Origin of the sequence: Roseibium sp. MMSF_3544, from assembly GCF_030732845.1 — a bacterium.
Classification (GTDB): Bacteria; Pseudomonadota; Alphaproteobacteria; order Rhizobiales; family Stappiaceae; genus Roseibium.
In genome coordinates, this window is sequence record NZ_JASHKA010000027.1 from 1 (window position 1) to 55446 (window position 55446).

General features: G+C 58.5%; 57 protein-coding genes (1 of these 57 only partly in view). 24 read left to right on the forward strand and 33 right to left on the reverse strand.

Annotated elements, in window-relative coordinates; all coding sequences use genetic code 11:
- Positions 1 to 175: 175 nt before the first annotated feature.
- On the reverse strand, positions 176 to 685 hold the full coding sequence (locus RBB47_RS26415) for a hypothetical protein (RefSeq protein ID WP_305988912.1): 510 nt from the start codon (positions 683 to 685) through the stop codon (positions 176 to 178).
- A gap of 266 nt (positions 686 to 951) precedes the next feature.
- Here RBB47_RS26415 and RBB47_RS26420 point away from each other — a divergent pair, with 266 nt between their 5' ends.
- Complete coding sequence (locus RBB47_RS26420; protein WP_305988913.1) at positions 952 to 1230, forward strand: hypothetical protein; 279 nt, start codon at positions 952 to 954, stop codon at positions 1228 to 1230.
- Between the two features lie 73 nt (positions 1231 to 1303).
- On the opposite strand, the gene RBB47_RS26425 is transcribed toward RBB47_RS26420, so the two are convergent.
- Entirely contained in the window at positions 1304 to 1948 is a 645-nt protein-coding gene (locus RBB47_RS26425; protein ID WP_305988914.1) for a class I SAM-dependent methyltransferase, read from the reverse strand.
- 462 nt (positions 1949 to 2410) lie between these two features.
- On the opposite strand from RBB47_RS26425, the gene RBB47_RS26430 reads away from it, so the two are divergent.
- Positions 2411 to 2779 carry a hypothetical protein gene (locus RBB47_RS26430; RefSeq protein ID WP_305988915.1) on the forward strand — a complete coding sequence of 123 codons (369 nt, stop codon included), beginning with the start codon at positions 2411 to 2413 and terminating at the stop codon, positions 2777 to 2779.
- Between the two features lie 88 nt (positions 2780 to 2867).
- Here RBB47_RS26430 and RBB47_RS26435 read toward each other — a convergent pair whose 3' ends face one another.
- Together RBB47_RS26435 and RBB47_RS26440 are read right to left on the reverse strand one after the other, a co-directional pair.
- Positions 2868 to 3347 carry a hypothetical protein gene (locus RBB47_RS26435; protein ID WP_305988916.1) on the reverse strand — a complete coding sequence of 160 codons (480 nt, stop codon included), beginning with the start codon at positions 3345 to 3347 and terminating at the stop codon, positions 2868 to 2870.
- A gap of 581 nt (positions 3348 to 3928) precedes the next feature.
- Positions 3929 to 4765: a metallophosphoesterase gene (locus RBB47_RS26440; RefSeq protein WP_305988917.1), complete on the reverse strand. Its 837-nt coding sequence runs from the start codon at positions 4763 to 4765 to the stop codon at positions 3929 to 3931.
- Positions 4766 to 4951: 186 nt separating this feature from the next.
- On the opposite strand from RBB47_RS26440, the gene RBB47_RS26445 reads away from it, so the two are divergent.
- The 11 genes from RBB47_RS26445 to RBB47_RS26495 all read left to right on the forward strand — a co-directional run bounded on the left by RBB47_RS26445 (position 4952) and on the right by RBB47_RS26495 (position 14854).
- Entirely contained in the window at positions 4952 to 5830 is an 879-nt protein-coding gene (locus RBB47_RS26445; RefSeq protein ID WP_305988918.1) for a PaaX family transcriptional regulator C-terminal domain-containing protein, read from the forward strand.
- Positions 5831 to 5973: 143 nt separating this feature from the next.
- Positions 5974 to 7179, forward strand: a complete 1206-nt coding sequence (gene pcaF, locus RBB47_RS26450; RefSeq protein WP_305988919.1) for a 3-oxoadipyl-CoA thiolase — start codon at positions 5974 to 5976, stop codon at positions 7177 to 7179.
- 17 nt (positions 7180 to 7196) lie between these two features.
- The gene (locus RBB47_RS26455) at positions 7197 to 7763 is read left to right on the forward strand and encodes a hypothetical protein (RefSeq protein ID WP_305988920.1); all 567 of its coding nucleotides are present in this window, start codon (positions 7197 to 7199) and stop codon (positions 7761 to 7763) included.
- 23 nt (positions 7764 to 7786) lie between these two features.
- A complete protein-coding gene (gene paaA, locus RBB47_RS26460) occupies positions 7787 to 8785 on the forward strand; it encodes a 1,2-phenylacetyl-CoA epoxidase subunit PaaA (RefSeq protein WP_305988921.1) in 999 nt (332 codons plus the stop codon).
- A 33-nt stretch (positions 8786 to 8818) separates the two neighbouring features.
- Positions 8819 to 9106 carry a 1,2-phenylacetyl-CoA epoxidase subunit PaaB gene (gene paaB / locus RBB47_RS26465; protein ID WP_305988922.1) on the forward strand — a complete coding sequence of 96 codons (288 nt, stop codon included), beginning with the start codon at positions 8819 to 8821 and terminating at the stop codon, positions 9104 to 9106.
- Complete coding sequence (paaC, locus tag RBB47_RS26470) at positions 9106 to 9927, forward strand: 1,2-phenylacetyl-CoA epoxidase subunit PaaC (protein ID WP_305988923.1); 822 nt, start codon at positions 9106 to 9108, stop codon at positions 9925 to 9927. The genes paaB and paaC overlap by 1 nt, the downstream gene beginning before the upstream one ends.
- Positions 9928 to 9936: 9 nt before the next feature.
- On the forward strand, positions 9937 to 10458 hold the full coding sequence (gene paaD, locus RBB47_RS26475; RefSeq protein WP_305988924.1) for a 1,2-phenylacetyl-CoA epoxidase subunit PaaD: 522 nt from the start codon (positions 9937 to 9939) through the stop codon (positions 10456 to 10458).
- A gap of 23 nt (positions 10459 to 10481) precedes the next feature.
- Positions 10482 to 11558, forward strand: coding sequence for a 1,2-phenylacetyl-CoA epoxidase subunit PaaE (gene paaE / locus RBB47_RS26480; protein ID WP_305988925.1), 1077 nt, complete (start codon positions 10482 to 10484; stop codon positions 11556 to 11558).
- The gene (locus tag RBB47_RS26485; protein ID WP_305988926.1) at positions 11548 to 12327 is read left to right on the forward strand and encodes a Phenylacetic acid catabolic protein; all 780 of its coding nucleotides are present in this window, start codon (positions 11548 to 11550) and stop codon (positions 12325 to 12327) included. Before paaE ends, RBB47_RS26485 begins: the two co-directional genes overlap by 11 nt.
- Positions 12328 to 12348: 21 nt before the next feature.
- Positions 12349 to 14418: a phenylacetic acid degradation bifunctional protein PaaZ gene (gene paaZ / locus RBB47_RS26490; RefSeq protein ID WP_305988927.1), complete on the forward strand. Its 2070-nt coding sequence runs from the start codon at positions 12349 to 12351 to the stop codon at positions 14416 to 14418.
- A 67-nt stretch (positions 14419 to 14485) separates the two neighbouring features.
- Positions 14486 to 14854, forward strand: a complete 369-nt coding sequence (locus tag RBB47_RS26495; RefSeq protein WP_305988928.1) for a VOC family protein — start codon at positions 14486 to 14488, stop codon at positions 14852 to 14854.
- Between the two features lie 42 nt (positions 14855 to 14896).
- Here the strand turns inward: RBB47_RS26495 and RBB47_RS26500 are convergent, their stop codons facing one another.
- The 9 genes from RBB47_RS26500 to RBB47_RS26540 all read right to left on the reverse strand — a co-directional run bounded on the left by RBB47_RS26500 (position 14897) and on the right by RBB47_RS26540 (position 24773).
- Positions 14897 to 15475 carry an acyloxyacyl hydrolase gene (locus RBB47_RS26500; RefSeq protein ID WP_305988929.1) on the reverse strand — a complete coding sequence of 193 codons (579 nt, stop codon included), beginning with the start codon at positions 15473 to 15475 and terminating at the stop codon, positions 14897 to 14899.
- A 711-nt stretch (positions 15476 to 16186) separates the two neighbouring features.
- Positions 16187 to 18085, reverse strand: coding sequence for a PhoX family phosphatase (locus tag RBB47_RS26505; RefSeq protein ID WP_305988930.1), 1899 nt, complete (start codon positions 18083 to 18085; stop codon positions 16187 to 16189).
- A 373-nt stretch (positions 18086 to 18458) separates the two neighbouring features.
- Positions 18459 to 19175, reverse strand: a complete 717-nt coding sequence (locus tag RBB47_RS26510) for a DUF3750 domain-containing protein (protein WP_305988931.1) — start codon at positions 19173 to 19175, stop codon at positions 18459 to 18461.
- A 230-nt stretch (positions 19176 to 19405) separates the two neighbouring features.
- Positions 19406 to 20041 (reverse strand): AAA family ATPase, encoded by a 636-nt coding sequence (locus RBB47_RS26515; RefSeq protein WP_305988932.1) that lies wholly within the window; start codon positions 20039 to 20041, stop codon positions 19406 to 19408.
- On the reverse strand, positions 20038 to 20892 hold the full coding sequence (locus tag RBB47_RS26520) for a sugar phosphate isomerase/epimerase (protein ID WP_305988933.1): 855 nt from the start codon (positions 20890 to 20892) through the stop codon (positions 20038 to 20040). The genes RBB47_RS26515 and RBB47_RS26520 overlap by 4 nt, the downstream gene beginning before the upstream one ends.
- Positions 20893 to 20901: 9 nt before the next feature.
- Entirely contained in the window at positions 20902 to 21645 is a 744-nt protein-coding gene (locus RBB47_RS26525) for an ATP-binding cassette domain-containing protein (protein WP_305988934.1), read from the reverse strand.
- On the reverse strand, positions 21642 to 22613 hold the full coding sequence (locus RBB47_RS26530; RefSeq protein ID WP_305988935.1) for an ABC transporter permease: 972 nt from the start codon (positions 22611 to 22613) through the stop codon (positions 21642 to 21644). Before RBB47_RS26530 ends, RBB47_RS26525 begins: the two co-directional genes overlap by 4 nt.
- Positions 22614 to 22689: 76 nt before the next feature.
- Positions 22690 to 23637 (reverse strand): substrate-binding domain-containing protein, encoded by a 948-nt coding sequence (locus tag RBB47_RS26535; protein ID WP_305988936.1) that lies wholly within the window; start codon positions 23635 to 23637, stop codon positions 22690 to 22692.
- A 92-nt stretch (positions 23638 to 23729) separates the two neighbouring features.
- Complete coding sequence (locus RBB47_RS26540) at positions 23730 to 24773, reverse strand: LacI family DNA-binding transcriptional regulator (protein ID WP_305988937.1); 1044 nt, start codon at positions 24771 to 24773, stop codon at positions 23730 to 23732.
- 73 nt (positions 24774 to 24846) lie between these two features.
- On the opposite strand from RBB47_RS26540, the gene RBB47_RS26545 reads away from it, so the two are divergent.
- From RBB47_RS26545 to RBB47_RS26555, 3 genes are all read left to right on the forward strand, one after another.
- Positions 24847 to 25860 (forward strand): hydroxyacid dehydrogenase, encoded by a 1014-nt coding sequence (locus RBB47_RS26545; protein WP_305988938.1) that lies wholly within the window; start codon positions 24847 to 24849, stop codon positions 25858 to 25860.
- Between the two features lie 678 nt (positions 25861 to 26538).
- Positions 26539 to 27675, forward strand: a complete 1137-nt coding sequence (locus RBB47_RS26550; protein ID WP_305988939.1) for an NADH:flavin oxidoreductase/NADH oxidase — start codon at positions 26539 to 26541, stop codon at positions 27673 to 27675.
- Between the two features lie 77 nt (positions 27676 to 27752).
- Positions 27753 to 28511 carry a helix-turn-helix domain-containing protein gene (locus RBB47_RS26555; RefSeq protein ID WP_305988940.1) on the forward strand — a complete coding sequence of 253 codons (759 nt, stop codon included), beginning with the start codon at positions 27753 to 27755 and terminating at the stop codon, positions 28509 to 28511.
- Positions 28512 to 28595: 84 nt separating this feature from the next.
- Here the strand turns inward: RBB47_RS26555 and RBB47_RS26560 are convergent, their stop codons facing one another.
- The 3 genes from RBB47_RS26560 to RBB47_RS26570 are packed head-to-tail and all read right to left on the reverse strand — an operon-like array spanning position 28596 to position 31040.
- Complete coding sequence (locus tag RBB47_RS26560; RefSeq protein ID WP_305988941.1) at positions 28596 to 29099, reverse strand: nuclear transport factor 2 family protein; 504 nt, start codon at positions 29097 to 29099, stop codon at positions 28596 to 28598.
- 44 nt (positions 29100 to 29143) lie between these two features.
- Positions 29144 to 30028 (reverse strand): SDR family NAD(P)-dependent oxidoreductase, encoded by an 885-nt coding sequence (locus RBB47_RS26565; protein ID WP_305988942.1) that lies wholly within the window; start codon positions 30026 to 30028, stop codon positions 29144 to 29146.
- Between the two features lie 55 nt (positions 30029 to 30083).
- Positions 30084 to 31040 carry an alpha/beta hydrolase gene (locus RBB47_RS26570; protein WP_305988943.1) on the reverse strand — a complete coding sequence of 319 codons (957 nt, stop codon included), beginning with the start codon at positions 31038 to 31040 and terminating at the stop codon, positions 30084 to 30086.
- Between the two features lie 216 nt (positions 31041 to 31256).
- On the opposite strand from RBB47_RS26570, the gene RBB47_RS26575 reads away from it, so the two are divergent.
- On the forward strand, positions 31257 to 31814 hold the full coding sequence (locus RBB47_RS26575; RefSeq protein ID WP_305988944.1) for a hypothetical protein: 558 nt from the start codon (positions 31257 to 31259) through the stop codon (positions 31812 to 31814).
- A gap of 65 nt (positions 31815 to 31879) precedes the next feature.
- Here the strand turns inward: RBB47_RS26575 and RBB47_RS26580 are convergent, their stop codons facing one another.
- The 4 genes from RBB47_RS26580 to RBB47_RS26595 form a co-directional block, all read right to left on the reverse strand.
- Positions 31880 to 33379 (reverse strand): TIGR01777 family oxidoreductase, encoded by a 1500-nt coding sequence (locus RBB47_RS26580; protein WP_305988945.1) that lies wholly within the window; start codon positions 33377 to 33379, stop codon positions 31880 to 31882.
- Complete coding sequence (locus RBB47_RS26585) at positions 33376 to 34023, reverse strand: DUF4166 domain-containing protein (RefSeq protein ID WP_305988946.1); 648 nt, start codon at positions 34021 to 34023, stop codon at positions 33376 to 33378. Before RBB47_RS26585 ends, RBB47_RS26580 begins: the two co-directional genes overlap by 4 nt.
- A 79-nt stretch (positions 34024 to 34102) precedes the next feature.
- Positions 34103 to 34663 carry a GbsR/MarR family transcriptional regulator gene (locus RBB47_RS26590; RefSeq protein ID WP_305988947.1) on the reverse strand — a complete coding sequence of 187 codons (561 nt, stop codon included), beginning with the start codon at positions 34661 to 34663 and terminating at the stop codon, positions 34103 to 34105.
- Between the two features lie 63 nt (positions 34664 to 34726).
- A complete protein-coding gene (locus RBB47_RS26595; RefSeq protein WP_305988948.1) occupies positions 34727 to 35878 on the reverse strand; it encodes an adenylate/guanylate cyclase domain-containing protein in 1152 nt (383 codons plus the stop codon).
- A gap of 190 nt (positions 35879 to 36068) precedes the next feature.
- On the opposite strand from RBB47_RS26595, the gene RBB47_RS26600 reads away from it, so the two are divergent.
- Both RBB47_RS26600 and RBB47_RS26605 read left to right on the forward strand, forming a co-directional pair.
- The gene (locus tag RBB47_RS26600) at positions 36069 to 36527 is read left to right on the forward strand and encodes a hypothetical protein (protein WP_305988949.1); all 459 of its coding nucleotides are present in this window, start codon (positions 36069 to 36071) and stop codon (positions 36525 to 36527) included.
- A 122-nt stretch (positions 36528 to 36649) separates the two neighbouring features.
- Positions 36650 to 37288: a VOC family protein gene (locus RBB47_RS26605; RefSeq protein WP_305988950.1), complete on the forward strand. Its 639-nt coding sequence runs from the start codon at positions 36650 to 36652 to the stop codon at positions 37286 to 37288.
- A 51-nt stretch (positions 37289 to 37339) separates the two neighbouring features.
- Here RBB47_RS26605 and RBB47_RS26610 read toward each other — a convergent pair whose 3' ends face one another.
- The 5 genes from RBB47_RS26610 to RBB47_RS26630 all read right to left on the reverse strand — a co-directional run bounded on the left by RBB47_RS26610 (position 37340) and on the right by RBB47_RS26630 (position 42129).
- Positions 37340 to 38170: a class I SAM-dependent methyltransferase gene (locus tag RBB47_RS26610; RefSeq protein ID WP_305988951.1), complete on the reverse strand. Its 831-nt coding sequence runs from the start codon at positions 38168 to 38170 to the stop codon at positions 37340 to 37342.
- 92 nt (positions 38171 to 38262) lie between these two features.
- On the reverse strand, positions 38263 to 39186 hold the full coding sequence (locus RBB47_RS26615; RefSeq protein WP_305988952.1) for an alpha/beta fold hydrolase: 924 nt from the start codon (positions 39184 to 39186) through the stop codon (positions 38263 to 38265).
- An 86-nt stretch (positions 39187 to 39272) separates the two neighbouring features.
- Entirely contained in the window at positions 39273 to 40292 is a 1020-nt protein-coding gene (locus tag RBB47_RS26620; RefSeq protein WP_305988953.1) for a TRAP transporter substrate-binding protein, read from the reverse strand.
- A 17-nt stretch (positions 40293 to 40309) separates the two neighbouring features.
- Positions 40310 to 41617 (reverse strand): TRAP transporter large permease subunit, encoded by a 1308-nt coding sequence (locus RBB47_RS26625; protein ID WP_305988954.1) that lies wholly within the window; start codon positions 41615 to 41617, stop codon positions 40310 to 40312.
- The gene (locus tag RBB47_RS26630; RefSeq protein ID WP_305988955.1) at positions 41614 to 42129 is read right to left on the reverse strand and encodes a TRAP transporter small permease subunit; all 516 of its coding nucleotides are present in this window, start codon (positions 42127 to 42129) and stop codon (positions 41614 to 41616) included. The genes RBB47_RS26625 and RBB47_RS26630 overlap by 4 nt, the downstream gene beginning before the upstream one ends.
- Positions 42130 to 42151: 22 nt before the next feature.
- Between RBB47_RS26630 and RBB47_RS26635 the strand changes: the two genes are divergently transcribed.
- Together RBB47_RS26635 and RBB47_RS26640 are read left to right on the forward strand one after the other, a co-directional pair.
- Complete coding sequence (locus tag RBB47_RS26635; RefSeq protein WP_305988956.1) at positions 42152 to 42667, forward strand: MarR family winged helix-turn-helix transcriptional regulator; 516 nt, start codon at positions 42152 to 42154, stop codon at positions 42665 to 42667.
- A gap of 423 nt (positions 42668 to 43090) precedes the next feature.
- Positions 43091 to 43408 (forward strand): cytochrome c, encoded by a 318-nt coding sequence (locus RBB47_RS26640; protein ID WP_305988957.1) that lies wholly within the window; start codon positions 43091 to 43093, stop codon positions 43406 to 43408.
- Positions 43409 to 43454: 46 nt separating this feature from the next.
- Here RBB47_RS26640 and RBB47_RS26645 read toward each other — a convergent pair whose 3' ends face one another.
- The 3 genes from RBB47_RS26645 to RBB47_RS26655 are packed head-to-tail and all read right to left on the reverse strand — an operon-like array spanning position 43455 to position 46456.
- A complete protein-coding gene (locus RBB47_RS26645) occupies positions 43455 to 44762 on the reverse strand; it encodes a TRAP transporter large permease (protein ID WP_305988958.1) in 1308 nt (435 codons plus the stop codon).
- Positions 44759 to 45355, reverse strand: coding sequence for a TRAP transporter small permease (locus RBB47_RS26650; RefSeq protein WP_305988959.1), 597 nt, complete (start codon positions 45353 to 45355; stop codon positions 44759 to 44761). The genes RBB47_RS26645 and RBB47_RS26650 overlap by 4 nt, the downstream gene beginning before the upstream one ends.
- A gap of 21 nt (positions 45356 to 45376) precedes the next feature.
- Positions 45377 to 46456: a C4-dicarboxylate TRAP transporter substrate-binding protein gene (locus RBB47_RS26655; RefSeq protein ID WP_305988960.1), complete on the reverse strand. Its 1080-nt coding sequence runs from the start codon at positions 46454 to 46456 to the stop codon at positions 45377 to 45379.
- A 652-nt stretch (positions 46457 to 47108) separates the two neighbouring features.
- Between RBB47_RS26655 and RBB47_RS26660 the strand changes: the two genes are divergently transcribed.
- Positions 47109 to 48494, forward strand: a complete 1386-nt coding sequence (locus RBB47_RS26660; RefSeq protein WP_305988961.1) for a DUF3179 domain-containing (seleno)protein — start codon at positions 47109 to 47111, stop codon at positions 48492 to 48494.
- 73 nt (positions 48495 to 48567) lie between these two features.
- On the opposite strand, the gene RBB47_RS26665 is transcribed toward RBB47_RS26660, so the two are convergent.
- Complete coding sequence (locus RBB47_RS26665) at positions 48568 to 49422, reverse strand: LysR family transcriptional regulator (protein ID WP_305988962.1); 855 nt, start codon at positions 49420 to 49422, stop codon at positions 48568 to 48570.
- A gap of 92 nt (positions 49423 to 49514) precedes the next feature.
- On the opposite strand from RBB47_RS26665, the gene RBB47_RS26670 reads away from it, so the two are divergent.
- On the forward strand, positions 49515 to 50147 hold the full coding sequence (locus RBB47_RS26670; RefSeq protein WP_305988963.1) for a GNAT family N-acetyltransferase: 633 nt from the start codon (positions 49515 to 49517) through the stop codon (positions 50145 to 50147).
- A 48-nt stretch (positions 50148 to 50195) separates the two neighbouring features.
- Here RBB47_RS26670 and RBB47_RS26675 read toward each other — a convergent pair whose 3' ends face one another.
- From RBB47_RS26675 to paaG, 4 genes are all read right to left on the reverse strand, one after another.
- Positions 50196 to 50795 (reverse strand): TetR/AcrR family transcriptional regulator, encoded by a 600-nt coding sequence (locus RBB47_RS26675; RefSeq protein ID WP_305988964.1) that lies wholly within the window; start codon positions 50793 to 50795, stop codon positions 50196 to 50198.
- A 307-nt stretch (positions 50796 to 51102) separates the two neighbouring features.
- Positions 51103 to 52413, reverse strand: coding sequence for a phenylacetate--CoA ligase PaaK (paaK, locus tag RBB47_RS26680; RefSeq protein ID WP_305988965.1), 1311 nt, complete (start codon positions 52411 to 52413; stop codon positions 51103 to 51105).
- Positions 52414 to 52451: 38 nt separating this feature from the next.
- The gene (paaI, locus tag RBB47_RS26685; RefSeq protein ID WP_305988966.1) at positions 52452 to 52895 is read right to left on the reverse strand and encodes a hydroxyphenylacetyl-CoA thioesterase PaaI; all 444 of its coding nucleotides are present in this window, start codon (positions 52893 to 52895) and stop codon (positions 52452 to 52454) included.
- A gap of 1 nt (position 52896) precedes the next feature.
- Positions 52897 to 53691, reverse strand: a complete 795-nt coding sequence (gene paaG, locus RBB47_RS26690; RefSeq protein WP_305988967.1) for a 2-(1,2-epoxy-1,2-dihydrophenyl)acetyl-CoA isomerase PaaG — start codon at positions 53689 to 53691, stop codon at positions 52897 to 52899.
- A gap of 122 nt (positions 53692 to 53813) precedes the next feature.
- Between paaG and paaN the strand changes: the two genes are divergently transcribed.
- A protein-coding gene (gene paaN / locus RBB47_RS26695; protein WP_305988968.1) for a phenylacetic acid degradation protein PaaN crosses the window boundary here: on the forward strand, positions 53814 to 55446 show its 5' portion. Its footprint extends 17 nt past the window's final position; the window shows 1633 of its 1650 coding nt (coding positions 1-1633); its start codon is at positions 53814 to 53816; the stop codon falls past the right edge of the window.

Genomic DNA, 55446 nt, shown 5'->3' on the forward strand with positions numbered 1-55446 from the left:
TCCTGCGCTTTCGCTCCTTGCCGCTGGTCAAAACGATCCAAACCAAATTGACTTCATTTATGAGTCCGTACCCTAGGGTACGGCTTCATTTGTGAGTCCGAACTCCAGGGAAAAGGGCCATGTGGCGGCCTTTTGCGGTCGTGGAACCTGTTGCACCCGCCTGTTCAGACAGACTTCAGCGTGCGGCCATGACCTGGGCCCAAATCCACATAATCGCCTGAAAGAACACGGCAACGGCATAGATCACGCCCGATGCGACCTCGAGGTAAAAATCATAATCGTCGAAAATCGGAAACAAAAACCGGAAGACCACGCCGACAAACATGAAATACTCCACGTTTTCACCCGTGAAGTGGGCCCTCAGGAACACAAGACATGCGAACACGAATTGCGTCGTTCCGAAAACAACAGACAAACCTGTCGAGGCACCCCAAACAAAGACCGCTGCGCATATCAGCAGAAAATATACGAAAGCATAAACCAAGGTGCCGGACCCTATGATCAGCACCGGTCCCGTGAAGATCATGATAACGGCAAAAATGAGAAAGCCCGGTATTATTACAGAGTTGGTCGCGATTATGCCCTTGGTGGTCCATTCAACTGAATTTTGAAGCCGCCATAAGTCGAAACCCATCGCCGCGATGAGGCAGACATAAAAATAGGTCGGAAGCTCGAAGATACTCATAACACCTGGAATAGTAGGGCGCCTGAGCGGCAACCGTAGGGTTCGCGTCTTTTTTATAAAAGGGGCGGGGATACGGAACGCGTGCCGCACGGTGGCGGATGATTTCGTTTGCCGCGTTCTCCAAGTTGCAGGTGCTCTTTTTGGTTGGCTTCCCCTGGGTTCGATCTAAATGAATTTACGTGATTGAAGTCACAGAAGACTTTCAATCGCGCAACTAAAGTCCAAATCAACAGGTCGAGACCTGATTTTAAAGAAGGACTTTATAAATGCCACATTTTACACAGATTTCAGTTCGTCAGTTCAAAGATAAAACCACTCCTGAGTTCGATGATAACTTCGATTTTGTTGAAAACCTTGAAGATAAGGTCGAAAAAGACGATGGGTCATACTTTGGCGAGTTCGATTTTGACAACGGACAGAACTCTTCAGCTGATGAAGTTCCGATGGAGGATTTTTCACTGAACTTTGAGGAGATCAAGGTCACCTATTCGGAAGATGCGGTTCTTGATTTCGCTCTGACCGGAAATGAAGATTTTATTCTCTGATTAAGAACAAGAGACGGTTCGGTCCCGAGATGATCGGGGCCGACCGGCTCATTCAATTTATGCCACCTGTGCCTCAAACCTTCCGGTAACACACCGCAATCGCCACATCGCCTGAGTGGTCGTGACCCTCCTTGTCATACATTCGGATTTCGCGAAGGTCGGGCTTGGAGATCTTGCCGTCTTCCGCCAGAGCGCCAAGCGTTTTTTTGAAACCGAGATTGGAAAAATGCTCCCGGTTGACGCCGATGACGAAGAGGGCGCCGCTTCGGCCGATCTGAAGCAAGCTTGCGAGCACTTCCGGACCGAGATGGCCGTGGGTGAATGTGCCGGACGAGAGAACCGCACCGTAGTCGTTGGTGATGGCCGAGAGATCGCCCGTGAGATCGATTTCGAAGGTGCGCTGGTAGAGTGATTTTCCCGCTGCGCGCAAGAGCATCTCGGCGGAAATGTCCATGCCGTCGATGTCGTTTCGCGGAAGTTCCAACGCCTCGGCGACCAGGCCGGTGCCGCAGCCGATATCGGCAACGGGCGTGTCTTCGGCCTGCGCGATCTCCTTGTAGATCCCTGCAATCGCGGCGGGGTAGACAAATCCGAGCGCCTCGGCGAAGTCGCCGTCATAGGTCTTTGCAAACTCCCGGTAATAGGCCCTGTTGTCCTCCGGCGTTGAAAGCTCGTAGGCATTTTCCAAAATGGCTTTTCCCTTGTCGTCATCGGCCATTTGGCGGTCTCCTGTACTAGCGCGGCCACTGGCTTCGTGTCCGGCTGTGGGGTCCATCTTTGTCCGGTTTACCATGAAATGCGCACGCCGGGATGAACCGCGCCCGGGAAGACGTTTGGGGTCACTCAGTACTTTGCACGTGTATTCTTGCTTTGGTGGATCGAGAGCCCTTTTGCGAACACCTTCTTAATCCTGAGGACGACCGTCCGGTCCGTCTCGAAGGATGAGCCGCGCGCCCCAGAATATGCCGCCCATCCTTCGAGACAGCGCTCTGCGCTTCCTCAGGATGAGGAAGGTGTTGAGCATTCCTCAGGCGGGATATCCAACCTAGGCTGCCTTCGGCTTGTTGAGTTGACGACGCGTCATGAGCGGAGCAGAGAGGGATGAACGGTCTTGGGCGCTGACCCTTTCCTCAAGCAGACTTGATTCAATCAGGCGAACCAGCACTGTTAAGGGTGTCCAATGCGTTTTCTGGTTCTGATCATCCTTCTGGCCGCGCCCGCACAGGCCGCCGACTACGAAAAATTCCTGGGAACCTGGGGGACCGTGGCGGAGTGCGCTCGTGCGCCGCTGAAGCCAGGCGGGACGCGCCTGGCCGAGCCGGTGGAGATCAGCAAGCTCTGGCTGAAACAGGGTCAGCACTGGTGCGCACTCAATTGGGGGCCGATTGAGCCACGCGAGGGGGGTGCGTTCACGGCGGCCACGGCTCAGTGCGGTGAAGACAGCGTGCGCGCATATTTCCTGGGATTGCTGCTCGCCGGCGAAGACCTGACCCTGCGCTGGGATTTTACCCACCTGGATGGTCCCTTGCGGCGCTGTCCGGGCTCCTGAAGCCGTCAAGTCATTCTCTCCCGTTTTCGGGAGAGATGAGAGACCGGGGCGGGCTCATGCCCTAATCGCCCCGGTCCTCCGGGTTCTGTCAGTTGACGACGATGCGGCTGCCGTCGAATGTGTTCTTGAAGGTGCGTGCCGGTTCGCTGTCACCAGCCAGCGGGTTCTGACCTTTCGCAAAGGCCTGGCCGGCAAAGTGGCCGGAAACGCTCTGGAAGCGGCCATCGGCTTCGTCGGAGAAGGTCAGGTCATAGGTGATCTGAGATGCACCATTGCCACTGATCTCGGTACCCGGGTTGTTGAAGTCGATGATCGTCGCGCGGGCGGTCTCCGGTCCGGTCATCTCCCAGGTGCCAAGGCCGGACGTATAGCCGCGGACCTGTTGTCCCTGACTGATGAGGTTGACCGCCCCACCGGGGTTAAGGGCGAGAACACGCTGGCTTTCATTGGGCTGCATCAGCAGATAGGTGCCCTCGATCGCGGTGGCGTCATTACTTGCAGCAAGTGCGGCCGGGGCAGCAACGAGTGCGGTGGCCATGAAGGCGGCGGGAAGCAGGGATTTCAACATGTCAATTCTCCTCTCAAGTTGGGTCAGCCCCTGCCGGGGCGCTTGCTCAGCAACTGGGGACGAATTGTGTTTGTCGCCAGCCAAAGCGGTCTTAGACTTTTGGCGCGAACGGGATATCCGGTGATCGTTTTGCACCGGCAAGGCTTGCTCTCTGGGACGGGAATTTTTCCGGTGATCAAGGTGCAATCCGAAGCGGTATTTGCCAGCATGTTTCGCACGGAACAGTGAACGGTTCGATCCTTTAGTGCAGGTCATTTCGAGGAGGCTGGCTGTACAAAGGCCACACGAAAAATACGCGCATTCTCAGAGTGTTAGGAAGCCGTGAGAAGGCCGCTAACAAAGGGGTTCGACGCCCTTGAGTTCATGGCAGGGTACAGATTTGGCATGCGCATTCGAACCATATCGCGCGTTTTAAATCTCGCCTGCTTCAGGTGCAAAAATCCTGACTGGTTTCGGGGTCAATTTCGAACGGGTGGTGCGGCGGTCGAACAGCTCAATTAAATATTTGTAAGCCGGCAATCTTCCGGTTGAAACGCCATGACGAGAGGTCTGACGTCACCGAAGCCGAGGTCTGCCAGAAGTCAGATATTGTCCTCTGCCAGCCAGCCATCAGCTTCCGTGCCGACCCAGAGCGCCTTTCGTTCATCCAGAAAATCGATGGAGTGGATCACCGTCGAGCGTTCGTTGAGGAAAGCGACATTATAGTTCTGGGCCATGCCGCCATAGCCGACCCGGTCCTTGTCACCGGAAAAGTCCGGCCAGTTCGGATGACTGGTGGAGCGGGGCGCCGATAGCGGGATGCCACAGACGGAGCCGGACAGGCTGAAGTGGCAGTGACCGAAGAAGATGTGCCGGATGACGCTCTTGTAGTCCTCCAGGATCTGCTGAAACTCTGCTTCCTGGACAATGCCGAGCTGGTCCGCATTGGCAACATGAACGGTCATGGGGTTGTGGTGCAGGAAAATCGTGGCAGTCGACGATGCTTTCACGATCTCGTCCAATGCCGCGCGCAGCCAGGCCTGGCGCTTGTCGCAATAATGGCCCTCATGCGTGCCCGGCTCATTGGTGTCCAGGAAGAGAACATGGCCGAGCGGTGTCTCTTCCATCCACTGGATGAAGCCGTTTTCATCGACCTTTGCATCCGGGAACGCCTCGCGGAACGTTGTGCGATCATCATGATTGCCGATCATCAGCCGCGGGTTCATGGACGCAAGTTTCGTTTCCGAAAGCAGAGCTTTCAAAAGCGCGTAGTTCTCTTTTGTCCCGTGATGGGCGAGATCGCCGGAGATCACCACCATGTCCGCATCAGCGCTGTTTTCCAGGACGTGTGCGGCACAGGCGCGAAAGTTGTCCGCGGGCACGGATCCCATGATCGGGTCGTCCTGAATATGGGTGTCGGATATGTGAACGATCTTCAACGGCTCTTCTCCGCAACGCTTTCACGGGGATCGGTCAACTGATCCCAACATTGCGCAACATTCCCCGTCTTGAGCGAAAAGTCACGAAGAGATTACGCCGGACAATGGTGATTATTGGCATTACATATTTCTCTCAAACAGGGTTTTCCTGTGATATGTTGATTGGATCAGGAGATCGGAGCAAAAATGTCGCTTGCCGAATTGACGGAAACTGTGCAGGCCGCCGGACACGCTGGTGTGCCGCGTGCGCCCGCCTTTATCGTCACGCTTTACGGCGATGCGATCGAACCGCGGGGTGGAACGCTTTGGATGGGCGACCTCGTGACGTGTTGCGCGCAGCAGGGCATTAGCGAGAGCCTGGTGAGGACCGCCGTCTCCAGGCTGGTTGCCGCCGGCAAGCTTCTGGGTGAGAGGATCGGCCGCAAGAGCTATTATCGGCTGACAGAGCCGGCACAAGCCGAGTTCAAGGAAGCCGCGCGGGTTCTTTATGCGCCGCCGCCTCAGGCACGCGGTTGGCTGATTGCACCGGTCGCAGAGGAGCCTCTGCCTGACGGCTGGGCGTTGATGGGGCAGCGAACGGCGATTGCGCCCAACCGTGATGATATCACCCGTTTGCCGGGGCCACTTCTCTCGGCCGAAACGATCCAGGACCCCGAGGGCTGGCCGAAACTTGCCGCAGATCTTTGGGAGCTTGACAGCGTCGCGGAACGCTACTTGCGGTTTTTATCGCGCTTCAAGTCCCTCGCATCTCTATTGGGCGCCGGCGCAGGGCAGTTGGACGTTTCCGGTGACCAGGCGCTGGCCTTGCGCTTGCAGCTTGTTCATCACTACAGGCTGGCAGCGCTCCGGGACCCGCGGCTGCCGCGCGAGGCTCTACCGGCCCGATGGCCGGGGGTTGAAGCGAGGCGATTGTTCGTGACGGCCTATTTGGCGCTTGCCGATGCCGCGGATGCCTATGTCGGCCGCACCTTTCGCGATTCAGACGGGCTACTGCTGTCCTCCACGGAGACGACCGGACTTCGTCTGGACCGGCTTGCCCGTGAGGCCTCGCTGATAAGCCGCTGATCTGAAACAGATCTTTCGACTGTACTTGAAAGCATCACAAGAAATACCAAAAAATAGTTTGTGATGTGATGTTTTGATGTTATAAAGCTGACCGAACGGTCGGTGAATTATGTGCCGAATAAGAATTGCTTCGGGAGAGAGTGATGTCGGAAGCCTTTATTTGCGACGCTGTGCGCACGCCCATCGGACGATATGGGGGCGCCTTGTCTGCAGTGCGTGCGGATGATCTGGCCGCTATTCCGCTTGCTGCCCTGAAGGACCGCAATCCGGACGTAGACTGGGAAGCGGTCGACGACGTCATCCTGGGCTGCGCCAACCAGGCGGGCGAAGACAACCGCAATGTGGCCCGCATGGCGGTGCTCCTTGCCGGCTTGCCGGTTTCCGTTCCCGGCACGACGGTCAACCGTCTGTGCGGGTCAGGCATGGATGCCATCGGGCTGGCCGCGCGCACGATCCGGGCCGGCGACGCAGGCCTGATGATCGCAGGTGGCGTTGAAAGCATGAGCCGCGCGCCATTCGTGGTCGCAAAGGCGGGCACGGCGTTTTCGCGCAATGCGGAGATGTATGACACCACCATCGGCTGGCGTTTCAAGAACAAGCAGATGGACCGTGCCTACGGCACCCACACAATGCCCGAAACGGCAGACAACGTTGCCGAAGACTTCAAAATCTCCCGCGACGACCAGGATCGGTTTGCGGCCGAAAGCCAGCGCCGCTGGGAAGCGGCGCACAAGGCGGGCCTTTTCAGGGACGAGATCGTTCCGGTCACGATCCCGCAACGAAAGGGAGAGCCGGTGATCGTCGAGACCGATGAGCATCCGCGTCCCGGCACAAGTGCCGAAGCGCTCGGCAAACTGCGAGGCGTCAATGGTCCCGATCTGACAGTGACCGCCGGAAACGCATCCGGGGTCAACGATGGCGCTGCAGGTGTCATCGTTGCGTCGGACAAGATGGCTGCTGAAAACGGACTGACGCCCGAGGCGCGGATTGTCGCGATGGCGGCTGCCGGTGTGCCGCCGCGGATCATGGGGATCGGTCCGGGACCCGCATCCAGGAAAGTGTTGAAGCTGGCCGGTCTCAGCCTCGACCGGATGGATGTGATCGAGCTGAACGAGGCTTTTGCATCCCAGTCGCTGGCAGTTCTGCGCGAACTTGGGCTGCCGGATGATGCGGCGCATGTGAATGCCAATGGCGGTGCGATTGCCATGGGACATCCTCTCGGCATGTCCGGTGCGCGCCTTGTGCTTCATGCTGCCTACCAGCTTCAACGAACCGGCGGGCGATATGCACTGTGCACCATGTGTGTCGGCGTCGGCCAGGGCATTGCACTAGTTCTTGAGCGTGTCTGATTTTGGTGGAAGGTCCGATGACACAGGATGCGATTGAAATCATAGATCACAGCGACCGGGTCGAGGCGCTTTTCGAGCCCTTCAGGCAAGCGCTCGGCGAGGACTATGCGGCGTATCGCGGTCATGTCTACCGCATCATAACTTACGCAATGCATTTTCTTGGTGGTGAGGAAACTCACCGGCCAATCGTGGAAACTGCGTTCGTTTATCACGACATCGGTCTATGGACGGATCGGGATCTGGCTTACCTGGAGCCGTCGGAAGCCCGGGCGCTGGCGGATAACGAGAAACTTGCATGGGGCTTCGATCCGAAGCTTCTGAGAGATATCATACATTGGCATCACAAGGTGTTTCCCTATTCGGGGCCGAATGCCGATGTGATCAACGCCTGCCGGAAAGCAGACTGGATCGACGCAAGCGGAGGCATGCTCCGCAAGGGTTTGTCGAAGGCGCAGGTAAAGGCTGTCGAGAGCGCCATTCCGAATTATGGTTTCGGAGATGTTCTGCAGCGTCTGGCCGGCGACCTTGGAGGCAATGTGATTTCTGGAAATCTCAAAGTTCTGCACCGGGTCTTCAAGGTCTGACCGGTGGTTAGGGAGGAAATGCCATGTATGCGCAGCTCGTGAAATCTGAAGGTCTTAAACCGCGCGAAGAGATGTCGCCGGAAGAGCGGGCCTTTCAGGACCGTGTCGACAATGGCGAGAAGATCGAGCCGAAGGACTGGATGCCGGAAGGCTACCGTAAGACTCTGATCAGGCAGATCGGACAGCACGCCCATTCGGAAATCGTGGGCCAGCTGCCGGAGGGCAACTGGATCACCCGCGCACCGACGCTTGAGCGCAAGGCGATCCTCCTGGCCAAGGTTCAAGATGAAGCCGGTCACGGACTTTATCTTTACAGCGCCGCCGAGACACTGGGTGTGTCCCGGGACGAACTGCTCGACAAGCTTCACTCCGGCAACATGAAATACAGCTCGATCTTCAACTATCCGACGTTGAACTGGGCCGATATCGGTGCAGTCGGATGGCTGGTTGACGGGGCCGCGATCATGAACCAGGTGCCGCTTCAGCGCACCTCGTTCGGACCATATAGCCGCGCGATGATCCGCATCTGCAAGGAAGAGAGTTTCCACCAGCGCCAGGGCTACGCGATCATGATGAAGATGGCCTTCGGCACACCGGAGCAGAAGGACATGGCGCAGGATGCGTTGAACCGCTTCTGGTATCCGTCGTTGATGATGTTCGGCCCGTCGGACAAGGACTCCGTCCATTCCGCGCAGTCCATGGCCTGGAAGATCAAGATCAACACCAATGATGAACTTCGCCAGAAATTCGTCAACGAGACGGTGCCGCAAGCCGAATATCTCGGTCTGAGCATTCCGGACGACAAGCTTGCCTGGAATGAGGAGAAGCAAGGTTACGATTTCTCCGAGCCGGACTGGTCGGAATTCTTCGAGGTGATCAAGGGCAATGGCCCCTGCAACCGCGAGCGCATGGAAGCCCGGGTCAAGGCCTGGGAAGACGGCGAGTGGTTTCGCGATGGCCTCAACGCCTATGCCGAAAAGGCTGCCGTCCGACGCAAGGCCGCATCTGTTGCTGCTGAATGATCGAGAGACCGCATATTTAAGGGAGGACCCGCCATGTCCAAGAAAGAATGGCCGCTCTGGGAAGTCTTTATTCGGGGACAGCACGGGCTGAACCACCGCCACGTCGGCAGCCTGCATGCACCGGATGCTGAGATGGCAATCAACCATGCGCGTGATGTCTATACCCGTCGGCGCGAGGGCGTCTCAATCTGGGTGGTGCAGTCGAAGGACATCACTGCCTCGAGCCCGTCGGAAAAGGGTCCGTTGTTCGACCCTGCCGAGAGCAAGACCTACCGCCATCCGACCTTTTTCGACATTCCCGAAGAAGTGGGGAAAATGTGATGTCCGAGGTCGAGACAAACACTGTTGCAACGCCGGATGATCCGTTCGTTGCGGATGCGGACTTGCGCCCGGCACTGTTCGAATGGCTGTGCCGGATGGGCGACAATGCGCTGATCCTCGGCCATCGCACCTCCGAATGGTGCGGGCACGGACCGGTGCTGGAAGAGGACATTGCCCTTGCCAATACCGCGCTCGACCTGATCGGTCACACCCAGATGTGGCTCGGTCTTGCCGGCGAAGTGGAAGGTGAAGGTCGCAACGCTGACAATCTCGCCTATTTGCGCGACGCCATGAAATTCAAAAATGTGCTTCTGGTCGAATTGCCGAAGGGCGATATGGCGGTGACGATGATGCGCGAATTCCTGTTCGACGCCTATCATCACCTGCTGCTGACCTGGCTTGCGGAAAACTCAAAGAGCCCACGTGTTGCGGAAATCGCGGCAAAGGCCCTGAAGGAGGTCAGCTACCATCTCGACCGGGCCTCCGACATCGTGGTTCGCCTCGGCGACGGCACGCAGGAGAGCCATCGGCGGATGCAGGCGGCCCTCGATCTGCTGTGGCCCTATACCGGCGAACTATTTGCAGGCGACGATGTTGATGCAGCGATTGTTGAAGCCGGAATCGCACCGGATCTGGGCGCGTTGCATGCGGATTGGAATGGTCTCGTTAGCGAGGTACTGGAAGAAGCCACATTGCAAATGCCGGAGCCGGGCGGATACGCCCATCTGGGCGGCAAGCAGGGACGGCACACGGAGCACCTCGGCTTTATCCTTGCCGAAATGCAGTTCCTGCAACGCGCCTATCCGGGTGCGAGCTGGTAGGGGGAGATCATGTCCACCACCCTTCTTCCGGCAACCGATGAGGTCTGGACCTGGCTCGACGAGGTGCCCGACCCTGAAATTCCCGTGGTTTCGGTCACCGAACTCGGCATTGTGAGAGACGTGCAATATGACGGCGGCACACTCGTCGTTGCTGTCACGCCGACCTATTCGGGCTGCCCGGCAACGGCCGTGATTGATCTGATGATCGAGGACAAGCTGCGCGAGAAGGGCATCGACGATTTGCGCCTGGAACGCCGCCTGTCGCCACCATGGACCACGGACTGGGTGACGGAAGAGGCGCGCGAGAAGCTGAAGGCCTTCGGGATCGCGCCACCAATCGACGGAACCGCGTCCGACGGCATGAGTGCCAAGGCTGCGCGTCTTTCCGGTGAGACCAACCTTACCGTTGAATGCCCACGCTGCGGGTCCGCCAACACCGAACGGGTCAGCCAATACGGATCGACCCCCTGCAAGGCCGCGTGGCGCTGCAGGGACTGTCTCGAACCGTTCGATTATTTCAAGTGCATCTAACTCCGGGGAGGAGTGCAAAGCTCATGGCACGTTTCCATTCGCTTGAAGTGACCGACATCCGCCGCGATACGCGCGATGCCGTCGTGGTCACGCTTAAACCAGAGGAGTCCGAGGCGGATGCGTTCGGCTTCACCCAGGGCCAGTATCTGACATTCCGCCGCGATTTCGACGGTGAAGAGCTGCGCCGGTCCTACTCGATCTGTGCGGGGCTCGACGAAGGCTGTCTGAAGGTCGGGATCAAAAGGGTCGAAGGCGGGGCCTTCTCAACCTGGGCCAACGAAGAGCTGAAGGTCGGCGATCACCTGGACGCCATGGCGCCGATGGGCCGCTTCTTCACCGAGCTGGAACCTGCGAGCGCGAAGACCTATCTCGGCTTTGCCGGCGGTTCCGGCATCACACCGGTGCTGTCCATCATCAAGACAGTGCTGGCACGCGAGCCGCAAAGCACTTTCACGCTGATTTACGCCAACCGGCAGACCAGCTCGATCATGTTCCGCGAGGAATTGGAAGATCTGAAAAATCAGTATCTTGGCCGATTTTCGCTGATACATATCCTGGAAACGGAGTCCCAGGAGATCGATCTCTTCACCGGCAGGATCGATGCAGAGAAAATGGAACTGCTGTTCCGCCTCTGGATCGATGCGGAGGAGGTTGACACGGCCTTCATCTGCGGCCCCGAGCCGATGATGCTGACAATCGCCGAAAGCTTGCGCAAACACGGACTGTCGGACGACCAGATTCGCTTTGAACTGTTTGCATCGTCACAGCCGGGCCGCGCCAAGACGAAGGCAAGGTCCGAAGCGGTGAATGCAGGGGCCGGGACTTGCGAGGTGTTGGTCACGCTCGACGGCTCGACCCGCAATTTCCAGATGGAAAAGGACGGCACCTCGGTTCTGGACGCAGCAGTCGCCAACGCCCTGGACGCGCCCTTTGCCTGCAAGGCAGGCGTCTGTTCGACCTGCCGCGCGAAAGTGATCGAGGGCGAGGTGGAAATGGAAGTGAACCACGCGCTGGAAGACTACGAAGTTCGCGCGGGCTATGTCCTTTCCTGCCAGTGTATTCCCGTTTCGGACAAGGTGGTGATCAGTTATGACGAATGAAGCAATCCTTGCGGATGACGATACCATGTCCCTTGCCGACTATCTGGAAAGAGGCGGCAAGCTGACGTCACCGGAAAACGTGCCACCGCGGTATCGGGGTGAATTGCTGCGCCTGATGTCTTCTTTTGTCGATAGCGAGCTCGCCGGGTCGGCGGGGTTTGCAGATGCCATCAACTGGGCACCGGGTCTGAAAGAACGGATTGCAGCCAGCCGGATCACCCTGGAAAAGGTCGATCATGCCGAACGCGTTCTCGATCTCATGAGTGATTTCGGCACCGACAAGGCCCTTTACAACAAGGCGCACGCCTGGTCGGCACGCCAGTCGCGCGATGCCCAGGTCGACGCAAAGCGGCAGGGCGGCGACATGCGCCTCTCCGTCTTTCATTATCCGCTGGAAGGCTGGACCGATGCAGTTGTCATGAACACGCTGATGGGGATGGCAACCGTCTATCAGCTGCAGGAACAGGCGCGCACCTCTTACCAGCCGCTGGGCGAGGTGTTTCGCGAGATTCTGCCACGCGAGAAACGTCATATGGAGCTCGGTCTGGAGGGTCTGGAGGATCTGCTGAAAGACGATACGGCGCGCGCCGAAGCTCAGGCATCCGTCAACTATTGGATGCCGCGCGTTGCCGCGACCTTCGGACCGGCCCAGTCAGAGCGCTTCGACCGCCTGAAGAAACTTGGCCTCCGCCACACCGACAACGAGACGCTTCGCGCCGCATGGCAAGCTGATGCGGACGCACGGCTGGCTCAATTGAAGCTCGCCTGAGTATTGGGGAAAGGACGATCCATGAACGGGACGGGAACGGCCGCGCGCCGGCTGGAAAGCTATGTCGAGGGGGCGTGGCGCCAAGGGCACGGTGACGGTAAGCCGGTGCTGAATGCGGCAACTGGCGATATCCACGCGCTGATCGGCACGGATGGCCTCGACTTCAGGGCGGCGCTGGAATGGGGCCGAGAGGTCGGCGGTCCGGCTCTGCGCGCCATGACCATTCACGAGCGCGCGCTGATGCTGAAGGCTGTCGGCCTGAAACTCATGGACCAGAAGGAAGAGTTCTATTTTGAGAACTTCGCGACTGGAGCGACACGCAAGGATGGGTGGATCGATATTGAGGGAGGTATCGGAACGCTCCTGACCTTTGCTTCCAAGGCCCGGCGCGAGCTGCCGAACACCAAGGTGCTGACGGAAGGGCCGGTCGAGCCTCTCTCGCGCGACAGTTCCTTTGCCGCCCAGCATATCCTGACCCCGCTTCTGGGTGTTGCCGTCCACATAAATGCCTTCAATTTCCCGGTCTGGGGCATGCTGGAAAAGATCGCACCGACGCTGATCGCCGGGATGCCCTGCATTGTCAAACCCGCCTCTCAGACCGCTTATCTGACCGAAATTGTGGTGCGGCGCATTCTTGAAACCGGCATCCTGCCCGATGGTGCCCTGCAGATCGTGACCGGATCTGCCGGCGATCTCCTGGATCATGTTGTTGAACAGGACGTCGTCACCTTCACCGGGTCCGCGTCCACCGGACAGAAACTGAAATCCAGCCCTGCGGTCTTGAAGCACTCGGTTCGCTTCACCATGGAGGCGGACAGTCTCAATGCCTCGATTCTCGGTATCGACGCCGCACCTGGTACGGAGGAGTTTGACCTCTTCGTCAAGGAAGTTAGCCGGGAAATGACTGTCAAGGCGGGACAGAAATGTACGGCGATCCGGCGCATCATCGTGCCGAACGCACATGAAGACGCCGTGATTGATGCGCTCTCCAGGCGTCTTGCCTCCACACCGGTTGGATTGCCGGATGATGAGAACGCGCGCATGGGGGCGCTGGTTTCGCTGAAAGACCGCGAAGATGTCAAATCCAAGGTCAGTGTTCTCGCCGGAGAAGCGGAAATCGTCTCCGGTTCGCTGAATGGCGTCGATCTCGTTTCCGGAGATGCGGAGAAGGGCGCGTTCATGGCTCCGATGCTGCTGCGTTGCGCCAATCCTGTTGTCGCCAATGCTGTCCACTCAGTCGAGGCCTTCGGACCGGTCGCAACCGTGATGGCTTATCAGGACAATGACGAAGCCGTCGCGTTGGCGCAAAAGGGCCGCGGGTCGCTTGTTTCGTCCCTGTTCACGAATGACGGCAGGGTCGCACACGACGTGGTGACCGGACTGGCCCCATTCCATGGACGGGTTCTGATCGGCAACCGGCGCTCGGCGAAAAGTTCAACCGGGCACGGCTCGCCGCTTGCACCGCTTGTGCACGGTGGTCCCGGTCGGGCCGGGGGCGGCGAGGAAATGGGCGGTATGCGTGGTGTCAAACACTTCATGCAACGCACCGCCGTTCAGGGCACGCCGGAGCTTTTGTCCGCCGTCACCGGACAGTGGATGGAAGGCGCCCCCGTGCGGGCGGATGTTCACCCGTTCCGCAAATCCCTGGCCGAGCTCAGGATCGGAGATCAGATCGTCACCAGGTCGCGCGAAGTCTCATTGGAAGATGTCGAGCATTTTGCCGAATTTACCGGCGACACGTTCTACGCCCATATGGACAGCGAGGCAGCAAGGGCCAATCCATTCTTCGACGACCGGGTGGCGCACGGCTACCTGATTGCCTCTTTTGCAGCAGGGTTGTTCGTTGATCCCGAGCCGGGACCTGTGCTCGCCAATTATGGCGTCGACAATCTGCGTTTCCTGACGCCGGTTTATTTCGGCGACAGTCTTCAGGTGCGTCTCACCTGCAAGGAGATTAACCCGCGTGAAAATGCAGACCATGGCGAAGTTCGATGGGATTGCCAGGTCACCAACCAGAAGGACGAGATCGTCGCGCAATATGACGTTCTGACAATGGTGGCGAAGGAGTGGCCTACGGCAGCAAACGATTAGACTGGACGAGACATCTGCGCTCGAGTCTGGAATAAGGAACCCTAGACAGCTCAAGGAGGGTTCCGGATTGATCGCCCATACTCATCTGCATGTCAGCGACTACGCCAGATCGAAGGCGTTTTACGCAAAGGTGCTTGCGACACTCGGATACTCAATCAGCATGGAACTCGACGAGGCAGCCGGATTCTTCGACGGCAAGAATACCGATTTGTGGGTGGTCAAAGACCCGGTTGTTCCAACTCACATCGCGTTCGAAGCAAAGAGCCGCGAGGAGGTCGCCGCATTTTACGAGACCGCGCTGAAAGAAGGGGCGACCGACAATGGTGGTCCCGGATACCGCCCACAATACTGGCCCGGATACTATGCGGCCTTCGTGTTCGATCCCGACGGACACAATATCGAGGCTGTCTGGTTCGACCACAGCAAGGCAGGTTGATCCTGATCAGAGCGGTTTCGTCCAGGGTACGGGCCCTAAACCTCAGAACGCGTAGCCCACGCGGATCCCGACATTGGTGATGCCGTTGTTGTCGCTACATGAGCCCGCATTTGAACCGTGTTCGAGAATGCCGCTGACGTTCAAGTCGTCCGTCAATCGGAAGCCGGCCGCGATGCTCTCGCGGAACATAACGTTGCATCCCAGATCGAGACGGCTGTCATCATGGCTGTCGCTCATGCCATTGTGCACCATGCCGCCAAAGCTGCCTTCCAGAAACAGACGGCTGGTCAGATTGAGTGTGAGACTGTAGCCGGCGTACCCGTAGCTTGTGTCACCTTGAAGGTTCAGATTGGCCCCGATATGCGGCCGGAAGATTGCCTGGACGCTTGTTCTGGGAATGAACAGGTCAAACGCTGCCCACTTACTAAGGTACTCGGCGTTGAGATCGACGCCAGATTCCTTGCCCGACGTGTCATGATAAAGAACGCCCCCGCGGATCTCGTGGCGAGGTCCGGCTGCCGTGTTTTTTTCTGGTTCATTGCCGAAATCAGCTGCGTGGCCGACTGTGGATACCAACACACTGAATAACAATGAGCCGATCACCCTGCATGTCCAGCTCATGAATAATAGCCCCACTGTAATTTTTACAGGTCCCCTTGAGGAAGGACTTTACAAAGAGTCCCGATCGGGGCAAGCGGCAACTGAGGCGGATCGGGGTTCTCGCCCGAATTCTTGGGGCACGTGTCATTTTGGTGCAACAGTTTGGTCCACAGTGCCGCCAGATTTTAAGCCATTGCGTGTAACGAAGAGGCCGCTTAGACCGGACGTTGAAGCAGGCAAGCGGTCAGCTTTACCCTCAATGCCGACGGCGCGTGGCAGTACCGGTTGCGTACGAGACGGGATTTTACGGGTTCATGATAAAAGACCCGCGCCACGTAAGTCGTGGCGCGGGTCTGCTGCTGTGCAACTGTCTGTTGCCTTGTCTAAATCGGCAGTACATAGCCGATGCCCCCGGATCAAGTCTTTCAATTATGAAGACTTTGATCCTGCCCCCGCGTTTTTTGCAGGTTTCTTTCACACGCGAAGCTACAACGAACAGATTTAGGAACAAGTAAAGATTGGCCGCAAAACGGCTCGTCTGGTTCATTTCTTCAAATGTGTCATTTTGGTGCAACAGTATGAGCCCTCAGGGCGCTATTTCTTTAGATCAGAGCGTGCAGGAAGCGTCGTCCATTGGCAAAAGTTGCGGGGATTTGATCTGATTTTTGAGCGCGTAAACAAAAATCGGCCGGTACGAGACCGGCCGATTCGGTTGTTTTGAGAAAAGGGTGCTTAGCCGACGAGGCCACCGTCTTCACGCGTAACGGCGATAATCGCGGAGCGCGGAACGCTCTCACCGCCGCCCGGCCAGTGGCTGTTGCCGCGTTCGCCCGGGTGCTGAATGCCGACGAACATGGTCCGGCGGTCCGGGCTCCAGGTCAGACCGGTGATCTCGCACTCGTTCGGGCCGACCATGAAGCGGCGGATTTCACCGGTGACCGGGTCGCCCGCCAGCATCTGGTTGTTGCCCTGACCGGCAAAGTCGCCTTCGTTCTTGTAGTTGCCGTCGGTCTGGATCCAGACCAGACCGTTGGAGTCGAACTTCAGGCCATCCGGCGAGTTGAACATGTTGTCGGCGTTGACGTTCGAGGATCCGGCGTAGGCATCGGAATGCACGGTCGGATTACCTGCAAGGACGTAGAGGTCCCAGGTGAAACCCGGTGACGTGTGATCACCACCGTCCGGACGCCAACGTACGATCTGTCCGTAGTTGTTTTCCGCGCGCGGGTTCGGACCGTTGACAGACGTGTCGTCACCGCCGGCGTTCGGCTTGACGCCACGGTTCTTGTTGTTGGTCAGGCAGCAATAGATCTCAGGTGCCTTCGGATTGGCTGCAATCCACTCTGGACGGTCCATCGTAGTGGCGCCGACAGCCGAACCGGCCTGACGGGTGTGGATGTGGATCTCGGATTGGTCCATGCCGGTGGTTTCCGGCGTCAGAGCAACCCAGGTACCGGTGCCGTTGTCGCTGAACTTGCCGACATAAAGGACACCATCGGTCAACAGTTCATCTGTTGATGCGCCTGGTGCATAAACGCCGTTGGAAACATAGCGGTAGACAAACTCACCGCGCTCATCGTCGCCCATATAGACAACAATACGGCCATCATTGTTGACGACAGCTTCGGCGTTCTCGTGCTTGAAGCGGCCGAGAGCAGTGCGTTTTTTCGGTGTCGACGTTGGATCGGTCGGATCGATTTCGACGACATAACCGGCACGGTTGGGCTCATTCGGATGCTTGGCAACGTCGAAGCGCTCGTCGATCTCTGCCCAGCCATAACCCCAGTCTGTGGTGTTCACACCGTAACGCTTCATTCCCGGTGTAATGGACTTGGGATTGTCGTCCTTGACGTCTTCGCTGGACGAGAAATATCCGTTGAAGTTTTCTTCACAGGCGAGATAGGTGCCCCAAGGGGTTTTGCCGTTACCGCAGTTGTTCCAGGTTCCGAGCGACTTGGTGCCAGTCGGATCCGCATCCGTCTTCAGAAGGTCATTACCAGCCGCCGGACCAGTGATTTCCATTTCGGTATTTGGTGTGATGCGGCGGTTGTAAGGGCTGTCCTTCACCATTTGCCACTTGCCGTCGATCTTGGCGACCTCAACAACCGAAACACCATGAGCCATCATGCCCTTGGCAATTTCGTCAGCGCCCACGATGCGACCGTCTTCGGCACTCGGGGAAATGATGGCGCGGTTGGTGTATTCGTTGTTTACGACAAGAAGCATCTTGTCTTCATGCGGGAAGACGTCCATGCCGTCGGTGTTGTCACCGAAGGCACGTTCCTGGCTTGCCGCCGTACCACGTGTCGCTTCGTCGAAATCCGGAGCATCCGACCACATCGGGTCGCCCCAGCGCATCATGACGTCGACCTTATAGCCTTCCGGAACGATGACGTCGTCGGCAGTGGAAGAACCGATCTGGTTGAACGAGAACCGGTTTGAAGCAGCGTCAGCGGAGGTGATGCTGCCGCCGAGAGCTGTAAAGCTGCCGAAGGCAAGGACGCCGCCCATAAATCCGCGGCGGCTGATGGCTGCTTCGACGATCCGATCGAAATCGTTTTCCTCCGGGCGCGGGTTCATCATTTCGTCGAATTCGTCGAACGAGAGCGTGTGCTTTTGGTTATCTTTCATGGAATTTCCCTGCTGGCTTATCAAGACAAAGACTAGCTTGCTTCTTCGAAAACGCTGCTGTCCTCCCGGACCCCGTCTAAAGCACACATGCTTTTCCAAGCGATTGAAAAACCACGCCCCGCGCCTGTTCGGCAGGCGCAGCGTTTCTCAGATGTGTTCTGGTATAGCGTGTGTTTTTTTTAACTTTGATGACGGATCGATGACGTTGTCAATGTTAAGAGATTTTTTTGCAGCCGCACGCATCGGGGTTCTCAAAAGGCGAGGGGTTAAAGCGGTAGAAGACGCTGCTGCCAGAACGTCATCAAGGCAGTTCTTTTTTCGAGATTTCGGCGTCTTCGGGCTCAGATATGGCCCTACATCATTCGAACGGGCTTTAACTGTCGAGGTTCGACAGACGGAGGGCTCCGAAGGCAGGCACAGACACTTCCAGCGCGTTGGGATTGATGCCGGCCACAAGGCCCAGAAAGTTTATTTCCAGACCTGTGCCACCGCCAAGGACAACGCCGAAATAACCTCCCAAAGTGGCGTAGAGAGCACCGTTCTTGCGGCGTCCGAACCATCTGCCGTCTTCTGGGAAATCCCGCCCGACTGCGGTGGTCGGAGTGGACGCGGCAAGCTCGGGGACCTGCCTGAGGACGCTGGCCACGAACGTGTTGGAGTTTGGCCCCGGCCAAATCTTGTAGTCGCCTCGTTCGCGCCAGCGGTAGTCCGCAATGGCATTTTCCACCTGCGGCAAGAGTTTTTCTGCCTTGTCTCCGGTCAGCCGATAATTGATGACCGGTTTGTTGGAGTACCAGTGACCGTCCGCATCATAGGCGTTCTTGCGCACCGGGTTGCCCCAACCGACCACATCATAGCGATCGTACCGGGTCGCACCCACCGGTTTGAGCACCAGCCAGGAGTGGGTGGCGAATGCTCCTTTGAGACCGCCGGTGCGAGCTGTAAAGACGTAAATTTCGGCTTCATGCGCCGCGGGCGACTGGGGCAGAATGCCGGCGCTGGACCAGGTCGCATGGCGCCATCCGTCAGGCCTTTCCGTCAGGCTCCAAACGCCAAGGTGCAAAAGGGCAGGCAGGACGAAAACTGCCAAGAGGAATAGCACCAGCCGACGCCCAAAACGCAGCGTGAGCGAAAAGACAGGTCCGAAAGGTCGCTTGGCATTCATCATCACACGCAGATGATGGCCTTGTTCCACGCATTTTCAAATAAACAATTCTTGTCTGGCTCAAGTTTTTCGTTGCGCGATGAGAACGCCGCTGCGCCGACGGTCTCAACTGTAACTGCGCAAGATCTTCGTCTTGATTTCCTGTGACCGCGTGGTCAGTTGCTTTGCAGGATAAACTCCGCCGCACTGCTTTCTGACGCCACAAGCTTTGCGTTTGGGAGATCGTTCTCGGCCAGTTTCTTGTGCTGGTCCTCCGGCGTCAGATCCTGCCAGCGATCCGCCAGACGCCTTTCAAGTTCCGCCATTGGAACATCGAGATAAACCGTTGTATCGAATAGCGGCAAAAGCCCTCTCCAGCGATCCTGATTCAGAAGCAGGTAGTTCCCTTCCACGATGAGGTGGCGTACGGATTGCTCAATGATCCGGGCGCTGTTGCGCGCAATTTCTATGTCGCGATCGAAGACCGGAACGGCAATTTCAGGATCTTCGTTTCGCTTCAACCGCTCCAGCATTTGCGTAAAGCCACCCACGTCGAATGTGTGGGGAGCACCCTTTCGCGCACGCCAGCCCCTTGCGTTCAGGATCAGGTCATCAAAATGATAGCCGTCCATGGGAAAGACCGCGGCGCTGCCGGGGTCCGCTTCGTTCAGCATTTGCGCAAGCTTGTCCGCCAAGGTCGATTTGCCTGATCCCGGTGGACCGCACACGGCTGTTATACTTCGGCTTTCCGCTCCGCGCTTGGCAATGACGTCGGCGAGGTCCTTGAGTGTGGTTTGCGCAGATCCCGTCACGACAGATCAAGCCCCGCCGCCTTTGCCCTGTCCGAGATAAAGGGCAGGCCAATGTCGACAACGTCTTGCGGCCGGTCCGCTACGGGCCGCCAGACCGCGAGACCTGCGGCAATCTCGGGTGCGAGATAGACAAAACTCTCCAAAGTCATGGTTCCCTGAAAACTGACTTCCGAAAGACCCTTGAAGGTCGCATCCCAGTCGAGCGTGCCCCTGCCGGGCACCCCACGGTTTGATTCCGACAGGTGAACGTAACCCAGGTGCTCAACCGCATCGGCTAAACCTGCTTCCATGCCCGCTTCTTCGATGTTCATGTGATAGGTGTCCAGGTGGATAAAGACATTCTCCGCGCCGACGCGCTCGATGATTTCAGCTGTTTGCCGCGCGGTGTTGAGCAGATGTGTTTCGTAGCGGTTGCAGGGTTCAAGCCCGAGCCGCATGTTGAGATCGCGGGCCTTTTGCGCGACGCGCTCGACAAGCCGGCAGATAGCATCGCTTTCCTGCTCGGTAACCGGTGCGCCGCTGGTCTTGCCGATGGTGCCATAAGTGACGCCCGACAAGGAGCCGGCCCCGGCATCTCTGGCCACCTGCAGTGCAAAAGCCAGATACTCAACGGCCTCGGCAGGTCTTTGGACGATGTCGATCTCTGCCGGTAGTCCCAGCGAGCAGACGATCTCGACATTGTTGCGTTCTGCTGCCCGCCTGGTGCCAAGGCTGTCATAGTTTTTCGGGTCCAGAAGAGGCGTTTCGATAACCGTAACCCCGTGTGCGGTCAAAGGCGGCAGCAGTCTGTCCGCGTCACCCGGGTTCCAGAGCGGTGTGAAGGCAAGGCTGTGAAGTCCAAGGCGTGGCATAGAGTTGTCCTATCCGTGTGCGCCGACAATATAGGAGACGACTTCGGCCATGTCGGTTTCGTCCCTTTTCAGATCGGCAATGACATTGCCGCGGCGAAGTACGACGATCCGGCCACAGGCCTCGAAGACATCGTTCAGGCGATGGCTGATCAGGATCGTCGTGATGCCTTCATCGCGCATCTGGCGAATGAGGTTCAGAACGCTTTCCACTTCGCGAACCGCGAGGGCCGCAGTCGGTTCGTCCATGATAACCAGCTTCGGCTTGAACGTCAGCGCGCGGGCAATGGCAATGGTCTGTTGCTGGCCCCCGGAGAGCATTCCGACCGGAATATCGATCGACGGGACATGAACGCCGAGACGGTCCACCATTTCCTGGGCTTCAAGGTCGATCCTGGATTTGTCAACGAAACCGGGCAGCACGCCCAGGAAGCGCTTGGTCGGTTCTCTTCCCAGAAAGATGTTGTTGGCAACATCCTGTTGCGGCGCGAGCGCAAGGTCCTGATAGATCATCTCGATACCGCTGGATCGCCGTTCACCGGGAGTTCTTGAAGTCACGTCCTCCCCGTTGAAGGTGATGCGGCCCTTGTCGGTGGTATAGACGCCCGTGATTGTTTTCATGAGCGTTGATTTTCCGGCCCCGTTGTCACCAACAAGACCGATCACTTCGCCAGCGTCCACCGAAAGGTCCACTCCGTGGAGGACCTGGACCGCGCCGAAGCTCTTCTCGACCCCGGAAAGCTCCAGAAGGCTCATTGCAATGACCTCCCCCTGGTTCTTATCTGGTCGAGCCAGACGGCTGCGATCAAGACGGCGCCGATTGCCATCTGCTGGTAGTAGGCCTGGACCGCCATCAGGTTTAACCCGTTCTGCAGCACGCCCATGATAAGCGCGCCGATCATCGTTCCTAGGATCGATCCCCGGCCGCCAAACAGATTTGTGCCGCCAATGATCGCAGCGGTTATGGCCAGGAGCTCGTAGTTCAGGCCGGCCGTCGGGTCACCGGTATTGACCCGTGCTGTAAAGATCAGGCCGGCGATGCCTGCCATCAAACCGGAAATCGTATAGAGCAACATACGCTGACGCCGGATGTTTATCCCGGTCGCCCGTGCAGAATTCTCGTTGTCGCCGAGTGCGAGCGTGTGATGGCCGAACGGCGTGTGAGCCAGCACGTAGTGAGAGGCGAGTGCGACGAACAGCATGATGAATACAGGGGTCGGGACGCCAAAAGGACGGGCCTGGCCCAGAAACAGGATTTCCTCAGGAAGTCCGTAGATCCCGCGTCCGCTGGAGATAATCAGCGCCAGCCCGCGCGCGATGCCAAGCATGCCGAGGGTGACGATAAACGCGGGCACATGGCCTCTGGTGATAATGAACCCGTTGACTGCACCGGCGGCAGCTCCGGCACCGAGCGATCCGATGATCGCGAAGTACCAGGGCAGTTCAAGCGTCACGACGAGGGCTGCCCCGGTTACCGACGCTAGCCCAAGTACGGACCCGAGCGACAAGTCGATGCCGGCGGAGCTGATGACGAAGGTCGCGCCGATCGCAAGAATGCCGAATGTCGCGCTCGCCAGAATGATGTTGAAGAAGTTGTTTGCGGTCAAAAAGACCCGGACGCCTGACCCGGTCACAGGCGACAGGATTGCCATCACCACGACCAGCACGAGAAGCACAGCGAGCGACTCCGCGCGCACATGCGTTCTTTCAAGAAGTTTCAGCATTTGCCCACCCGGAAAATGCGGGCCGGGGATACAACCAGATTTTTTGCTTTAAATCCCGAGGCCCGCATTGTCGATGTTACTTGACGTATTCGAGCATCGGGTCGGACCCGCTTTCAAGGACTTCCTGGGTCAGAACCATTGTCGGGACATAAACCCAGTCCGGCTGGTCGCCGCCAGCCTTGACCATCTCGACGGCCTGTTTGCCGACCAGATAGGGAAGCTGCGCAACGGACGCATTCAGACGGCCTGCCTTGATCGACTTCACCGCATCGGAATTGCCGTCAACACCGATCACCGTCACCTGGTCACCCTTGCCGGCGGCATAGACCGTTTCAACCGCGCCGAGCGCCATGCCGTCATTTGCTGCGAAAATGGCAACGAGTTCCGGATTGGAGGTCAGGATGTCGTTGGTGATGTTGGCTGCCTTGCCGCGGTCCCAGTCACCGGGAAGCGAGGCGACGATTTCAAGCCCGGGTGCCAATTCCGCGAGCTTTTCGGAAAAACCGTTCGCACGCTTTTGCCCGGTCACGTTGCCCGAAAGGCCTTCAATGACGAGCACCGGTCCTGTGGCATCCGCACCGACCTGGCTGACCAGCCATTCCGCGCCCTGTGCGCCGGCTGCAACGTTGTCGGAGCCGATCGAAAAGGCGATGTCTACGCCTGCATCCGTGGCGATCTTGTGGTCGAGATTGCCGTCGAGATCAACAACCGGGATGCCCATTTCCGTTGCTCTCTTCAGGCAGGGAAGAAGGATCGTTGAATTGATCGCAGCCGTGATCATGGCGTCCGGCTGGCGTTCCAGCATGGTGTTGCAGACATTGAGTTGCGGTTCGGCGGCCTGATCACTTTCTACGGCCTGGAGATAGTATTCGACACCAGCTTCGCTGGCACCGTCCCTGACGCCGAGTTCCATTGCGCCCCAGAATGGGTTCGACAGGGTTTTCATGAGAACACCATAGGTCTCAGCCTGTGCCGGAACGGCCAGCAGCGCCACAAGGGCGGTTACAGTCAACTGCTTGAACATTTGCTTTCCTCCTCTATTCGTCTCTGTTTACCCGGCGCTTCTGCGTCACCTTCTCTTTATTCACCGACCGCACTTGCGGAGGCGGCGTTCTGTTAACCGGCCTGGGTCTCGACGGAAGCGAGCGACTCCCGTGCTTCCAGCCGGCAATTGATGCGAATTGTCTCCGGCGCCGATGTGTCGCCTTCGATCCGTGCCAGAAGCCGTTCCCAGGCGACCTTGGCAATCTCCTCGATGGGTTGAACGATCGCGGCAACCGGCGGATGGACATGGGCCATCCAGGCACTGTCGTCGAAGCCAGCCAGAGCCATATCCTTGCCGAGAACGAAGCCGCGCTGCTGCAGCAGGCCATAGGCTGCGAGCGTCGCCGTGTTGAACAGGCAGAAAACGGCATCCGGCTTCGGGTTGTGGTCGAAATAAGCGTCAAGCGCCGCCCGGGCGCCCTCAATGCTGTCGCCCGTCGGCAGGTAATCGACCGTCACGGGTTGCTCATGTTCAGCAACGGCGTTGCGCACACCGTCCAGCCGCTCAGCGACATTGGCAATGCCATCGCCGAGATAGGCAACGAGAATTCTGCTGTGCCCTGCTTCGAAGAGATGCCGCATGAGCAATGCGCAGGCCTCGGCATTGTTGACGCCGACACCATCTATTGCCGCGTTCTGAGGGATACGGTCGAGAAAGACGAAAGGGGTCTCGCTTGCGCTGACAAGGTTGAGCGCGCGGGAGCTCAAGGAAGGGATCACGAAGACACCTGCTACGCGCCAGCCGACGAGTTCATCGATCTCCCGCGCCTCGGTTTCGGGATCCTCCCGGCTGGACGTTGCAACGATCCGGTAATTGGTGGTTTCGGCGCGTTGCTCAAGTTTCGCGACGAGCTCTGCGAAAAAGGGATTTTCAAAATTGGGGATCACCAGCCCGATGATCCGGCTCTGGCTGCGCCGGAGATTGGACGCCATGGTGTTGCGCCTGTAGCCCAGCTCATTGACCGCTTCCAAAACGGCACGTCCGATCGGATCGTCCAGCTTGCGCCTGCCGTTGATCACGTTTGACACGCATCCTGGCGAAACGCCGGCCTTGCGCGCGACATCGCGAATGGACGGTCTCGATCCCGGCTGCCTTTTTGCGGCCTTTTCGGGCATCAATCATCTCCTCCTTGCACGAATGTTAGAAAAAACGTTTTATGTTGTAAATCGTTTTTCGGGAGGAGCGGTGATGCGCATTCTTTACGACCCGGCCCCACGCAGGACCGAAGAGATTTTCAGCGATGCAGACAGGGAACGGTTCTTTTCGGACTTTCAAGTGGTTGAGGTGGATGAAAGCGACCGGGAGGCCGCCTACCGGAACCATTTGCCAAGCACGGACGTTTTGATCAGCCAGCAACCGATGGACAAGGAACGGCTTGATCAGGCTCCGAACCTAAGGGCGATCATCAATGTCGAAACCAACTTTTTGCCCAATGTCGACTACGCCGGCTGCTTTCGCAGGGGCATTCATGTTCTGACGCCCGCATCCGTCTTTGCTCTGCCCGTTGCGGAAATGGGGCTTGGTATGGCTCTCTCGCTTGCGCGCAGTATTCACACAGCTCACGCAGACTTTGTGGCAGGCCGGGAAAGCTACGGCCTTGACGGCAATGCAGATGCGGAGCTGCTCACGGGCAGCCGCATTGGCTTTGTCGGCTTCGGAGATCTCGGCCGGGCGCTCCACAAACTCCTTTTGCCGTTCCAGGCGGAGGTCCTTGCCTTCGATCCGTGGCTCTCCGACAATCACTTGAGGCGTCTCGGCGTTGAACCTGCTTCGTTGGATCAGGTGCTCGGTCAGTGCCGAACCGTCTTCGTTGTCGCCTCCATCACCACCGAGAACGCGCATCTTCTGGATGCAGACAAACTGTCCCTGATGCAGGACGGCGCCATGCTCATTTTGCTGAGCCGTGCGGCGATCGCTGACTTTGGTGCGCTTGCCCAAGAGGCTCAAAGTGGTCGGTTGCGCATCGCGACAGACGTATTTCCAGAAGAGCCGGTCGCGGAAAACGATCCGATCCGAAACGTTCCCGGGATCCTGTTTTCAGCACACCGCGCCGGAGCGCTGACATCCGCGCTTTATCAGATCGGCGCCCTGACGCTTGAAGACCTTGGACAGATTGAAAGAGGCCTGCCTCCGGTTGCGTGCCGTCGCGCGGAACCTGAAACCGTCCAACGCCTGAACAGCAAACCGGTCGAGTTCACCTGAGCCCGTCGATCTGAAACGTTGGGTTTCCGCGCAGGTAAGATCCGGAAGAGTGCATCAAGGTTCATCGAGAGAGTACGCCAAACACGCGCCGTCACCCCGGCCTTGAGCCGGGGCCTACTCACCTGTCGGCTTGCCGGAGGGTCTAAAACGGCCGCGATCGTGCCACGCTCATCACATTGCCTCTGCAAACGAGTAGGCCCCGGATCTCCGCTGCGCTGCGTCCGGGGTGACAACAAAACCGAACCGCATGCCATCACCTCCGCAGCCCCGAGCCGGGGCCACCTAGCGAAAGCGTGTGGAGGTTCCTGATGAGGCGCGCGCGGTGAGAAAACCTTCACCTTCATCCTGAGGAAGCGCTTGAGCGCTGTCTCGAAGGATGAGCGGCAACCTCCGAATTCGTCGCCATCCTTCGAGACGGGCCTTGCGGCCCTCCTCAGGATGAGGTTGCGTGAGTTTGCAAAAGTGGTTTGTCCCGTATCCAGCAAATCGCAGCGCTGAGCGACGATCCGAGAGAAACCCGCGGCAGAGTCGTGGTCCCGCGCGCCAACTGATGATCCCTTCACGCGCGGTTGATTTCTGCATGTCGGAGAAGCGGTTACAATCCCGTTTCCTTCGCGGGCAGCCGCTTTGTAGCTGCCTGAACATTTCCCCAGAGCTTTTGAAACAGACGGATCGAAATTGACCTCGCTTTTCACGCCCTTCAAGCTGCGCGACATCACCTTCAAGAACCGGATAGCCGTTTCGCCGATGAGCCAGTATCGTGCCATTGATGGCCACGCGAACCACTGGCACCTGGTGCATCTGGGGCGGTTTGCGATGGGGGGCGCCGGACTGGTTTATGCGGAAGCAACCGCTGTCGAGCGGGACGGCCGCAGGACCCATGGCGATCTCGGGCTCTGGGATGATGATCAGGTGGCATCCCTGGCGCCGATTGCCGACTTCATTGACCGCGAGGGGGCAATACCGGGTATTCAGTTGGGACATGCGGGCCGAAAGGCCTCCGAGCGCCGACCCTGGCACGGCGAAACGCCCGTGGACGAAGAAGATGTGGCGAAGCGGGGTGAAGACCCTTGGCCGGCGATCGCACCCTCGCCGATCCCCTATGCCGACGGTTGGCCGCTTCCCGAAGAGATGTCGGAGGATGACATTCACCGTGTCATCAAATCATTCGGAGACGCGGCACGCAGAGCTCGCGAGGCCGGTTTCAAGATCATCGAAATCTATGCCGCGCACGGATTTCTGGTGCATCAGTTTTTGTCGCCTATTTCGAACAAACGCAGTGACGATTGGGGCGGGAGCACTGAGAACCGGATGCGGTTTGCGCTGGAGGTTGCCCAGTCAGTGCGGGCAAACTGGCCTGATCCCTATCCGCTTGCCTTCCGCCTGTCCGCCACAGACTGGCTGGATGATGGTATCGAGGTGGGCGACACTGTTGAAACCGCCAGAGCCCTCAAGGAGGAGGGCGTCGACATGATTGATTGTTCGAGCGGCGGCATCGGCGGCAAACAGCGCCCGCACCGCATGGTGATCGAACAGGGGTTTCAAACCCGGTTCGCAAACCACCTGCGCGAGGAGGCGGAGATCGCAACCATGGCAGTTGGCTTTCTTTGGGACGCAGACGTCTGCGAAGAGATCCTTGCTTCCGGACAAGCCGACATGATCGCGCTGGCAAGAGAGTTGCTGGACGATCCAAACTGGCCGCTGCACGCCGCTGCCAGACTTGGCACCGACGAGAACCATGCTCTTTGGCCAATTGAAGCCGGGTGGTGGCTGATGAAACGGGAACGCTTGTTGAAGAAACTCGGCATTCGTTGAACTGGATACCGGAGATTGACAGGACCTGGCATGCGATCGCCGATTGAATTTGAGCAAAAAAAACCTAGACTCTGCTCATGCCAAAGGTTGTTTCGGACAGATCGGTCTTGCCTGCAGGCGGTGGTGCGTTTGCGCTTCCGTCGCTGACCCTCGGCATTTTTTTGAACGATCAGCCGACGCACCGCCTCTCACACGGTTCCGCCTTCAAACAGCACGTCCCACTGAAGAAGCACCAGGGATGGATACTCCCTGCTGGCAGCGAGGGCGTTTGTGAATATGATGACGAGCTGGAGTTCGTCACCGTCAGCCTGAGCGATGCGCTTCTGGCGGAATTCGATTTTGCGACAGGGACCGACTTTCAGGCAATTGTTGGCGATATCGACCCGCTGTTGCTGGGGCTTTGCCTGCAAGCCGGTGCGTTTGAAGGAAACGGCACGCTTTATCGGGAGACCATGCATCGCGCGCTGGCCGCCCAGGTCGTTCAAGTGATCCAACCGGCACCGGACTGGCACACGGGTATCGAGGATGCCCGCCTGCGCAAGGTGCTCGATTATATCCACGATCATCTTGGAGACGATCTCACGCTTGCAGCTATGGCGAGCCTGGCAAACATGAGCGGAACCCATTTCTCCAAGGCTTTCAAAAAGGAAGTCGGCTTGTCGCCGCTGCAATATGTAATTGCGGCGCGGCTGGATCTGGCATCCGTGCTGCTGCGCACGACCCGGCTGAGTGTCGCCGAAATCGCATGGCGCGCCGGCTATCAGGACCTCAGCCGGTTCGGACAGCACTTCAAGCGCAAATTCAGCGTTACACCAGCTGCCTTTCGGTCCTCATAAGGGTAAGCCCGGTACCACTTGAACCTCGCGGGAACAAGAGAACCCGCCGCACCTTGCCGGTGCGGCGGGCAAGCGTTGCGAGCGTTACTTGTCCGCAGCGCGCTGGCCGGCAACGGCCACGAGGTCACGGTCTCCGGTTTCCCAGAGTGCTGTCATGGTCAAGGACGTGACCAGCCAGCGGTCACCTGACTGCGTCAGCTCATACGTGTAGCGTCCGCCAAGCGTCCAGAGCCCGTCATCGATCCTGTGCGTGGCCGTGAAGTCGGCCTCGGCAACGGCGTTCTGACCATCGATGGACGACACCGTGTGGTTGGTCACCATGTGATGGGTGCTGTCGAAGCCGGGGAGAAAACCGGACCATCCGGCAACCAGGTCGTCGGCAGGCTGGGTTGCCGGGTCACCGCCCCAGAGGCTGGTGTAGTCGCTGGTCACCGTATCGGCAAAGGCGCTGCGGACGCGGGCCCAGTCGTGCCGGTCGGCGCCGGCGGCGATGTCGGTGATGGAACGAAAGATTTCTGTCTGATCCGCCATGGCGGGACCTCCAAGAAGTGCAGTGGCGGCAACAGCTGCCATGAGTGTGCGTTTCATAACGTTACTCCTTTGATCATGCGGCTTGGGCAGGACCGGCCTTGTCAGGCGAGCTGGCCGCCGGTTGCATCCAGGTCCATGCCGTTGAAGGCGGTTGCGGCGTCGGAGGCGAGGAACAAAACGCCTTCAGCCATTTCGTTCGCGTCCATGATGCGCGGCGTCACGAAGAATCCGGCCATGCCTTCATAGGTCAAACCCTGGTGGTCGAAGCTTTCCTTGAGCATTGGGGTGTCGACCGCCAACGGCGAGATGGACGCAACGCGAATGTTGTCTGCCGCAAGTTTCGCTCCGGCCTTGGTCAGACCGACAACTGCGTGTTTGGAGGCATTGTAATGCGCCGTGTTCGGGAAACCGCGATGACCGGCAACAGACGCCATATTGACGATCACGCCGCCGCCCTGTGCCTTCATTACCGGAATGGCGTATTTCATGCCGTAGAACACGCCGAAGGTGTTCGTCCGCATCATGTCCTCGAAGTTGGCGACGTCGATATCCTCGATAAGGTTCGGCGTCATGAAGATGCCGGCATTGTTGAAGAGGACATCCAAACGCCCATAAGTTTCCGTTGCTGCCTTGATGAAGCGCTCGACCTGGGCAGGATCGCGCACGTCGGTCTGAACCCAGGTCACATCGCCGCCGGCGGCGCGGATATCGGCTTCAACCTGACGGCCGAGTTCATCACGCCGGGCTCCGAAGACGACCTGAGCGCCTTCCATCGCAAACGCGCGCACCGTCGCGGCGCCGATACCGGAGTTGCCGCCGGTCACCGCGACCACCTTGCCTTTGAAACGGCCGTCCGGTTTGACTTCGGTCGGCGCGGCTTGCGGGTTCATGCTGTTTGCAACGGCAACCGAAGAGGCAAGCGTTGCGGCGGCAGCGACTCCACCGGTCAGAAGCGCACGGCGGGAGGTGTTCATATCGTCGGACATTGTGTTTCCTTTACTGCTGGTACGTGGGAGAGAGTTGGGACCGCAAAGGCAAGGCTCAGACGTCAGCGTCTGCGGTGCCGGCAAAGTGGGCAGTGATCGTTTTCGTCGCTCGCGTGATGTTTTCGGGGACGTCGTAGAAGTCGAACTGGCTCACATCCTCAAGCCACTCGGCGCTTGCCCGGCCGCCAAGACCTTCAAGAAACCTGTGCGTGCCTTCAGGAATGGCGGCGGCTTCGGAGTGCACAACGGCAAGAGGCTTATCCAGGCGTTGCGGATCGTCCGCCGGGTAGTAGGTCAGCCAGCCTTCCCAGCCGGCATTGTTCCACTTGTCGTCATATTCGGGGATCGCACCGCGATCGGCTTCATAGTAGTAGCCACCGATCGGCATCAGGACGCCTTCGGCGCCTTCAGGCCCGGCAGCGGTGATGATCTCGCCGCCGGAAGCTTCAGCTGCTCGTGACACGTCGATCAGTGCAGCAACACCTTCAGCGCTACCGTAGACTGCTTCGACGATGGCCTTGTTCTGAAGCCAGGGTGCGACAAGACCGATGCGCCGGACCAGAGGATTGCCGGCAACCGCGTCGACCATGTATCCGGCCGATGCGCAGATGCCGAGGCCGTAGATCCTGGAAGCATCGACTTCGGGCAGCTTTGCCACACACTCGAACGCTTCGCGTATGTCTGCTGTTTTGGCGCTCGGGCTCTCGACAAAGCGAACACCGTTCGGCAAGTCACCGGACTTGCCCCAGCCACGGAAATCGAAGGTGAAGGCCGCAAAACCGTGTTCGACCAGAGCGCGGGCGTAGTTCGCCGGCATTTGCTCTTCAACCGCCGTCCAGGCGCCCGTGACCACGACGACGGGGAGCGGATCATCGCCGTGAGCTTCAGGCAGATAAAGCGTGCCGCTGAGCCTGGATCCGGCGTTTTCGAAGGTGACGGTGCGGGTAAGGACGTCCGGGTGCGCGGCACTCGCCGCGGATTTCGATGAAGTGCTGGTGGCGTTTGAAGTCATGTTCGTCTCCATCTGAAGCCTGGTGAAGCGTGATGGGGAAAACATGGGAGTTCGAGCACCTGCCTTTAGGCGCGGATCCTGTCATGAAATATGCGAATCTTGTGATTTTGACCTGAGCAATCGGAAAGCGGGAGGGGACTGTCCGAAAGTGCACTAGGCGCAAGCTGGTGAGGTCTTTAGGCTTTCTGGGATTGCGGCAGCGTAGGGGAGGCTCGAATGAGGACAGTTGCGGTTTCGTGCATGCTGGCGGCTTCGGGTCTTTGTCCTGAAGTCGCGAGCGCTTTCACACTTACCGGCGAAAAGACCATAAGGCTCGTCGACGCGAACGGTGAAGGTCAGCCGGTCGCCAAGGTTGTCTTCGAAGACGCCGGAGACAGCGTTGCCTATCGGATCGTCTGGGAAGACAGCGCCTTCGCCGACCACTTCCTCTCCATGCGTCCCTTCAAATGCCTCGAAGGACCGGAAAAGTACTGGTGCCGTGTGCCTTACCCTTACGAGATCGGGCGCAGCGTTTCAGAGGAGGACCTTACGGACCTCGAATACGATCTCCTGTTTGTCTGGAAGGGGTCGACGGACTACGGCATCAATCTTTGGAACGGCGTCTACTACAAGCTTGAAAGGCAGGAGGGCAGGCTGGTCGGCAAGCTCCACGAAATGGACATGGACAAGCTGGGCGTGCCGCCAGCGGACGGCGAATTGCGGCCCATTCGTGATGTCGACCTTGAAGAGGGGGACCCTGACAGTCACTGGCTGCCGACCGTTGTCATCGAGTGAGCGTGACAGCGGCCGGCAGATTGCGCCGGTGAAATTGCCTCGCGTCTCCCCAGGTTGTGCCGGTGTCAAACCGCAGGACGTATTTCAGAACGGGAACTGAGGGCCGCGTCTTCAACCGATCCCGTGATTTTCTTCAGCATCGGTGCCAATTCCGGATGACGGAACTCAAATCCACAATCGAGCAGCCGATGCGGTACAACCCGTTGGCTCGCGAGCATGGTTTCCCGGGCCATTTCGCCCAGGATTGCCGACAGGATCGGAGCCGGTATACGCAGAAGCGCGGGCCGATGTAGGGCGCTTGCTAGCGCTCTTGTAAAGTTGGCATTGCGGACCGGCTCGGGTGCCGTGGCGTTGACCACCCCTTCAAGGCCTTTGTCTGCGATTGCGTGCGCAATGATGCGGATGAGGTCGTCCTGTTCAATCCAGGACATCCATTGATGCCCGTCGCCCATCTTGAAGCCGGCACCAAATTCGAATGGTGTCAGGAGTTGTCCCAGCATCCCGCCCTCGACGCCGAGCACCAGACCCATGCGAAGGGTCACGACGCGCACGTCATCTGCTGCGATTTTCAGCGCAGCCTGCTCCCAATGCTCACAGACATCATGGGTGAATGCCGGCGCAGGAGACGCGTCCTCGGTCAGCACCACGTCGCCGCGCAGCCCGTACCAGCCGATGGCCGATCCGCTGATCAGGCAGTCAGGTTTGCGCTGCAGTCTTTTGATGAGCGTGCCGATTGCTTCGGTTGTAGCAACCCGCGAACGGATGATCCGCGCCCGTTTGCCTTGCGTCCAGAGGCCGTTTGCAATCGGGTCTCCGGCGAGATTGACGATGGCGTCGATGCGGTCCTCATCGTGGATCCGATCGAGACTGTCGATCACCCGGACGGGATGTCTAAGCGTACCCGCCTTGCGCGGATCGCGCGTCAGGACAGTCACATAGTGCCCTGCAGAAACCAGTGCGTCCACCAGCCGGGCCCCGATGAAGCCGGTGCCGCCGGTGACAAGGACATGCCGGCGGGCCGGCAGTTCCCTGACCAGTTCTGCCGGGTCGCCGCGGTCAAGCCGTGTGCTGCGGGCAGCAGCAAGCAGATCTCTGGCGGCGAAGACAAGGACACCAAGACCGGCCGCGGTCGCCAGCAGGCTCCACCAGCCGTAGCTGACCGGAACAGCCGCACTCGGCAACAGCGACCACTGCCACAAGACAGGGGCAATCAGGGCCAGGATCGCGCCGTAGTTCAGTGTCAGAAGCGTGTGGTTGATGCGCTCCGTCCAGGGGAGCTTGCGGGTCAGGTCTTCTTCGACAAAATCCCAGAGGGTGATGACTACCTCGATCAACAGGATCAGCGCCAGCGTGACGGCGAAAGCGCCATGCGGCTCAATCCAGGCAAAGCTCAGAAAAATCGCTGCATACAATAGGTTCCGCAGGCCATGCAGCCGCAGTTCCAGCTTCTGGGAAGCGCGCCACGCAAGCCGCTCCGTGCCCTCGTGGTGAACGAGCGTGTCGTAAAGCCCCATGAAGATCTGAATGGAGATCAATGTCCAGAGAAGGGGATTGTCCATGGTCATTCCTCGCTGTCGGTGAAGAGCGCGTCCTGGTGAACGAGTTCGCCGAAGACGCGGCTCTTCAAGGTGAGTGAAAACAGGAAACGGGTGTCACCGAGGTCACGGTGCGTGATCGTGAGAGCGCCCGGGCTGAGCCAGGCGGGGAGGCGCAGCCGGCGCTCGCCGAGCTGCAGAAAGTAGTGATCGCTTCTGAAGCTCAGGCCATCCTTTTCGGCGCCGACCTGCAGCGCGATGCCGATGCCGGAGCCGATGTATTCCTCAATTCCCGTCGGCCCGGCAAACCGTTTGGAGCTGTAAATGACCTGCGGGAACCCCGACGCGCGCCCGTATTGGCGGAGCCAGAATTGCCCGTCCCCGGCGCTGTCTTCTGTCACTGAGACGATCGCGGGTTGACCTGTCGATGTGAGGTCGTGTGGCAGCGGACCCCCAACCAGTCGCGCCAGTTGCGACAGAACGTATCCAGCGAAATTCCGGCGCATTGTGACAACCGTGCCCTGATAGACGACGCTCGATCCTCCTTGAAGACGTTTGCCGAAGCGACGGCGGACAGACGCGGGGAGGGTGTTCCAGGTCTCTTCGCCCAGTAGCGAGCGGAACCTGTGGTCCGGCGTTTCAAGATCCGGTCGGGCAGCAAGTTCTTCCTGCATTTTCCACCCTTTCCTGTTTGATCCGTTATTTCTGTATAAACAGAAATGCACGAGTAAAAAATTTTGAGCCCCGATGGCCCTATTTCGTTTTCTTGCCGCCGATTTTTAGCAGCGTCAGAACCTTGTTGCCCATCTTCATCAGCGCGGCGAGGTTTGATTTGGGAACGCTCAGCATCTGGGCGGACCATTTGTCAGCAGTGGCCAAAAACTCCTGCATCGCGTGCATTCGGGCGAGCACGGCCGGATCGAGCCCGGATTCGGTTTCCGCCTGAGTGACGCACAGATCGATGGCCCGGATTGCAGGATCGATCTCGCGTTCTTTTCGGCCTCTGGCGATCAACAGCGCCATCTCCCAGACATCCGTTTCCGCAACAAAGTGCTCACGCCGGTCGCCGGCCACCGGAACGCGCTGGATCAGTTTCCAGCCGACCAGTTCCTTCAAGGAGTTGGAAACGTTCGAACGTGCGATTCCCAGTTCAGCAGAGATCTGCTCAGCGTTCAGCGGCTCGGTGCTCAGGTAGAGCAGCGCATGGATTTGCGCCACCGAACGGTTCACGCCCCATTGGCTGCCCATATCGCCCCAGTAAAGGATGAATTGCGATTTCGACGTCGCGTCGTTCTTGTCGGTAATTTCTGTCATAACAGAAATATCAGATAAACTGGAATGAGTGTCAAGAGCGTTTCGAAACAGGACTTACTCAGCTCAATTGACCGGTGCAAAAATCTCAAAGGGTTCGGTGACGCCTTTCAGGGAGCGTTTTCCCATCGATTTCCAGGCCAGCGACGACTTTTCAACGAAATCAGCGGATGTCAGCAGTGTCTGATCGAGCTCGGAGCACAAGCCCTCAATACGGCTGGCAATGTTGACGGACGATCCGATCACCGTGAAATCGAGCCGGTTGCCGCCGCCGATGTTTCCATAAAAGACGGTTCCAGGGTGAAGACCTATCCCAAAGGAAAACCCGCTTTGGCCTTTGTTTTCGTCCAGGACTTTCATCGCCGCCGCTTCAGCCCTTGCAACGGCGCTTCTGACATCGTTCTGATGTGGAAAGACGGCAAGCAGCGCATCTCCAATGAATTTGAGCACTTCGCCCGAGTGCTCTTCAATGGCATCTGTCAGGCTGCCGAAATAGTCATTCAGCAGCCGCAAAATCTCGTCGTCGCCGCGTGACTGGGCGAGCGAGGTGAACCCGCGCAGGTCCGAGAACCAGATAACCGCGTCTATGTAGCTGCCGTCGCCGCGCGCGATTTCCCCGTCCAGCACCCTCAGACCGGCTCTCTTGCCAACATAGGTTTCCATGAGTGTCTTGGCCGTATTGCGCGCGATGAAGCCCTCAAACACCAGGGTAAGTGCCGGCAGCGCCGCTTCGATCAGGGCCTTGTCCGCTTCGCTAAAGCCGTCCGCGGACTTTGTCGCCAGCGTCAGCACCTTGTGGGTGCCATCTGAAAAGCGCAGGGGCAGGGCTTCATATTGAACATATCCTTCGGCCCACAAATCCTCTCCTATGGGATAACGGCTCCGGTCACCTGGTTGATCGAGCCGAAGCGAGGTGGCTTCGCCGCGCGTGTAGATCCCGTGAATGGGGCTCGCTTTCAACATCTCCAGCTGGTCCGGTGTGTAAAGGAACCAGCGCTGGTCAGGTCCGCTGTCAATGTCCCAGAACACGAAGGATGATTTTGCAATTGGGTGCAGGATCGGCGCACCCAACGTGGATCGGTCGACCTCAACCCCCGCTTCGCGCAATTTGAGGCTGAAGCTGTGCAACAAAGCCGAAGGTTCAGCCTGCTTCGGTCCTTCGGTCATGAGCCAGCGCACAATGCCGTGGTTTGCCGGTCCGATGCCCGTTTTTGTCATGTCGTCACCTGGTCCCAAAACGGCATTGCCGTGTGCGATTGAAGAAAGCAGTCAAATGTGCCCCTCGCTTGCGCGAATTGTCCAGCACGGGTCGTGGGTTGCCGGCGGCGAATTCGCACAACAGTGCTTGACGCGGAATCGGAAAAGAACAAAATATGAACACATAAGCGGCTGCATAAAAGGAAATGCTGTGACAGACCTTGGTCAGTACAAGGCAAAATCCGGTACGTTTGTCCCGGTCTGGACGCTCGAAATCCAAACGCTCCCGGAGGACACGGACCGGATCCTGGACGAAGTTATGAAAGTCCACCCGCTTAGTTTCGGACGTTATCAGCGCAATGCCAGCATCACCGCGGTCGCCAAGGAAACCGCTCAACCGGAAGCTGGATCAACGACAACAACGCATGTCGACACGTTTTCGGCGGGAGGCACCGAGACCTACCCGATGGTCGAGTTGAAGATTTCGATCGAAAGAGATCTTCAAGTGCTGGAAAAAGTGATGGACGCGATCCTTCATGTTCATCATTACGAGGAGCCGGTGATTTTCTTGCGCGAGGATTGGGCAAGCCGGGCCGCCTATGATCCCAAAAGCGATAACCCGAACCGATGGTGGAACAACGGTCGTGGTTTGCCGGAAAGGATAGAATAAGAGACAGGCGGGCTGACAGGGCAAGAGCCGACTGAGCTTCTTAGCTGTTCGGCTGGAAAAAGTGGCCGCCGCTCCCAATTGGCAATTTCTTTGCCCTTACGATCAAATGGAAGGTGTTGCGGATGCTCAAGCTCGACCATCTCACGGTTATCGCGCCGACGCTGGCAGAAGGTGTCGGCCACATTCGCGACTGCCTTGGTCTGGAAGTTCCTTTCGGGACGCGCCATCACTATATGGGCACGCATAATCACAGGCTGCAGCTTGGTGATGGGATTTATCTTGAGATTGTTGCGCTCGATCCGGATGGCACACCGCCCAACCGTGCGCGCTGGTTTGGTCTGGACGATCAGGAGCAGGTGCGCAGGGACTGGGACGATGGCAGGCGGCTGCGCGGGTGGGTGGCTGCCACTCAGTCGCTCCAGACGCTTCTTGCCACGCACGGTTCTGTCTTCGGAGACGAAGTCTCGCTGCCATTCGTCCGTCCGGAATTCGGCTTCTCCATTCCGGATGACGGCACTCTTCCAATGGACGGGGCAGCACCATCGCTCATCGATCACCGGAACGAGCCCACCTCGATGGCCGAGATCCCGGATCTTGGTGCACGCCTCGTTTCGCTGACACTTGAGCATCCGGAGCCTGATGACGTGTCAGCGCTTTATCGAGAGCTTTCAATTGACCGTGCACCCGCTGTTGACCTTGGTCTGAGGGTCAGATACCGCGCGTTGATCAAGACACCGTCCGGACTGAAACAGCTGACCTGACCCGCGCGAATAGATGAGTGGCTGTAACCGACGAACTGTCTGCTTGGTGCCCTAACCGGGTTTTGAGCAGATGATTTGAATTGGGTGCGTTCGGTTTTCCTCAATGTTCCGCGCTGCGTTTCTGACAATCTGCGGTGCCTGTTTTCCAAGCAGAATATGAACGCCGAAGACCGGAAGCTCGCCCTTTTCGGCAAGTTCGATCGCTCGGTTGTAACCTTCCAGGTATTTGTCGCCGGTGCCGCGCATCTGAATATCTGAGAATCCGGTCTCTTCCAGCGCCGCGACGGTTTCTGATGGCTGGATGAGGTAGGCACCGGTTCCGTCCTTTGACCAGGGCACAGGATGGTGCGGGTTGCCTGTGACGCCCAGGCCATGTTCGGTAAGCGCAAAAAACGCACCGGGTTTCAGAACGCGAAAGGCTTCGCCGAAAAAGGCCGCCCGGTCGGCAACATTCATCGTGACGTGCTGGCTGTATCCGCCATCGAAGACACTGTCTTCATAAGGAAGGTTCTGGCCGTCGCCGGTCCTGCAGGCGACCTGATCCTGCAATCCGACGAGCGCCGTCAGGCTGTTGGCTGCATCGACAAAGGGACCCGTGATATCGACACCACTCACGTGGCAATCAAATCGTTGCGCCAGATATCTGGCCGGACCCCCGATGCCGCAGCCGATATCGACTATTCGCTGGCCGGCAGTAATCGGCAGTTCGTCAGCGAGTTCGATGGTTGCCGGAAATCCGCGCGCGTGAAAATGGTCAACCGGTGCAAGCTGTTCGACCGTGACCGTTTCGGGATCGATCCCGGCAGCCTGCATGGCCTGCAGAATTCTCGAATAGACATCACCGGATCCCCAGTGGTCTGAAATTGACTGTGTGTCGGTCATGGCGCTTTCACCTCTTCCCCGTCAGAAGCGTAGCATAGCCCGTTGTTTGCCTGGAAACCTCCGGGTCTCTTCTTTTGGGAGACCGGCGATGTTCAATTAAGTTGAAGCGCGTCCAGGCAGGCGGTCAGGCACTCTTCGCTGCCGTAGTCGAGCATGGGCATGTGGGTGTGGCCTGCGCGAAGGTCATGTCCGGAGCGGATCAGCGCGGCCTTGCCGCCATGTTCAGTCTGGATCCTGACCCAGTCGTTCCAGATCTGCCGGCGTTCCAGCCAGTGTTCGTCAATATCCAGGTGGTCACCGGCGAAAAGGACTGTTGGAACGGCTGTAGCCGTTTCAGGATCGTTCAGTCGCGTCGACGGTTCGATCCCGACAAGCCCGGCGAACAGGTCGGGAACCTGGCGCATGGCGTCCATAGCAATCTCCCCGCCCTGGCTGTGGCAGACGACAATGGCCGGACCGATGCGTTTGAGCACGGCAACCAGTGCCGCGACGTGGAGAGGAGTTGTCGTCAGCCAGCGCGGCACCAGCATGCGGCCGAACGTGTCGAAGTGGTCCGTTGGAAACTGTCCGTCAGGAAATGGTGTGCGGGTCGCGAAGCCGTCTCTGGGACCGATCCTGAAGAGAGCCCAGGCCTCTTGCTGGGAGCGGCCGATCGGATCCCCCTCCCAGATGTCTATGGCAAATCCGGACCGGCCGCGTTCGACATTGTCCAACACGTGGGTCTCGTATCCGAGGCGAACCAGATGATTGAGCCATCCGGGGCGCCCGTCCGGTGTTGTTTCCCAAGTGCTTCCGTGCATGCCGCCGCCGTGAACCAGCACCACTGGAGGGAAGCCGTTGCGGTTCGCCGGAACAAAATATTGGACATAGGCATGTTCAACCGGGAAGTGGCCCTTCGGATCGTAGACATAGCTTGCAGACCGGGTGAAGTTGATGCTCCGCGGTTCACCCTCTGTCACCTCGTGAACGCGGCCCGCAACGGTATAGCTGCCGAAGTCCGACAGTGCGTAACTCAATTGTCTGGCTCCTCCGAGTTCCGGCGTGCGTCCGTCAGCGCTGCCGGGCCCCGTCTCTGCGAGCGGGACCCGGCTGTAGCTTGACGTTAGTTCAGATCGGACAGGTTCTGGTACTCGTTGTAGTTCGCCGAATAGGCGCGATAGCTGTCGATTACTTTTTTGAACATTTCATCTTCCGCTGACTTTTCGGCGTAAACCTCGTCCGCGGCCGCGCGCAAGGCATCCATGACGCTGTCCGGGAAACGCTTGACCTCGACACCATTTGCTCTGAATTCCTCAAGAATGGGGCTTTGCGCACCAGCTGCAACGCCCATCGCGTAGAGATTTGCGTCTGCACAGGAGACTTCGATCGCCGTGCGCTGGGCGTCGGTTAGTCCCTCCCACTTGTCCTTGTTCATGTAGAATTCGATGAACCCTGCGGGTTGGTGCCAACCCGGAAAATAGTAGTTCTTGGCCACCTTGTCGAAACCGAGCAGCTTGTCGACCAGCGGAAAGCTGAGCTCGGTTGCATCAAGACGCCCGGTTTCCAGCGATGTTGAGATTTCTCCTGCCGGAAGCGACATGGCATTGGCGCCGAGTTTTGCCAGGATGGCGCCGCCAAGACCGCCGATGCGGATGTTGAGCCCCTGCAGATCCTCAGGGCTTTCAATCGGCTTGGTGTACCAGCCGCCGGCTTCAGACAGGATCACGCCGCAAGCCATGGGAACCAGGTTATAGGGTTCGTAAATTTCGCGCCAAAGCTCGATCCCGCCACCATGATGCAGCCAGGAGATATAGGACAGCGGGTCTCCGCCGAAGGGAACGGATCCGAACAGGGCTGCAGCGGGCTCCTTGCCGGAGGCATAGGCGGCGTAAGACCAGGCCGCATCGATGGCGCCGGCACTGACATTGTCGAAAATCTCGAAAGGAGGCGAAAGCTCTCCTGCCAAGAGGTAGTCGAACTCCACTTCGCCGCCGGTCAGGGTTTTGACGTTGCCGACAAAGCGCTCGGCTGCGGGGTTCAGAACCGGCAGAGCTCCGAAGGCGCTTTGCAGCGTGAAGGTTTCGGCTTGTGTACCTGATGCGGTGGCCGCAAAAAGCGCGGCGGCAAACAACACACGTTTCATGACTATTCCTCCCTTGGTTAAATCAACCCGGTGATCAGCCCGGGAAACAGGATCAAAAGCGCCAGCACAAGAAGCTGCAGTGCGATGAAGGGGACGACGCCGCCATAGATCTCCGGCGTCGACAGGCGGTCGCCGACGGCACCGCGCAGATAAAACAGCGAGAAACCGAACGGTGGCGTCAGAAAAGATGTCTGCAGATTGACCGCAACCAGAATTCCGAACCAGATCAGCAACGCGTCGCCGGACAGGCCGTTTCCGAAATCGAGACCGGATATCACGGGTGCGAAAATCGGCATGAGGATCAGCGTGATCTCAAGCCAGTCCAGAACAAAGCCGAGCAGGAAAATCGACATCATGACAACGGCGAGAACGATATAGGGCCCATCGCCGAAAGCCATGATGCCTGCCTCGACAAGATCATCACCACCAACCGCCTTGAAAACGGCCGAGAAGCAAGTCGCGCCGATCATCAGGAAGAGTACCGTGGAGGTCGTGATTACCGTCTTGCAGGCTGCCTCCATCAGCGTGGCAAGGCTGAACCGGCCATAAAGAGCCGTCATAAGCACTGCGCCGAAGGCACCCAGTCCGCTGGCCTCTGTCGGTGTTGCAATTCCTGCAATGATCGAGCCGAGAACAGCGACCACCAGTCCGATCAACGGGCCGAGATCCAAAAGGACCTTCAGGGGCGAGGCGCGTTCGTATTCTGTTATCCTCGGAAGTCCCCGTGAGCGCCAGATCACGAAGGCTGCGTAGACCAGAACCAACAGCAAACCCGGGCCGATCGCGCCGGCAAACATTGACGGGACGGGGGTTTGCAGCTGGTCGCCGAGGATGATCAGCATCACCGACGGCGGGATCAGGATCGCGAGCGTGCCGGATGCAGTCACCAGGCCTGCGGTCGTCTGTTTATCGTAGCCGGCCTCCAACAGGCGTGGCAGAGCCAAAAGGGACAGAAGGACGACGGATGCGCCTACTATTCCTGACGACGCGGCCAGCATCACGCCGACCACCAGCACCGAAACACCCATTCCGGCGGCACTTCCACCGAGCGCTTTCTGGGCAGCGCGGAGCGAACGTTCGGCAACGCCCGAGACTTCCAGGATCAGGCCCATGAAGATGAACATGGGGATAGCCACCAGAAGCCAATTGGAGAGGACGTTCGCGTAGATACGGCTGGTCAGAAGATTGAAAAATGCGATGGGCAGATCGGATACGAGGATGAACAGGGCCGCAGATCCGGCGAGTACCATACCAACCCGGTACCCCAGCAAGATCGCGCCGAGCGTGAGGCCGGCCATGGCCAGAGGCAGGATGGTCTCGCTCATTTGGCCGCTCTTATCAGCCGAATGGTTTCGATCAGAACCGCAAGTGCCAGCAAAAGAAGCCCAAGGGGAAGAACCGACTTGATTAGCCACAGATCATTAAGGCCGCCATTGCGCGAGGCTTCGCCCGAGCTCCAGGCGCGCAACATGAAGTTGACGGCCGCCGGGATCATCAGGACGAAGAAAGGAGCGGCAAACAGAATATTGCCGACAAGGTCAATGCGCGCTTTCCAGCGGGAGGGCATCGGGTTGTAGAGAAAATCCACCCGGACATGCGTGCCCGCCAGCCACACGATTCCAGCCGGCAGAAGCCCGACGATGACCAAAAGATGCCATTGAAAATCCAAGAGGGAATTCAAGGTCACAGCCTTGCCAAGGAAAGGCAGTGCCGTGGGAAATGTAGCCAGAGGATTAATGTCCAGGGCGCTGCAGATGACCTGAAGGACGATCGCGCCCATCAGCACGACAACCCCGATAGCCAGCACCTTTAGGCTCGCTTCCTGAACGGCTTTCACGGCGTCCTCCCTTTAGCTCCATATGGAACTATATATTTCCATCTGGAGCAATCTTTATTTTCCGATTATCGTAATGGCCATGAAACTGCTTGGCATTCTCGACGCGACAAAAATCCCGATCGGGTATCGGATCTCCTTTCTCACGAATTTCTGGCGGGAGCCGTTGCTGCGATGGATGGAGCGCGACACCGGGCTCATCAGGCCGGAACTGACGGTGCTGATGTGCCTCAGTTTCCAAAAGGATCTGAACGCGCGCGACATCTGCGAGATCACGGAGCAACCCTCCAACACCGTCAGTCGGGCCGTCACGTCGTTGACGGAAAAGGGTCTGATCTCGCGCGTGCCGGACCAAGTGGACACACGGCGGCGGGTTCTCAACATCACGCCGGAAGGCCAAGCCCTTCATGACCATCTCTTGGTCCGATTTGCCGAGGCCGAGAAGGTCATGCTGGAAACGCTGACGCCCGAGGAAATCGACACGCTCGAAACGCTTCTCGACAAGCTTGCGCGGGATGTCCCGCGTTGGCGGCAGCCGTAGCGGCTGTGCCTCCGGGGTAGGGACCCTGGCACCGTTGGCGCATGCGTTCGGCAATCTTCGGGACCGTCACGGATGCTCGGTCAGCTTCTGAAAGCCCCATATCTTTCAGTGCACGGCCATCGAGCTCACAAAGCTGCTGAAATTCGAGCCATGCGGCGGACCAGAGTTCGATTTCGACTGGAATTCGCCTCAGCCAGTTTCCGAGCGTGGGCCGGGACGCGGGTTTGAACGATTGATCGATCAGGGTCATTGTCATCTCCATATGTTGTGATGACCCTGTTTCCATCGCACCCGCAAAACCGGCGTAAAATCCGAACGTTGGAAAGCGCAAAAAAACGTCAAAACGCAGGTAGGTACCCGTTCAGGGAACGACCACAAATCAGGTCGTCATGCCGCTGTGATCTCATGGAGTAAACTTCACGCATGCGTCTCCTTGCGACATTCCTGCTTGTTTTTGTGTCCTGCCCGGTCCTCGCCGATGCCCTGCTGTTGCCTGATGATGAGATAAAGGCGGGGCAAGTGCTCTACATGAAGAAGTGCATGAGATGCCACGGCAAGACTGCCGAAGGTGGCAACGGTCCGGACATCCAGGGGATCCTTTACAAGGATGTTGTTGCTGCAGCCGAAGGTGTTGAGAACATGCCGAAAGTCACTTTGGATGACCTTGAGGCCAGACAAATAGCGACCTTCCTGATGTCGCTTGCGCCTGACCAGGCTCGTACCAGGCTCGGACTGCAATAATGATCTGACGGGCTCCCACCTGAGCCTTCACGCTCTTTCGTTGGCTTCAATGGATTATCAGTCCGGGAAAGACGGAAATGAGCACAACGACCAGCAGCATGATCAGGCCGAACGGCAGCGCGCCCATGAATACGTCTTTCAGCTTGATCCGGTCGTCCGACAGGCAGCTTTTGACGACGAAGACCGCGAACCCGAGCGGTGGTGTCAGCAGGCCGATTTCAACCACGATGATGGACAAAATACCGAACCAGATAAGATCAATCTGGAAGTGCTGAAGCAGGGGAATGAAGATTGGCAGAACGATCAGAATGATGGAAACGGAGTCCAACAGCGTTCCCAGCAGGATCACGATCAGAACATAAACACAGATCAGCGCGACCAGATCGAAACCCGACGACACCACCCAGTTTTGAAGCTCGGTCGGGACCCCCGAAAGGCCGAGCATTGAGGAATACATGCTGGCGGCAATGATCATGAAACAAATCGATGCCGTGACATGTCCGGTCTCGACGGCGACGCGCCAGAATGTCGACCAGCTGAGGCGCCGGCGTGCGAGCGTCAGGAGTAGCGCTCCCGCGGCACCGACCGCACCGGATTCGGTCGGGGTGAACAAACCCGTATAGATCCCCCCGATGACCAAGGCCACTAGAGCAACGATCGGTGCGAGCAGGCGAACCGCCTTCGCAAGGTTCATGTCTTCGGCGTCGCTTGCGGTGGCTGCCGCGTTTCGCCCGACCCAGTCGGGCCGAAACCGTCCGACGGCGGCAATGGCCAGGACATAAAACAGTGCCAGCAGCAATCCGGGGATGACGGCTGCCAGGAAGAGTGAGCCGACACTGACTTCGGCGATGAACGCGTAGACGATCAGGAGGATACTGGGTGGGATCAGCATGCCGAGTATCGAACTGCCGGCAACGATGCCCACTGCAAGGCGCGGATGATAGCCAAACCGCAGCATTTCCGGAACGGCGACTTTCGTGAACACGGCGGCAGAGGCGACACTGACCCCGGTGATTGATGCGAAAACGGCGTTTGCAGCAACTGTTGCGATCCCCAGCCCACCGGCGATTTTCCGGAACACATAATTCGCAACGCCAAATGTCTCGCGTGCGATATCCGAGATGGAAATCAACAACCCCATCAAGACGAACAAGGGAATTACCGCAAACTCCTGGCTGGAGATGGTTTCAACGGTTTTTTGGGTCAGCAAAAAGATCGCAATGTTGAAGTTGCCGGAAATGAACCAGGCACCAAGGAGGGAAACGACCGCCAGGACAACCGGAATATACATTCCGAGCACGACCAGCAGCAGAATGCCCAGCACCGAAACTATGCCAATCTCCAATCCGGTCATGCGTCGTATTCGCTTCCATAGTCTGGTGCAGGCGGCGGTGGTTGCGTGCCCCGGACAAGAGCCAAACCGCCCTTTAGAGCCTTGGTGGTGAAGAGCAGGAACATGAGGGTCGAGCCAAGCGCCACACAAAGCTCCATTGGCCACGTGGGGACCGTGAATGAGCCCAGGTTTCCGAGATAGAACCCACCGGACCAAGCGCTGAGGAAACGCCCGAAGGCACCGTTGGCGATGAAATAGAAAAGAACAGCTCCGGTCGCATCAAAGAATATGTTCAGCGTTATCGCGACGCGCGGATAGAGGCCGTTGATCACGTTTATCAACGCATCGGACCGCATCAGCTTGCCGGATTTCACCGTGTCCGCAATCTGCAGAAAGACGATGGAAACGATGCCGAGTTCGGCCAATTCGATCACACCGGGCAAAGAGGATGCGAAAACGTTTCGGCTCACCACGTCGGCGCAGATCAGAACCATGAGCGCGATGATAATCAGTGTCCCTAGTGCGTTCAGTGACGTGACGGCGCTGTTCAGACACCAGCTCAACGCATCAAGGATGCGCAGAGCCGGAGATCTCTTTGGATGTGCGTTTTGCATGACGTGACCTGAGCGCGGGCTCTATTCGCGGTCCCACTGGCGGGCAATCGGCTGGTCGGCCTCACGCATCATCTCCATGTAAGCCGCAAGAACATCCGTTCCGGGGAGCCCGTTCGCGTCTGCCGCAGCGGCCCATTCCTTGGCGATGTTCGGCAGAGAGTCCGCCCAGTCCTGCCGCATCTCGGCAGATATTTCATGGATTGTGCCGCCCTGATCGACACACGCCTGACGTCCCTTTGCGTCGCCTTCGGTCGTGACTTCAGCCAGAAGATCGCGGTACTGCGGCGTGACGTCCCGAATGGCATCCTGCACCTCGCTAGGGAGTCCGTCGAACCAGGACTTGTTCGCCACCAACGCAAAATTCGAGACCGAGCCCATGTCCGCCGACAGGAAATGCGGGGCAACTTCACAGAGTTTGAACGCACCCACCACGTCAGCCCATCCGACAAGCGCATCCGAAACGCCGCTGTTGACCTCCTGATAGAATTTGGGGAGCGCGGTGGGCACACCAGTTGAACCCAGACCTTCAAGCCAGCGCAGGTTCAGACCGGCGCCGGAGACCTTGATGCCTTCAAAATCCTCGAGGCTCTCAATCGGTTCTTTCGACAGGACATTGTAGGACTTGATGGCCCCCATATGTCCCAGAAACTCAAGATTGAATTTCTCCCAACCCTGTTTCATTTCCGGGATGGAGAATGTGAGCGCGTCATTGACTTCCGACGTCAGCGCCAGATCCACCGTCACAAATGGGGTCACGTAGGAAACGCTGGACAAGGGCACCTTGTCCGTGTGGAAGGCCGTCACAACAAGGCCGATATTGCCGATGCCGTTGCCGATGGCATCGAACTCTCCACGCGGCTGAACGACGGTTCCGAAAGCTTCCAGATAGTTCAGTTCATAATTGCCGGTTTCCGCCAGACGCTTGTTGACCTCCGGCATCCAGAAGTCTTTCAGGTGCCGGATCCATGCGGTCCGGTCCGTGTATCCGGAAAGAACCGTGACATTGATTTTTTCCTGTGCCTGGGCGCCCTGGATCAGCAGAACGGCGGTGCCGGCAAGCATTGCGGCGGTGGTCGCCATGCGCCTCGATATGTCCCTCATTCTTTCCTCCCTTGGCTGTGTCGGTTGGCGGTCCGCAGAAGGACCGGTCGATCTGGTTCAAGAGGTTCTTCGGGGTCATCTGCTGTTGCGAACAGTTCATTTCCCAACCGTTCAACTGTGCCGCTGCGCAGCCCGGACACGCGGTCGCGATGCCGTGCCGTACCATTGACATGGCCGGCACTTCCTCCCTTGTCCGGCGATCTTATCCGCAGTCCTAGGCAGACAGGCATCAGATTACGTCTTGACCTTTAGAACGTTTCTTTGTGGTCGGAAGGGTGATGGACGAGATGGCCCTTCTGCGAAACGGGCGGGGGACCCGGTCGGCTCAATGACTGTCGGGTTCAGAAAGTGCGATTGTGTGCACTCGATGAGATGACCGAAAAGTACTGGCCGGGCTCCAGCCGGAATGACAAGTTTTGAACGAGAGATCGCGCCACGCCACCCAGTCCCAGTGCACCGGGCAGCAATCGGTACATTCCAGCAACAACACGAGCGGGGTTCGCTCGCTCATGACACCCGCTCACCAATTACTGAAGCACTGTGATTGGCCGCACGCGTTCTAAGGGCTCTTTATTAGGGCGGCGTAGCGCGCAGGCTGCTTTGACGCGGCTCGCGGGCGGGGGGATCAACCAGAGACGCGAGAGGCGCTCCCATGGTGTTGGCAATCAATTCTCAATTCCGCATCGTCTTGATCGTGGCGGCGGTAGCAGTTTCGCTGGCCTGGTCAGGTGCGGTGCGTGGCCAGGAAGCGGCCCCGCTGCCGGATTACGTTATTGAACAGTACGGTTCACCGCCGCCGATCCCGGACGGGCCGTTGTCGGAGACCGTGAAAGAGGCGGTGGAAACAGCCTTCGTCGACAGCCTGACGCAATCGGCCTGGGGCTCGGATCAGACGCTTGCCCTCATCAGGGTTTCTGAATCAAAGGATCCCAGGCTTGTCTGGATCATCAGCGATCTGATGCGCTTCACCGCCGGTTCGCAGCTCAGTGCATTCCTGACCGATGCCGCCTCGACCCTCCTGGGAAAAGAAATCCCCCAGCAAAACAACTGGGGCGTCATCACGGATCATCTGATCGCCTGGGATATACCGGCACCCCCGGACTATCTCCGGGTGAAACGGGCCATCTTCACGACGGTTGTCCCCGGCTGGGACAAGATCTTTGTCGAAGGTGACATCGACTGGCGCCACGTCTCGTGGGGCGGCGTGCTGATCGACAACCGCGCTTTCGACAAGACCGACGAAGCCTGCAACTGCATTCCCGCCGCGGACAATCCCGAGGTTAGCAGCGCGGACGAGGCGACCTGGCTGAAGGATGACGATATTGTTTTCGGCATCGAGGTGAACGGGGAGTCCCGGGCCTATCCGCGCCGCATCATGGAAGTGCGCGAGATGGTCAACGATACGCTCGGCGGCAGAGATCTTGGCATTCCCTATTGCACCTTGTGCGGCGCTGCGCAGGCCTATTTCACCGACCAATTGCCCGACGGCATCGAGAGACCGGTCCTGCGCACGTCTGGCCTCCTCATTCGATCCAACAAGGTCATGTATGACGTTAATACCTATTCGGTGTTCGACACATTTCTGGGCAAGGCTGTTACAGGTCCGCTGGCGGACAAGAAGCTGCAACTGGAACAGGCCAGCGTTGTGACCACCGACTGGGGCACCTGGAAAAAGGAACACCCGGAGACAACGGTGCTTGTTGAAGCGCTCGCGCTCGGGCGCGACTTCGATTTCCGCAATGGCCGCGATGCCAACGGTCCGATCTTCCCGGTTGGCGATGTCGATCCGCGGCTGCCGGTTCATGAAGATATCATCGGTGTCGTCACGGCATCCGGGAAACCGGTGGCGTTTCAGCGCAGCAAGGCTCTTGTGGCCTTGAAGAAGGGCGATGAGATCGCGTTTGAAAATGTGCGTCTCAAACTGGATGCCGGCGGGATCAGGGCTGTTGACGCAGACGGCTCGGACCTTGGCAGTCACCAGGCGTTCTGGTTTGCCTGGTCACAGTTTCATCCCGGCACAGAACTCTGGTCCGGGTAAGTCACTTATTGAGGTTGGGCGGTGAGCGATCCGAGCCGTCTGCAGTTCCCCCCGGGATTGAAACGGAGGATGATCAACCCGTCCCGTCGGCGAACAGCCTCATGATCAGGCGTTCCACTTCGCGGACGGCTTTTGATCGCGCTTCGGGTCTGCGCGCAAGCGACACTTTCAAGGTGCGAATGTGTGGCATTCCGGCCTCCGGGCCCAGAACCCTCAGGCCGGCCTCCACGTTTTCAGCCAAGCCGGCCGCTATGCCGATACCTGCTCGTGCTGCCGCCATCATCGCACCGAAGCTCTTCGTTGTCATGGCAACACGATAGCGGCGTCCGGCGCGCTCAAGCGCGCCCTGAATCGTGCGTGCGTAGTCGCTTCCTTCCCCCCACAAGATGACCGGCAGCGGATCCATCTGCTGCAGATCCACTATTTCAGGACCTATCCAGACCGCATCCCGCACAAACAGAGGGACGGCTTCCGGCATCCCCGGTGTGTCGCCGACAAGCAGTGCGAGATCGAGCCCGCTGTCGCGGATGCCGCCGATAAGTTGAGGCGTGGCTTCAGTCCAAAGGGACAATTCAATGTCCGGTGCCGCATTCCGTATCTCGGGCAACAGTCGGCTGAGAACAGGTTCCAGAAAGAACTCGGACATCCCGAGTGCCACCCTTCCACCACCAGAGGTGAGTGCGAAGGCTTCAAGTGCCCTGTTATGCGCGTTCAGCACCTCGCGCGCAGGGCCCAGGAGCCGGCGTCCCTCCTGCGTCAATCGCACAGCGCCGCTACCCCGATCGAAGACCGGACGCCCGATCTCGGTCTCCAGTTTCTTGATCTGCTGGCTGACAGCACTTTGCGTACGCCCGACCTTCTGGCCGGCGGCAGTGAAACTGCCCGTCTCGGTAATTGCCAGAAAGGCTTTCAGTGCATCGATATCCATGCCCATTAGAATTTCTTATTTGAACTAGAAAGTAAATTCGTTTGCGAAATGTCTTGTTGCATCGGCATCCTCTTCGGCAAAGGAGGCGCCCGATGGAGAAGGTTTTGAACCACCGTCTTGCCGAGCCCGATGACTTCAATGCCCTGATTGCCCTGCAGCGCCGCGCCACGCTTGGTCTTAGTGGCGACCATTACGACCTGGATGCGATGCGGCTTGCTCTTGAAGAAGTGCCAATTCTGACTCGCGACCTGGTCGACGACGGTCATTACCATGTCTTCACCGATCCAGAGGGTGCAATCGTTGCCGGTGGGGGCTGGTCCTGCCGCGCGCCCGGTTTTGCAGATGCCGCGGGTGGAACCGCAAGCACGCTCGCGCCTGGCCAGGCCTTTGTTCGGGCCGTGAATGTCGACCCGGCCATGGCCCGCCAGGGCCTCGGGCGTCGGATCATGACATTGATCGAAGCTGATGCGGCGGCCCAAGGCATCCGCCACTTCTTGCTGACGGCGACGCTTCCCGGCAAACCGCTATATGTGGGCCTTGATTATCGCGTCCTTCATCCTGTCGAGGGGCGGCTTTCCAACGGCTACCTTGTCCGCTTATTCGCGATGGAAAAGATGCTTGTGCCCGGCGCGCACCCACGTCCGGGCTCCGTGACTCCTGGCGGCTTCAGTCAGGCCGCGATAGCGGATGTCTCCAAGCAGGATGGAGATTTCCCCGAAGCATGAGGAAACGAACGGTCAACCCGATCTCTCGTGTCTGGAGACCGCTCAGGATTACTTTACTTTTTTGACGCCTTCCAGGATCAGCGTCGTTGCGACGTTGGCGTAGTCCTCGCGGGAAACCGGACCGCCTTCCTTGAACCACATATAGACCCAGTTCATCATGCCGAAGAGCGACATCGTCACCGGCATCAGCAAGGGGCGATCGGGGTTTGCGAGCTGCGGGTGGATGTCCTTCAGCGCGTTGGAGAAGTGACGCACGATCCGGCGTTCGATGGCCACGATCTCAGCCTTCTGTTCGTCGGAAAGCGCCGGGCCCGCATTGAGCTGGACCTTGTGCTGATCGTCGGCGCCGCGATAGTTGTCCAGTACGGTCATCACCAGCTTGTGCAGTCTTTTTTCGGCGGGCAGGGACGGGTCGTCCGCCGTTTCCAGAGCTTCGTCGAGACTGTCCAGATGCGAGCGGATGATCGCAAAGATCAGCACACCCTTCGACGGGTAGTAGTGATAGAGCAACGACTTGGAGACACCTGCTTCCTGGGCAATCTGCGACATGGACGCCTTTTCCATGCCCTGGGTCGCAAACACATTGGCTGCCGTCAGAAGCAGGCCATGCTGTTTTTCTTCAAAATCACTGGCGCGCGTTCTCGCCATACGTCATGAACTCCATATTGCGGACCAAAGCTTGCGCCTGGTTACAAATTTCTAGCCTGATCGAATGAAATTGACCAGCCGGTCCGACAATTAACGGTGGACCGGCCAGATCGCTGATTTCGTTTGGATCTTCTATTCCATGAGTTGTCAGACCTTCATTCTCTCAAGTGCTTTCCCGGCCAAACGCAGCGCATGCCGGGGTCTGCATTTTGAAAAGAGGTCTTTCCTCCCGCCCGGGTTCCGGATCCGTGCCTTGCTTCGTCCGCGACAGCGTGGGTGGTTTCTTTCCGTTTCGGGATCTTCGGACCTATTCCTTCGGGCGGTTGTCGACGACACGCTTGGCCTTGCCTTGCGAGCGGTCGATGCTGTCTGGCTCATGGATTTCGACCTTTGAGGATATGCCGATGGTCGACTTGATGTGATGGGCGAGTTCCTTCGCCGAGGCTGCGCGTGCTTCAGTGCTGCTTGCGTCTGCCATTGCCTCGGCATGCACGATCATCGCGTCCATGCGTCCGGCGCGGGTCAGCTCGATCTGGAAGTGGGCGCTCAGGCCGGCGCATTTGAGGATTTGTTCCTCGATCTGGGTGGGGAAGACGTTGACACCGCGCAGGATGATCATGTCGTCGCTGCGTCCCGTGATTTTTTCGATCCTGCGCATGGAGCGGGCTGTGCCGGGCAGGATGCGGGTGAGATCCCGGGTCCGATAGCGGACCATCGGCAGGCCTTCCTTCCTCAGTGTCGTGAAGACAAGCTCGCCCATCTCGCCGTCGGGAAGCACTTCTTCGGTCACCGGATCGATGATTTCCGGATAGAAATGATCTTCCCAGACATGCAGACCGTCTTTGGTCTCAACGCATTCCTGGGCGACGCCGGGCCCCATGATTTCCGACAGACCGTAGATGTCGACGGCATGCATGTCGAAGGCGTCCTGGATTTCCTCGCGCATGGCATTGGTCCAGGGCTCTGCGCCAAAGATCCCGACCTTGAGCGAACTTTCGCGCGGGTCTAGGCCGCGGCGGCGGTATTCATCCAGGATCGACAGCATGTAGGACGGGGTGACCATGATGACATCGGGACGGAAGTCCTCGATCAGGGTCACCTGGCGTTCAGTCATGCCGCCGGAAATGGGCACCACGGTGCAGCCGAGCCGTTCCGCGCCATAGTGGGCGCCAAGACCGCCTGTGAAGAGGCCATAGCCATAAGCGTTGTGCAGAATGTTGCCCTTGCGGCCACCGGCGGCGCGGATCGAACGCGCGATCAGATCAGCCCAGTTGGAAATATCGTTTGCCGTATAACCAACAACCGTCGGCTTTCCGGTGGTGCCGGAGGACCCATGTATGCGGACGAGATCTTCCCTCGGAGTTGCAAACATGCCGAAGGGATAGGTGTCACGCAGGTCCTGCTTCACCGTGAACGGAAACTTCGCAAGGTCGGCCAGGGATTTGAAATCGCCAGGATGCGCGCCGTGTTCGTCAAAGCGTTTTTTGAAGAAAGGCGAGTTTTCGTAGGCATGGCCGAGGGTCCAGGCAAGACGGTTTTGCTGGAGCTCAGAAATCTCGTCGCGGGATGCGGTTTCGATCGGGTCGAGAATCCCGCGGTCAGGCGTGAGGTCAATCATTCAAGCTTCTCCCAGTGCGCAGGTCGCGCCGTTTCGGTTCATTCGGGCAAAAAGGTGCGGTTGATGGTGCGGGAATGGCCACGGAACTCGGCAATCACGGTTCCGTCCTCTCGCGTCAGACTGATGTCATAGATGCCGGAGCGTCCCTGTCTCGAGAGCTCTCGAGCAGTTGCCGTCAAAACATCGCCGAGGGAGCCGGGGGCGATATAGGTGATCGAACAATGCTGGGCGACGGTCACCTGGTTGTAGGTGTTGCAGGCAAAGGCAAAAGCGCTGTCCGCCAGGGCGAACAAATAGCCGCCGTGCATGTTGCCGTGACCGTTGGTCATGATGTCAGTGACTGTCATGCGGATAACGGCTTCGCCCGGCGCAACACGGATGAGGTCCATGCCGAGCGCCTGTGAGGCGTTGTCATCGTCCCACATGATTTTGGCGCAAGCCTCGGCAAGCTCCTGCGGGTTCATTTCGGAAGCAGCTTTCATATCATTTGCCCTTGAAGACGGCGGGACGCTTTTCAAGGAAGGCCGTGACGCCCTCGGCATAGTCGTCCGTAAATCCCGCCGCCCTCTGGCAGTCACGTTCCATGTCAAGATGAGTGTCCAGATCCTGTGTTCCAGCGGCCTGGATCAGCCGCTTGGTCAGGCCGAGGCCGACAGTCGGGCCGAGTGCCAACTTGTCGGCAATCGCCAAGGCGGCATCCAAGAGTGCGTCATCATCGACTGCTTTCCAGATCAGACCCCAGCTTTCGGCCTGTTCTGCCATCACGGGCTCGGCGAGAAGGGCGAGCGCCTTGGCGCGCGGTTCGCCGAGAATGCGGGTGAGAGACCAGCTGCCGCCGGCATCGGGGATCAGGCCGATCTTGGAAAAGGCCTGTATGAACTTTGCCGACCGGGCTGCCAGAACGATGTCGCAAGCAAAGGCTATGTTGGCACCGGCGCCGGCGGCAACGCCGTTGACCGCGCAGACGACCGGTTTTTCGAGTTCGCGGATCAAGCGCAGCGTCGGGTTGTAAAACGTGTCGAGGGTGTGTCCGAGGTCGGGTTTCTCATCACTCTTGCGTGGATCGCGGTCGCCGAGATCCTGGCCCGCGCAAAAGCCGCGACCGGCTCCGGTCAACAGGACTGTACGCACGTCGGCTTCGTTGTGAGCGCGCTCGATACCGGTGCGAAGGGCAAGGTGCATTTCCTCGTTAAAGGCGTTCAGTTTGTCCGGCCGATTGAGCGTCAGCTTCAAAACGCCATTTTCCAGGCTTGATATAACGCTTTGATTTTCCGTCATTTTCACCTCCCTGACGCCATTTTCTTCATGGGTCCCTAAAACAAATTGTTGCATAAACCGTCCGGTCGGTCAATTATAAGTCTTGCGACGACGACCACGCCATGAAGTTTTGAGGAGGACTCATGTCGCAGCTTTTCGATCAGAATCGTGCCCTGCTGGAGGGCGCGCTGCAAGCGATGAAAACGCGCGAATTCTGGACGCCGTTTCCGGAAGTTCCCTCCGGCAGGATTTACGGCGAGACAGCGCGTGAAGACGGCGAGAAAGCGTTTGCGGCGCTGGTCGGCAAACCGTTCGATATTCCAGGTCATCCTGAGGAAAAACGTCTCGGCCAGGAGGTGTCGCCCTGGGGCATGGATCTCGATCTGACCTATCCCGCTGCCTCAAGGGAAACACTGATTTCCACTTCCAAGGCAGCCCTTGAAGACTGGTCGAATGCAAGCGTTGAGGCACGCGTCGGCGTTCTCCTGGAGACGCTCGTTCGTCTCAACAAGATGAGTTTTCTGATTGGGCATGCGACGGTCCACACGACGGGCCAGGCCTTCCCAATGGCGTTTCAGGCCGGAGGACCGCACGCTCAGGACCGGGGCCTTGAAGCTGTTGCTGCTGCCTATGCGGAAATGACGGCGACCGCCGACAAGGCCGTTTGGGAAAAACCGCAGGGCAGGAACACGCCCATCGTTCTGGAAAAACACTGGCGGATCGTCCCGCGCGGCATTTCTCTCACGATTGGCTGCAATACGTTTCCCGGTTGGAACGGCTATCCGGGCCTTTTTGCAAGCCTTGCCACCGGCAACACGGCGATCGTGAAACCGCATCCGATGGCCATTTTGCCGCTCGCAATCACGGTCAAAGTCCTGCGCGAAGTATTGGCGGAAGAAGGGTTGCCGGTGGATGCTGTCCTGCTTGCGGTCGATGAGCCGGACGCGCCCGTCACCAAAGATCTGGTTGCCGCGCCGGATGTGAAACTCATCGACTACACCGGATCGTCCGCATTCGGTGACTGGATCCGGAAAAACGCAGGTGACGCGCTGGTCTTCACCGAGGAGACAGGCGTCAATTCCGTGGTGATCACCGGCACGGATGATTTTGGCGGCATGTGTGACAACCTTGCCTTTTCGCTGGCGCTCTATTCCGGCCAGATGTGTACATCACCGCAAAACATCTATGTGCCGGAAAGCGGCATTGAAACCGACCAAGGTCCCAAAACCTTTGATGAGGTCTTCACCGGGATCGCAGCGGCAATCGACAGGCTGCTTGCAGATCCCAAACAGGCTTCCGGCGTCTGCGGAACCATCGTCAATCCGGCAAGCCTGGATCGGCTGGAGCGCGCGCGCGCTGCGGGCCGGGTCCTGCGCGAAAGCGGCAAGACCGGCACTGGCCGGTCTGCGACCCCGTTGATCGTCGCGGTCAGCCGGGATGACACGCTTCATCGTGACGAGTGTTTCGGACCGGTTGTCTTTGCCGTTGCAAGCAAATCCGCTGGTGACGCGATTGATCAGGCCGCGTCTCTTGCCCGGGAGAAAGGGGCAATCACGGCCGCGCTCTACGCGAGCGAACAGGATCTGATCGACCGGGCCGCCAGGGCCTTCGCCCATGCCGGTGTCAACCTGTCGGTCAATCTCACCGGCAACATCTTCGTCAACCAATCGGCGGCCTTTTCCGATTTCCACGTCACCGGTGCGAACCCGGCTGGAAACGCAAGCCTGACCGACACTGCTTTTGTCGCGCCACGGTTCCGGCGCGTCATGATCCGCT

Excerpts from the sequence above, each read along its gene's own strand:
- RBB47_RS26415 (WP_305988912.1), bottom strand. The coding sequence starts at position 685 with ATGAGTATCTTCGAGCTTCCGACCTATTTTTATGTCTGCCTCATCGCG.
- RBB47_RS26420 (WP_305988913.1), top strand. The coding sequence starts at position 952 with ATGCCACATTTTACACAGATTTCAGTTCGTCAGTTCAAAGATAAAACC.
- RBB47_RS26425 (WP_305988914.1), bottom strand. The coding sequence starts at position 1,948 with ATGGCCGATGACGACAAGGGAAAAGCCATTTTGGAAAATGCCTACGAG.
- RBB47_RS26430 (WP_305988915.1), top strand. The coding sequence starts at position 2,411 with ATGCGTTTTCTGGTTCTGATCATCCTTCTGGCCGCGCCCGCACAGGCC.
- RBB47_RS26435 (WP_305988916.1), bottom strand. The coding sequence starts at position 3,347 with ATGTTGAAATCCCTGCTTCCCGCCGCCTTCATGGCCACCGCACTCGTT.
- RBB47_RS26445 (WP_305988918.1), top strand. The coding sequence starts at position 4,952 with ATGTCGCTTGCCGAATTGACGGAAACTGTGCAGGCCGCCGGACACGCT.
- pcaF (WP_305988919.1), top strand. The coding sequence starts at position 5,974 with ATGTCGGAAGCCTTTATTTGCGACGCTGTGCGCACGCCCATCGGACGA.
- RBB47_RS26455 (WP_305988920.1), top strand. The coding sequence starts at position 7,197 with ATGACACAGGATGCGATTGAAATCATAGATCACAGCGACCGGGTCGAG.
- paaA (WP_305988921.1), top strand. The coding sequence starts at position 7,787 with ATGTATGCGCAGCTCGTGAAATCTGAAGGTCTTAAACCGCGCGAAGAG.
- paaB (WP_305988922.1), top strand. The coding sequence starts at position 8,819 with ATGTCCAAGAAAGAATGGCCGCTCTGGGAAGTCTTTATTCGGGGACAG.
- paaC (WP_305988923.1), top strand. The coding sequence starts at position 9,106 with ATGTCCGAGGTCGAGACAAACACTGTTGCAACGCCGGATGATCCGTTC.
- paaD (WP_305988924.1), top strand. The coding sequence starts at position 9,937 with ATGTCCACCACCCTTCTTCCGGCAACCGATGAGGTCTGGACCTGGCTC.
- paaE (WP_305988925.1), top strand. The coding sequence starts at position 10,482 with ATGGCACGTTTCCATTCGCTTGAAGTGACCGACATCCGCCGCGATACG.
- RBB47_RS26485 (WP_305988926.1), top strand. The coding sequence starts at position 11,548 with ATGACGAATGAAGCAATCCTTGCGGATGACGATACCATGTCCCTTGCC.
- paaZ (WP_305988927.1), top strand. The coding sequence starts at position 12,349 with ATGAACGGGACGGGAACGGCCGCGCGCCGGCTGGAAAGCTATGTCGAG.
- RBB47_RS26500 (WP_305988929.1), bottom strand. The coding sequence starts at position 15,475 with ATGAGCTGGACATGCAGGGTGATCGGCTCATTGTTATTCAGTGTGTTG.
- RBB47_RS26505 (WP_305988930.1), bottom strand. The coding sequence starts at position 18,085 with ATGAAAGATAACCAAAAGCACACGCTCTCGTTCGACGAATTCGACGAA.
- RBB47_RS26520 (WP_305988933.1), bottom strand. The coding sequence starts at position 20,892 with ATGCCACGCCTTGGACTTCACAGCCTTGCCTTCACACCGCTCTGGAAC.
- RBB47_RS26525 (WP_305988934.1), bottom strand. The coding sequence starts at position 21,645 with ATGAGCCTTCTGGAGCTTTCCGGGGTCGAGAAGAGCTTCGGCGCGGTC.
- RBB47_RS26530 (WP_305988935.1), bottom strand. The coding sequence starts at position 22,613 with ATGCTGAAACTTCTTGAAAGAACGCATGTGCGCGCGGAGTCGCTCGCT.
- RBB47_RS26535 (WP_305988936.1), bottom strand. The coding sequence starts at position 23,637 with ATGTTCAAGCAGTTGACTGTAACCGCCCTTGTGGCGCTGCTGGCCGTT.
- RBB47_RS26540 (WP_305988937.1), bottom strand. The coding sequence starts at position 24,773 with ATGCCCGAAAAGGCCGCAAAAAGGCAGCCGGGATCGAGACCGTCCATT.
- RBB47_RS26545 (WP_305988938.1), top strand. The coding sequence starts at position 24,847 with ATGCGCATTCTTTACGACCCGGCCCCACGCAGGACCGAAGAGATTTTC.
- RBB47_RS26555 (WP_305988940.1), top strand. The coding sequence starts at position 27,753 with ATGCCAAAGGTTGTTTCGGACAGATCGGTCTTGCCTGCAGGCGGTGGT.
- RBB47_RS26560 (WP_305988941.1), bottom strand. The coding sequence starts at position 29,099 with ATGAAACGCACACTCATGGCAGCTGTTGCCGCCACTGCACTTCTTGGA.
- RBB47_RS26565 (WP_305988942.1), bottom strand. The coding sequence starts at position 30,028 with ATGTCCGACGATATGAACACCTCCCGCCGTGCGCTTCTGACCGGTGGA.
- RBB47_RS26570 (WP_305988943.1), bottom strand. The coding sequence starts at position 31,040 with ATGACTTCAAACGCCACCAGCACTTCATCGAAATCCGCGGCGAGTGCC.
- RBB47_RS26575 (WP_305988944.1), top strand. The coding sequence starts at position 31,257 with ATGAGGACAGTTGCGGTTTCGTGCATGCTGGCGGCTTCGGGTCTTTGT.
- RBB47_RS26580 (WP_305988945.1), bottom strand. The coding sequence starts at position 33,379 with ATGACCATGGACAATCCCCTTCTCTGGACATTGATCTCCATTCAGATC.
- RBB47_RS26585 (WP_305988946.1), bottom strand. The coding sequence starts at position 34,023 with ATGCAGGAAGAACTTGCTGCCCGACCGGATCTTGAAACGCCGGACCAC.
- RBB47_RS26590 (WP_305988947.1), bottom strand. The coding sequence starts at position 34,663 with ATGACAGAAATTACCGACAAGAACGACGCGACGTCGAAATCGCAATTC.
- RBB47_RS26595 (WP_305988948.1), bottom strand. The coding sequence starts at position 35,878 with ATGACAAAAACGGGCATCGGACCGGCAAACCACGGCATTGTGCGCTGG.
- RBB47_RS26605 (WP_305988950.1), top strand. The coding sequence starts at position 36,650 with ATGCTCAAGCTCGACCATCTCACGGTTATCGCGCCGACGCTGGCAGAA.
- RBB47_RS26610 (WP_305988951.1), bottom strand. The coding sequence starts at position 38,170 with ATGACCGACACACAGTCAATTTCAGACCACTGGGGATCCGGTGATGTC.
- RBB47_RS26620 (WP_305988953.1), bottom strand. The coding sequence starts at position 40,292 with ATGAAACGTGTGTTGTTTGCCGCCGCGCTTTTTGCGGCCACCGCATCA.
- RBB47_RS26625 (WP_305988954.1), bottom strand. The coding sequence starts at position 41,617 with ATGAGCGAGACCATCCTGCCTCTGGCCATGGCCGGCCTCACGCTCGGC.
- RBB47_RS26635 (WP_305988956.1), top strand. The coding sequence starts at position 42,152 with ATGGAACTATATATTTCCATCTGGAGCAATCTTTATTTTCCGATTATC.
- RBB47_RS26640 (WP_305988957.1), top strand. The coding sequence starts at position 43,091 with ATGCGTCTCCTTGCGACATTCCTGCTTGTTTTTGTGTCCTGCCCGGTC.
- RBB47_RS26645 (WP_305988958.1), bottom strand. The coding sequence starts at position 44,762 with ATGACCGGATTGGAGATTGGCATAGTTTCGGTGCTGGGCATTCTGCTG.
- RBB47_RS26650 (WP_305988959.1), bottom strand. The coding sequence starts at position 45,355 with ATGCAAAACGCACATCCAAAGAGATCTCCGGCTCTGCGCATCCTTGAT.
- RBB47_RS26655 (WP_305988960.1), bottom strand. The coding sequence starts at position 46,456 with ATGAGGGACATATCGAGGCGCATGGCGACCACCGCCGCAATGCTTGCC.
- RBB47_RS26660 (WP_305988961.1), top strand. The coding sequence starts at position 47,109 with ATGGTGTTGGCAATCAATTCTCAATTCCGCATCGTCTTGATCGTGGCG.
- RBB47_RS26665 (WP_305988962.1), bottom strand. The coding sequence starts at position 49,422 with ATGGATATCGATGCACTGAAAGCCTTTCTGGCAATTACCGAGACGGGC.
- RBB47_RS26670 (WP_305988963.1), top strand. The coding sequence starts at position 49,515 with ATGGAGAAGGTTTTGAACCACCGTCTTGCCGAGCCCGATGACTTCAAT.
- RBB47_RS26675 (WP_305988964.1), bottom strand. The coding sequence starts at position 50,795 with ATGGCGAGAACGCGCGCCAGTGATTTTGAAGAAAAACAGCATGGCCTG.
- paaK (WP_305988965.1), bottom strand. The coding sequence starts at position 52,413 with ATGATTGACCTCACGCCTGACCGCGGGATTCTCGACCCGATCGAAACC.
- paaI (WP_305988966.1), bottom strand. The coding sequence starts at position 52,895 with ATGAAAGCTGCTTCCGAAATGAACCCGCAGGAGCTTGCCGAGGCTTGC.
- paaG (WP_305988967.1), bottom strand. The coding sequence starts at position 53,691 with ATGACGGAAAATCAAAGCGTTATATCAAGCCTGGAAAATGGCGTTTTG.